General features: G+C 70.7%; 34 protein-coding genes. 12 read left to right on the forward strand and 22 right to left on the reverse strand.

The window, feature by feature from the left end; translation table 11 throughout:
- Window positions 1-55 precede the first annotated feature (55 nt).
- The 10 genes from FXO23_RS44460 to FXO23_RS44505 form a co-directional block, all read right to left on the reverse strand.
- Window positions 56-1,507 carry a glutamate synthase subunit beta gene (locus FXO23_RS44460; protein WP_158893920.1) on the reverse strand — a complete coding sequence of 484 codons (1,452 nt, stop codon included), beginning with the start codon at window positions 1,505-1,507 and terminating at the stop codon, window positions 56-58.
- Window positions 1,500-6,035 carry a glutamate synthase large subunit gene (gltB, locus tag FXO23_RS44465; protein ID WP_158893922.1) on the reverse strand — a complete coding sequence of 1,512 codons (4,536 nt, stop codon included), beginning with the start codon at window positions 6,033-6,035 and terminating at the stop codon, window positions 1,500-1,502. The genes FXO23_RS44460 and gltB overlap by 8 nt, the downstream gene beginning before the upstream one ends.
- 963 nt (window positions 6,036-6,998) lie before the next feature.
- Entirely contained in the window at window positions 6,999-7,271 is a 273-nt protein-coding gene (locus FXO23_RS44470) for a hypothetical protein (RefSeq protein WP_158893924.1), read from the reverse strand.
- A gap of 141 nt (window positions 7,272-7,412) precedes the next feature.
- Window positions 7,413-8,183 carry a 2-keto-4-pentenoate hydratase gene (locus FXO23_RS44475; protein ID WP_158893926.1) on the reverse strand — a complete coding sequence of 257 codons (771 nt, stop codon included), beginning with the start codon at window positions 8,181-8,183 and terminating at the stop codon, window positions 7,413-7,415.
- Window positions 8,180-8,986, reverse strand: coding sequence for a 2-keto-4-pentenoate hydratase (locus FXO23_RS44480; protein ID WP_158893928.1), 807 nt, complete (start codon window positions 8,984-8,986; stop codon window positions 8,180-8,182). Before FXO23_RS44480 ends, FXO23_RS44475 begins: the two co-directional genes overlap by 4 nt.
- Window positions 8,987-9,121: 135 nt before the next feature.
- Window positions 9,122-10,375, reverse strand: coding sequence for an ABC transporter substrate-binding protein (locus FXO23_RS44485; RefSeq protein ID WP_158893930.1), 1,254 nt, complete (start codon window positions 10,373-10,375; stop codon window positions 9,122-9,124).
- Window positions 10,372-11,529: a branched-chain amino acid ABC transporter permease gene (locus FXO23_RS44490; protein ID WP_425484969.1), complete on the reverse strand. Its 1,158-nt coding sequence runs from the start codon at window positions 11,527-11,529 to the stop codon at window positions 10,372-10,374. The genes FXO23_RS44485 and FXO23_RS44490 overlap by 4 nt, the downstream gene beginning before the upstream one ends.
- Before the next feature lie 7 nt (window positions 11,530-11,536).
- Window positions 11,537-12,415 (reverse strand): branched-chain amino acid ABC transporter permease, encoded by an 879-nt coding sequence (locus FXO23_RS44495; protein WP_158893934.1) that lies wholly within the window; start codon window positions 12,413-12,415, stop codon window positions 11,537-11,539.
- Window positions 12,412-13,194 carry an ABC transporter ATP-binding protein gene (locus FXO23_RS44500; RefSeq protein ID WP_158893936.1) on the reverse strand — a complete coding sequence of 261 codons (783 nt, stop codon included), beginning with the start codon at window positions 13,192-13,194 and terminating at the stop codon, window positions 12,412-12,414. The genes FXO23_RS44495 and FXO23_RS44500 overlap by 4 nt, the downstream gene beginning before the upstream one ends.
- On the reverse strand, window positions 13,191-14,003 hold the full coding sequence (locus FXO23_RS44505) for an ABC transporter ATP-binding protein (RefSeq protein WP_158893938.1): 813 nt from the start codon (window positions 14,001-14,003) through the stop codon (window positions 13,191-13,193). Before FXO23_RS44505 ends, FXO23_RS44500 begins: the two co-directional genes overlap by 4 nt.
- A 239-nt stretch (window positions 14,004-14,242) precedes the next feature.
- On the opposite strand from FXO23_RS44505, the gene FXO23_RS44510 reads away from it, so the two are divergent.
- A complete protein-coding gene (locus FXO23_RS44510; RefSeq protein ID WP_158893940.1) occupies window positions 14,243-14,536 on the forward strand; it encodes a putative quinol monooxygenase in 294 nt (97 codons plus the stop codon).
- 13 nt (window positions 14,537-14,549) lie between these two features.
- Here FXO23_RS44510 and FXO23_RS44515 read toward each other — a convergent pair whose 3' ends face one another.
- A complete protein-coding gene (locus FXO23_RS44515; RefSeq protein ID WP_158893941.1) occupies window positions 14,550-15,170 on the reverse strand; it encodes a response regulator in 621 nt (206 codons plus the stop codon).
- A complete protein-coding gene (locus FXO23_RS44520; protein ID WP_158893943.1) occupies window positions 15,167-16,378 on the reverse strand; it encodes a GAF domain-containing sensor histidine kinase in 1,212 nt (403 codons plus the stop codon). The genes FXO23_RS44515 and FXO23_RS44520 overlap by 4 nt, the downstream gene beginning before the upstream one ends.
- A 94-nt stretch (window positions 16,379-16,472) precedes the next feature.
- On the opposite strand from FXO23_RS44520, the gene FXO23_RS44525 reads away from it, so the two are divergent.
- Both FXO23_RS44525 and FXO23_RS44530 read left to right on the forward strand, forming a co-directional pair.
- Window positions 16,473-19,283 carry an FAD-binding and (Fe-S)-binding domain-containing protein gene (locus FXO23_RS44525; RefSeq protein ID WP_158893979.1) on the forward strand — a complete coding sequence of 937 codons (2,811 nt, stop codon included), beginning with the start codon at window positions 16,473-16,475 and terminating at the stop codon, window positions 19,281-19,283.
- Window positions 19,284-19,503: 220 nt separating this feature from the next.
- Window positions 19,504-21,051 (forward strand): DHA2 family efflux MFS transporter permease subunit, encoded by a 1,548-nt coding sequence (locus FXO23_RS44530; RefSeq protein ID WP_158893945.1) that lies wholly within the window; start codon window positions 19,504-19,506, stop codon window positions 21,049-21,051.
- 106 nt (window positions 21,052-21,157) lie between these two features.
- On the opposite strand, the gene FXO23_RS44535 is transcribed toward FXO23_RS44530, so the two are convergent.
- On the reverse strand, window positions 21,158-22,621 hold the full coding sequence (locus tag FXO23_RS44535) for a phytoene desaturase family protein (RefSeq protein WP_158893947.1): 1,464 nt from the start codon (window positions 22,619-22,621) through the stop codon (window positions 21,158-21,160).
- 67 nt (window positions 22,622-22,688) lie between these two features.
- Between FXO23_RS44535 and FXO23_RS44540 the strand changes: the two genes are divergently transcribed.
- A complete protein-coding gene (locus FXO23_RS44540) occupies window positions 22,689-23,783 on the forward strand; it encodes an NAD(P)/FAD-dependent oxidoreductase (RefSeq protein ID WP_158893949.1) in 1,095 nt (364 codons plus the stop codon).
- On the opposite strand, the gene yaaA is transcribed toward FXO23_RS44540, so the two are convergent.
- Window positions 23,773-24,513 (reverse strand): peroxide stress protein YaaA, encoded by a 741-nt coding sequence (gene yaaA, locus FXO23_RS44545; RefSeq protein ID WP_158893951.1) that lies wholly within the window; start codon window positions 24,511-24,513, stop codon window positions 23,773-23,775. The genes FXO23_RS44540 and yaaA overlap by 11 nt on opposite strands.
- A gap of 66 nt (window positions 24,514-24,579) precedes the next feature.
- Between yaaA and FXO23_RS44550 the strand changes: the two genes are divergently transcribed.
- The 3 genes from FXO23_RS44550 (at window position 24,580) to FXO23_RS44560 (ending at window position 27,521) form a co-directional block, all read left to right on the forward strand.
- On the forward strand, window positions 24,580-25,545 hold the full coding sequence (locus FXO23_RS44550; protein WP_158893953.1) for a GNAT family N-acetyltransferase: 966 nt from the start codon (window positions 24,580-24,582) through the stop codon (window positions 25,543-25,545).
- An 85-nt stretch (window positions 25,546-25,630) separates the two neighbouring features.
- The gene (locus FXO23_RS44555) at window positions 25,631-26,575 is read left to right on the forward strand and encodes a phosphotransferase (RefSeq protein ID WP_246258440.1); all 945 of its coding nucleotides are present in this window, start codon (window positions 25,631-25,633) and stop codon (window positions 26,573-26,575) included.
- Window positions 26,576-26,639: 64 nt separating this feature from the next.
- A complete protein-coding gene (locus tag FXO23_RS44560; protein WP_158893955.1) occupies window positions 26,640-27,521 on the forward strand; it encodes a hypothetical protein in 882 nt (293 codons plus the stop codon).
- A 2-nt stretch (window positions 27,522-27,523) separates the two neighbouring features.
- On the opposite strand, the gene FXO23_RS44565 is transcribed toward FXO23_RS44560, so the two are convergent.
- Window positions 27,524-28,429, reverse strand: coding sequence for a 2-hydroxyacid dehydrogenase (locus tag FXO23_RS44565; RefSeq protein ID WP_158893957.1), 906 nt, complete (start codon window positions 28,427-28,429; stop codon window positions 27,524-27,526).
- The gene (locus tag FXO23_RS44570; protein ID WP_158893959.1) at window positions 28,426-29,703 is read right to left on the reverse strand and encodes an MFS transporter; all 1,278 of its coding nucleotides are present in this window, start codon (window positions 29,701-29,703) and stop codon (window positions 28,426-28,428) included. Before FXO23_RS44570 ends, FXO23_RS44565 begins: the two co-directional genes overlap by 4 nt.
- Before the next feature lie 108 nt (window positions 29,704-29,811).
- Here FXO23_RS44570 and FXO23_RS44575 point away from each other — a divergent pair, with 108 nt between their 5' ends.
- Window positions 29,812-30,561, forward strand: a complete 750-nt coding sequence (locus FXO23_RS44575) for an IclR family transcriptional regulator (RefSeq protein ID WP_158893961.1) — start codon at window positions 29,812-29,814, stop codon at window positions 30,559-30,561.
- A gap of 15 nt (window positions 30,562-30,576) precedes the next feature.
- Complete coding sequence (locus FXO23_RS44580) at window positions 30,577-31,326, forward strand: nucleotidyltransferase domain-containing protein (protein WP_158893963.1); 750 nt, start codon at window positions 30,577-30,579, stop codon at window positions 31,324-31,326.
- 6 nt (window positions 31,327-31,332) lie between these two features.
- Here FXO23_RS44580 and FXO23_RS44585 read toward each other — a convergent pair whose 3' ends face one another.
- The gene (locus tag FXO23_RS44585) at window positions 31,333-31,686 is read right to left on the reverse strand and encodes a VOC family protein (protein WP_158893965.1); all 354 of its coding nucleotides are present in this window, start codon (window positions 31,684-31,686) and stop codon (window positions 31,333-31,335) included.
- A gap of 110 nt (window positions 31,687-31,796) precedes the next feature.
- Between FXO23_RS44585 and FXO23_RS44590 the strand changes: the two genes are divergently transcribed.
- Both FXO23_RS44590 and FXO23_RS44595 read left to right on the forward strand, forming a co-directional pair.
- Window positions 31,797-33,545, forward strand: a complete 1,749-nt coding sequence (locus FXO23_RS44590) for a proline--tRNA ligase (protein ID WP_158893967.1) — start codon at window positions 31,797-31,799, stop codon at window positions 33,543-33,545.
- Window positions 33,546-34,478 carry a DUF8017 domain-containing protein gene (locus FXO23_RS44595; RefSeq protein ID WP_158893969.1) on the forward strand — a complete coding sequence of 311 codons (933 nt, stop codon included), beginning with the start codon at window positions 33,546-33,548 and terminating at the stop codon, window positions 34,476-34,478.
- Window positions 34,479-34,684: 206 nt separating this feature from the next.
- Here FXO23_RS44595 and FXO23_RS44600 read toward each other — a convergent pair whose 3' ends face one another.
- The gene (locus tag FXO23_RS44600) at window positions 34,685-35,383 is read right to left on the reverse strand and encodes an HAD family hydrolase (protein WP_246258441.1); all 699 of its coding nucleotides are present in this window, start codon (window positions 35,381-35,383) and stop codon (window positions 34,685-34,687) included.
- A gap of 105 nt (window positions 35,384-35,488) precedes the next feature.
- Between FXO23_RS44600 and FXO23_RS44605 the strand changes: the two genes are divergently transcribed.
- Window positions 35,489-36,541, forward strand: coding sequence for an ABC transporter permease (locus FXO23_RS44605; protein WP_158893971.1), 1,053 nt, complete (start codon window positions 35,489-35,491; stop codon window positions 36,539-36,541).
- On the opposite strand, the gene FXO23_RS44610 is transcribed toward FXO23_RS44605, so the two are convergent.
- From FXO23_RS44610 to FXO23_RS44625, 4 genes are read right to left on the reverse strand one after another with little or no spacing between them, the layout of a single operon-like run.
- A complete protein-coding gene (locus FXO23_RS44610; protein ID WP_158893973.1) occupies window positions 36,479-36,889 on the reverse strand; it encodes a secondary thiamine-phosphate synthase enzyme YjbQ in 411 nt (136 codons plus the stop codon). The genes FXO23_RS44605 and FXO23_RS44610 overlap by 63 nt on opposite strands.
- Window positions 36,890-36,909: 20 nt before the next feature.
- Window positions 36,910-37,554: a response regulator transcription factor gene (locus tag FXO23_RS44615; RefSeq protein WP_158893975.1), complete on the reverse strand. Its 645-nt coding sequence runs from the start codon at window positions 37,552-37,554 to the stop codon at window positions 36,910-36,912.
- An 8-nt stretch (window positions 37,555-37,562) separates the two neighbouring features.
- A complete protein-coding gene (locus FXO23_RS44620; protein WP_343034591.1) occupies window positions 37,563-38,858 on the reverse strand; it encodes a sensor histidine kinase in 1,296 nt (431 codons plus the stop codon).
- Between the two features lie 49 nt (window positions 38,859-38,907).
- Complete coding sequence (locus tag FXO23_RS44625) at window positions 38,908-40,932, reverse strand: NADPH-dependent 2,4-dienoyl-CoA reductase (protein WP_158893977.1); 2,025 nt, start codon at window positions 40,930-40,932, stop codon at window positions 38,908-38,910.
- Between the last annotated feature and the right edge of the window lie 168 nt (window positions 40,933-41,100).

A 41,100-nucleotide genomic window follows, 5' to 3' on the forward strand; every position in this document is an offset into this window, starting at 1 on the left:
CAAACGATCACTGACCGCCTACGACCACTAACACCAACTTCACGGAATCAACCGTCTAGGCGATCGGCCGGTCGGTGGGCGCGATCGGGGCCGGGAGGACGTCCCGGCCGGTGAGGTAGGCGTCGACCCCGGCCGCGGCGGAGCGGCCTTCGGCGATCGCCCACACGATGAGCGACTGCCCGCGGCCCATGTCGCCGGCCACGAACACGTTGTCCAGGCTGGTCCGGAAGTTGGCGTCCCGGGCGACGTTGCCCCGCTGGTCGAGTTCGACGCCGAGTTCGGTCAGCAGGCCCTTCTGCTCCGGCCCGACGAAACCCATCGCCAGCGTCACCAGTTGCGCGGGCAACTCCCGCTCGGTGCCTTCGACCGGGACGAACTTGCCGCCCTCGTTGCGCACCTCGACCAGCCGCAGCGCCCGCAGGTTCCCGTCCGCATCGGCCAGGAACTCCTGCGTGTTCACCGAGTACAGCCGCTCGCCGCCCTCCTCGTGCGCCGAGGACACCCGGAAGATCATCGGGTACATCGGCCACGGGTGAGCGTCCGAACGGGACTCCGGCGGTTTCGGCATGATCTCCAGCTGGGTCACCGAAGCCGCGCCCTGCCGGTGCGCGGTGCCCACGCAGTCGGCGCCGGTGTCACCGCCGCCGATCACCACGACGTGCTTGCCCGCCGCGTCGATCGGCGATTTCGCCAGCTCGCCCGCGGCGACCCGGTTGGCCGGAGGCAGGTACTCCATCGCCTGGTACACCCCGGGCAGTTCGCGCCCGGGGATCGGCAGGTCCCGCCACGCGGTCGCGCCGCCCGCGAGCACCACCGCGTCGTAGCCCGACCGCAGTTCCTCCGCGGTGATGTCCACGCCGACGTTCACCCCGGTGCGGAATTCGGTGCCCTCCGCGCGCATCTGGTCGAGCCGCCGGTCCAGCCGGTGCTTCTCCATCTTGAACTCGGGAATGCCGTACCGCAGCAGCCCGCCGATCTTGTCGGCCCGCTCGAACACCACGACGTCGTGCCCGGCGCGGGTCAGCTGCTGCGCCGCGGCCAGCCCGGACGGCCCGGACCCGACCACCGCGACCTTCTTGCCGGTGCGGGTCTGCGGGAGCTGCGGCGTGACCCAGCCCTCGTCGAACGCCCGGTCGATGATGGAGATCTCGATGCGCTTGATGCTCACCGGATCGTCGTTGATGCCCAGCACGCACGCGGTCTCGCACGGCGCCGGGCACAGCGTTCCGGTGAACTCCGGGAAGTTGTTGGTCGCGTGCAGCCGTTCGATGGCGTCGCGCCAATCATCCCGCCACACCAGGGTGTTCCACTCCGGGATCAGGTTCCCGAGCGGGCAGCCCTGGTGGCAGAACGGGATGCCGCAGTCCATACAGCGGCTCGCCTGCTTCTCGACCTTGCTGGTCGCGAAGTCCTCGTAGACCTCGCGCCAGTCCTGCAACCGCAGGAACACCGGCCGGGTCGTGGCATTTTCGCGTTTGGTGGTCAGAAAGCCCTTAGGATCAGCCATGAGCGGCCTCCATGATCGCGTCGTTCACGTCCCGGCCGTCGCGTTCGGCGGCAGCCTGTGCGAGCAGGACGCGCTTGTAGTCCTTCGGCATGACCTTGGTGAAGCGTTCGAACGCGGTCTCCCAGTCGGTCAGCAACGCGTGCGCCACCGCCGAATCGGTCTCCACGTAGTGCCGTTCCACCGCGTCGCGCAGGAACTCGTGGTCCTCGTCGTCCAGCGGGTCCAGGTCGACCATCTCGTGGTTGACCCGCAGCGACGACAGGTCGAGCACGTAGGCGACGCCGCCGGACATCCCGGCCGCGAAGTTCCGCCCGGTCGGCCCGAGCACCACGACCCGGCCACCGGTCATGTACTCGCAGCCGTGGTCGCCGACGCCCTCGACGACGGCCAGCGCGCCCGAGTTGCGCACGCAGAACCGCTCGCCGACCTTGCCGCGCAGGAAGATCTCCCCGCTGGTGGCGCCGTAACCGATCACGTTCCCCGCGATGATGTGCTCTTCCGCGGTGATCTGCGCTTCGCGCGGCGGCCGGACGATGAGCCGCCCGCCGGACAGGCCCTTGCCGACGTAGTCGTTGCCGTCGCCGAGCAGCCGCAGGGTGATCCCCTTCGGCACGAACGCGCCGAACGACTGGCCCGCGGTGCCGGTGAAGGTGATGTCGATCGTGTCGTCCGGCAGTCCCTCACCGCCCCAGCGCTTGGTCAGCTCGGAGCCGAGCATGGTGCCGACCGTCCGGTTGACGTTGCGCACCGGCAGTTCCAGCCGCACCTTGTCGCCGGAGTTCAGCGCGCCCTCGGCGAGCTGGATCAGGGTGTTGTCCAGCGCCTTGTCCAGCCCGTGGTCCTGGCCGACCACCTGGTGCCGGGCCGCCCGCGGCTCCAGCTCGGGCACGTGGAAGATCGGCGACAGGTCCAGCCCGGCCGCCTTCCAGTGCTCGACGGCCTTGCGCTTGTCCAGCATCTCCGCGTGCCCGACCGCCTCGGCGATGGACCGGAAACCCAGCTGCGCCAGGTATTCCCGGACCTCCTGGGCGATGAACTCGAAGAAGTTCACCACGTAGTCGGCCTTGCCGCTGAACTTCGCGCGCAGCTTCGGGTTCTGCGTGGCCACGCCGACCGGACAGGTGTCCAGGTGGCACACCCGCATCATGATGCAGCCGGACACGACCAGCGGCGCGGTGGCGAAACCGAACTCCTCGGCGCCGAGCAGCGCCGCGATCATCACGTCCCGGCCGGTCTTGAGCTGACCGTCGGTCTGCACCACGATCCGGTCGCGCAACCGGTTCGCCAGCAGCGTCTGCTGGGTCTCGGCGAGCCCCAGCTCCCACGGGCCGCCCGCGTGCTTGATCGACGAAAGCGGTGACGCGCCGGTGCCGCCGTCGTGCCCGGAGATCAGCACGACGTCCGCGTGCGCCTTGGACACGCCCGCCGCGACCGTGCCGACCCCGACCTCGGACACCAGCTTCACGTGGATCCGCGCCGCCGGGTTGGCGTTCTTCAGATCGTGGATGAGCTGCGCGAGGTCCTCGATCGAGTAGATGTCGTGGTGCGGCGGCGGCGAGATCAGCCCGACGCCCGCGGTGGAGTGCCGCGTCTTGGCGATCCACGGGTACACCTTCGCGCCGGGCAACTGGCCGCCCTCGCCGGGTTTGGCGCCCTGCGCCATCTTGATCTGGATGTCGTCCGCGTTGACCAGGTACTCGCTGGTCACCCCGAACCGTCCACTCGCGACCTGCTTGATCGCGCTGCGCCGCTGGGGATCGTAGAGCCGTTCCGGATCCTCGCCGCCCTCCCCGGTGTTCGACTTCCCGCCGAGCCGGTTCATCGCGATGGCCAGGGTCTGGTGCATCTCCATCGAGATCGAGCCGTAGGAGATCGCGCCGGTGGAGAACCGCTTGACGATCTCGGAAACCGGCTCGACCTCGTCGATCGGCACCGGCGGCCGCTCGCCGACCTTGAAGTCGAACAGGCCCCGCAGGGTCATCAGCTTCGCGGCCTGGTCGTCGACGGACTTGGTGTACTCCTTGAAGATCTCGTACTTCCCGGAGCGGGTGGAGTGCTGCAGCTTGAACACCGTCTGCGGGTTGAACAGGTGCGGTTCACCCTCGCGGCGCCACTGGTAGTCCGCGCCGGTCTCCAGTTCGCGGTGGCTCGCGCGCACCCCGTCGCGCGGGAACGCGCGCCGGTGCCGCTTCGCGACCTCCTCGGCGAGCGTGTCGAAGCCGACGCCGCCGAGCCGGGACGTGGTGCCGGTGAAGCAGGTCTCGATGACCTCCTCGCCGAGCCCGATCGCCTCGAAGATCTGCGCGCCGGTGTAGGAGGCCACAGTGGACACTCCCATCTTGGACATGGTCTTGCGCACGCCCTTGCCCAGCGCCTTGATCAGGTGGCGGGTCGCCTGGTGCCCGTCCACCCCGGGGATCAGGCCGCGGTCGGCCATCTCCTCCACCGTCGCCATCGCCAGGTACGGGTTGACCGCCGCCGCGCCGAAGCCGATCAGCAGCGCGATGTGGTGCACCTCGCGGGCGTCGGCGGCCTCGACCACCAGGCCGACCTGGGTGCGGCTCTTCTCGCGCACCAGGTGGTGGTGCACCGCGCCGGTGAGCAGCAGCGACGGGATCGCCGCGTGCTTCTCGTCGACGCCCCGGTCGGACAGCACGATCAGCCGGGCGCCGTCCTCGATCGCCTCGGACACCTCGGTGCGGATCTCGTCGAGCCGGCGGAGCAGCGCCGCGCCGCCACCGTCCACTTCGTACCGGCCGAGCACGGTCACCGCCTGGAACTCCGGCAGGTCACCGTCGTCGTTGATGTGCACGAGCTTGGCCAGCTCGTCGTTGTCCAGCACCGGGAACGGCAGCACGATCCGGCGGCAGGAGTCCGCGCTCGCGGTGAGCAGGTTCGGCTCGGCGCCGAGCTGGGTGCCCAGCGCGGTCACCAGCTCCTCGCGGATCGCGTCCAGCGGCGGGTTGGTCACCTGGGCGAACAGCTGGGTGAAGTAGTCGAAGATCTGCCGCGAACCGCTGGACAGCGGCGCGAGCGGGGAATCGTTGCCCATCGAGCCGATCGGCTCCGCGCCGGTGCGCGCCATCGGCTCCAGCAGGACGTCGAGTTCCTCTTCGGTGTAGCCGAACGCCTGCTGGCGCCGGACCAGCGAGGCGTGCGTCGGCACCTCGCGCTCCCGCTCGGGCAGCTCCTCCAGATGCAGCAGGCCCGCGTTGACCCAGTCGCCGTAAGGGTGTTCGGCGGCGAGCTCGCCCTTGATCTCCTCGTCGTCGATGATCCGGCCCTCGGCGGTGTCCACCAGGAACATCCGGCCGGGCTCCAGGCGGCCCTTGCGCACGATGCTCGCCTGGTCCAGCTCCAGCACGCCGACCTCGCTGGCCAGCACCACCAGGCCGTCCTCGGTCACCCAGTACCGGGCCGGGCGCAGGCCGTTGCGGTCGAGCACCGCGCCGATCTGGGTGCCGTCGGTGAACGACACCAGCGCGGGGCCGTCCCACGGCTCCATCAGGGTGGAGTGGAACTCGTAGAACGCGCGGCGTTCCGGGTCCATCTCCTCGTGGTTCTCCCAGGCCTCCGGGATCATCATCAGCACCGAATGCGGCAGCGACCGGCCGCCGAGGTGCAGCAGCTCCAGCACCTCGTCGAAGGAGGCGGAGTCGCTGGCGCCGCGGGTGATGATCGGGTAGATCCGCTTGAGCTCGCCCGGAATGAGGTCGCTGTCCAGCATCGACTCGCGGGCGTCCATCCAGTTCCGGTTGCCGCGCAGGGTGTTGATCTCCCCGTTGTGCGCGACGTAGCGGTACGGGTGGGCCAGCGGCCAGGACGGGAACGTGTTCGTGGAGAACCGGGAGTGCACCAGGCCGATCGCGCTGGTGACCCGCTCGTCGGTCAGGTCGGCGAAGAACTTCTCGACCTGCGGCTCGGTGAGCATTCCTTTGTAGACGATGGTGCGCGCGGAGAGGCTGGGGAAGTAGACGTCGTCGTCGACCAGCTCGTGCTCGACGCGCTTGCGTACGCAGAACGCCAGCCGCTCCAGCGCGAGCCCGGTGACCCCGGGTTCGCGGGAGGACAGGAAGAGCTGCGTGAAATGCGGCATGGTGGTCGCCGCCGTCGGGCCGACGTGCTCGGTGTCCACCGGCAGTTCGCGCCACCCGAGGACCTGCATGCCCTCCTCGGCGGCGATCCGCTCGATGGCGCTCATCGCCCGGCCGCGGGCCTTCGTGTCCACCGGCAGGAACGCGGTGCCCACGGCGTACGAACCCGCGTCGGGCAGTTCGAAATCGACCACCTCGCGGAAGAACGCGTCCGGGACCTGGATCAGGATTCCCGCGCCGTCACCGGTTTCCGGCTCGGCCCCTCTTGCCCCGCGGTGTTCCAGGTTGCGCAGCGCGACCAGAGCCTTGCGCACGATCCCGTGGTCGCGGCGACCGGCGAGGTCGGCGACGAAGGCAACGCCGCAGGCGTCGTGCTCGTACTGCTCGTCGTACAAGCCGGCTGACTTGCTCGGATGCTGCGTGTGGCGGGTCACGGCTGGCCGCCTCCCAAGGCGTCGGCGCGGCAAGGGTTCACTCGAAAGGGCAGGTTTCAAGAACCTGGCTAACGGGCTCGCCCTGGCCAGCGATGGTCAGTCGAGAGGGAACCGCGAGACAGCCCGGAACAACTGGGCAGGTGTCATCGCGAGGCCACACGACACTGGGTGGCCGCATCGCGCACGTCTTTGTGCAGCGGGGCGCTGGGTACCGGCAACCCTCGGGTGGTGGAAGGACAGCCGGCGCGCACTACTTACTCCCGGGTTCGCCGGGTCTCATGACGATAGTGTGAATTCGCTGTTATCGACATACGTCGACTGCCGCGGGTGGGGAATACCACGTGCCGTTGACTTGGCGCGCCCATGCCCACATCGCGGACGCGCGGGTCCGCGCGTGTGCCCGTGGTAGCGGCTCTGAACAGGGAAAACGTGGACTGGTCCGCCGTCGGCGCACGCTACGGCGTTGCCCGATCGCTGGCAAGACCAGGGTGCGGATCGCCATCCGGACCGGTCTCCGGAAACCCCCGAACGGCAGAGCGACACCCGGAAATCCGGTACCCAGGGTGATCATCTATTACACGTTCGGCGGTCAATCAAAGCCGCAAAACGGGCAAAGCGGGCACAAGATCACCGAGTGTGCTCGATAACCTTCGGCGAACAATTCGGTCGACGGAAGATGACGGTGATCATTGTTCCAGGTCAGGAGGGGTGTCGCCGCGCGGTGTGCCTGCGCAGCTCGGTCGCATCGGGATCGATTCCGGATGCGCGCGAAGCGGAAGCGGGTGGTCGTGGGGGCCGGGGAGGCGGAAACGTGCGGTTGCCTTCTCGAGTGGGTCGTGAGTGTTTAGGACGGTTAGAACCGGTCCAAACACTCACGACTCCACGAATTTTCCGCCGAATCAATTCCGGACCGGAAATCTGGCGACGGGTGAAACAATCCCCAGCCCCAGTGCCCGCCCGGGATCAGGCGGCGATCGTCGCCACCGGCTTCTCGCCGAGTGCCGCGCGACCGAGATCGGAGATCAGCGCCGGTACCCGCTCGCCCGGGCGACCCGCTCGAGCCGGTACGACCAGGCCGCCCTTGGCGAGACGGTGTGCGGTCGTCTGGTCACAGCAAGCGAGCCCGTCGATGAACAGGTCGGGTTCGCAGCTGCAGGTGATTTCGGCTTTACCCAGCGCCACCGCGCGAAGGGTGGCGCGTTCTCGATGATTCAGTTCCACGTCCTCGTGAGGCATGTCTGCCTCCTTCCGATGCCCCCAATTGAAACTCATCGCACCGACAGTTTCCGGGAGCGTGTGCGGAATGTCTCGTGGTTTTCGTGAAGATAGGGGTAGCGCCCGGGAACCTTTGGGGTAATTACCTGTTCAGGCTAAGGGTCACCCCTGGATCGTCACGTCTCCCAGCGTGCTGAAGTGGGCCGCGACCCGGGAGCCGGGGGTGACCTCGACCGCATCGGTCATCCCACCGGTGAGCACGAGCCAGCCCGGTTCGAGGGCGAGGCCGCGCTCGGCCAGCAGGTTCGCGGCCAGCGCGAGCGCCTCGGCGGGGTGGCCCAGCACAGCGGCTCCGGTCGCGCTGTCCACCACGGCCCCGTCCACTTCGAGCAGGCATGCCTCCAGGGCGAGGTCGAGGTCGTGGGGATGGCGGGCGATCGTGCCGGTGCCGAACAGGCCGGAGGAGGCGTTGTCGGCCACCACGTCCGGCAGGTCGAAGCGGAATTCGGTGAACCGGCTGTCGATGATCTCCACCCCGCCGTGGACGGCCTCGACGGCGGCCAGCGCGGTCGCCGCGGTGACCCCCGGACCGGCCAGGCGCTTGCCCAGGACGAACACGATCTCCGGTTCGGCGCGCGGGTGGATGAGCCGGGTGCGGGGGAGCGGGGTGCCCGCCGGGAGGACCATCGCGTCGGTCAGCCAGGCGACGATCGGCCGGTCGACGCCCATCCGTTCCCGCTTCGCGCGCGAGGTGAGCCCCAGCTTGACGCCGATCAGCCGCTCGCCGCGGGCCAGCCTGCGGCGGAGGGCCTCGTCCTGGACGGCGTAGGCGGTGCGCAGGTCGAGCGCGGGCCAGTCGTCGGTGAGCTTGCCGCGTGCGGTGGCGTCGTGTTCGGCGGTCAGCAGCGCCTCGGCCGCCTGGTCGACGTTCATGCCCGCGCCCCTTTCGTGCCGAAGACGGCGGTCACGCTGCCGAGCCCGGCGACGGTCGCGACCACGGTGTCGCCTGGCTGGAGCGGGATCGCCCGGGTCATGGAGCCGGGCAGCACGACGTGCCCGGGTTCGAGGTCGATGCCCAGCGGGCCGACCGTGTTCGCCAGCCAGACCAGCGCGTTGAGCGGCGAACCGAGCACCGCGCCCCCGGCGCCGGTCGCGGCGAGTTCGCCGTTGGTGTGCAGCGTGCACCCGGCGAGCCGCAAGTCCAAGGAAACCGCGGACAACAAGGTCGGGCGGCTGCCGAGGACCACGCCGCCGGAGGACGCGTTGTCGGCGACGGTGTCCACGATGGAGATCTTCCAGTCCCGGATCCGCGAATCCACGATCTCCAGGGCGGGCAGCACGAAGTCGACCGCGCGGACCGCGTCGGCGACGGTCACCCCGGGGCCGGAGAGCCGCTTGCCGAGCACGAACGCGATCTCCGGTTCGATCCGCGGCTGCAGGAACGAGCCGGCGGGGATCGGATCGTGCTCGAGGTGGAACATCTCGCCGAGCAGGTGGCCGTAGTCCGGCTGGTCGACGCCCATCTGCCGCTGCATCGCCGCGGACGCCAAGCCGACCTTGTGCCCCTTGACCGCGTCGCCGTCCGCGGTCCACGCCCGGACCTGCTCCTGCTGGATCCGGTACGCGTCGGTCAACGTGGCGTCCGGATGCGTCGCGATCACCGGCTCGGTGGGCGTACCGGTCTTGTACGCATCCAGCAGCCGCGCGGCCACCGCATGCACCGCATTGGCGTCCATACCGCTGAACTTTCGTCGCCGCCCACTTCACCCGCAAGCCCCCCGTCCCGCTCACCGGCACACGGGTCGGCGCGGCGACGGCCGCCTTCCGTGCCGCGGGAGGAGCGGAAGGCGGCCCGTGCCGCACGCGCGGGTCTACTTCTGGTGGGGTGCGGTGTAGTCCTTGGCATCGGCGGCTTCGAAGAGGGGTTTCACGTAGCGCATACCGCCGTCGGCGGAGGCGTCCGGGGTGGCCACGTAGACCTGCCGGGTGGCGGGGTGGCCCGGCTTGGAGAAGTCCAGGGCGGCGACCAGGTCGCCGGTGTTCGCCGAGGTGGTCTGCTTGAGTGCCGCCTGGATGCCGTCGCGGGTCAGGTCCTTGTTCGCGCAGGCCTGCCGCAGCACCGCGCCCCACACCTCGGCGACCGCGTATCCGTAGTGGACACCGGCGTTCGGGGGTTCGGGGAATCCCGCCGACTTGTACTTGGAGGCGACTTCCTTCGCCTTGGGGATGTCCGCGGAGAACGGCACGCTGCTGGCCACCACGAACAGTTTGTCCAGCGCGCCCGCCGCCGGGCCGTTGTGCAGCACGGGATCGAACACCGGGTTGTTGCCGAGCACGTCCACGTTCAGGCCGAGCGCCTTGTTGGCGGCCAGGGCGGAACCGGTCTGCGTCGGCGAGGTGGTCAGCAGGATCGCCTTGACGCCCTCGCCCTTCAGGCCGGTGACGATATTGGTCAGATCGTTGTCCGACGAGGTGATCTTGACTTCCTTCAGCTTCAGATTGTGCTTCTGCGCGTAGTAGCGCGCGCCGCGCAAACCGTTCGCGCCGTATTCACCGTCGATGTAGATGTGCCCGATCGCGTCGCCGTCGGCGATCTTTCCCTGCTCCCGCAAATAGGACAGGCCGTCGATCATTTCCACGTCGTACGTGGTGCCGACGATCATCACGTACGGATTGTCGAGCAGTTCCGAAGACCAGGACGCCGGGGTCGTGGTCACCTTGTCCGCCACCAGGTTCTGCTTCAGCGCCGCCATGATCGGCGAGCCGACCAGCTGCACGAAACCGAGCACCTTGGGCTCGAGCTGCGGGTACAGCGTCTTCGCGGTGTCCGCCTTGTACCCGTGGTCCACGACCTCCAGCCGCACCTTGCGGCCGCAGGCCCCGCCCGCCGCGTTGAAATCCTTCGCCCACAACTCGTTGCCGTGCGTGATTCCGGTCGACAGATTCTTGAACGCCCCCGTTTTGTCGGTCATCGCGCCCAGCACGATCTCGCTGTCGGTCACTCCTATTCCGGTCTTGACCCCCGCGTTGTCGCCCCCCGAATTCCCGGAACTCCCTTTCGTGCTGCACGCGGAAAGGACGAGCGCGGCGGCGAGCACCATCACCGCCAAACCAGAACTTTTCATGACTTCTCTTCCTCTCGGGGGTTTCTTCCACGGGCGCGGCCGGAACCGCGCATCCGGCCCGTGATCCTGCGGCCTATCGCCGCGAGGCCCCCGGGTTCGAACAGCACGACGAGGATGATCGCCGCGCCGTACACGAACGAGCTGATCAGGATCGGAGTGACCGCGCCGTCACCGGTGCCGGTGAACCAGCCCAGTTCGGTGGAGTAGAGCGAAAGCACCTGCGGCAGCCCGTTCACCACGAGCGCGCCGACCAGCGCGCCGGGCACCGAACCGAGCCCGCCGATGATCACCATGGCGAGGAACGCGATCGAGGTGTTGATGCCGTAGGTGCCGAACTCGCTCTCGTCCGGTTTCAGAATGTCGAACCACAGCACGGTCATCACCCCGGCCAGGCCCGCGTACGCCGAGGACACCGCGAACGCGCCCGCCTTCGCCCGGGCCACGTTGACCCCCATCACCGCGGCCGCCGCCTCGTTGTCCCGGACCGCCCGCCACGCCCGGCCGACCCGGCCGCGGACCGCGCCGCGGGCGATCACCAGGGCGATCAGCGTGAGCAGCAGGAACAGGTACCAGATCCGCTCGGCCTGGCGCAGCGGCACGCCGAGCACCGAGATCTCCGGGCCCGCGTTGGAGAACGGGAAACCGAACAGCGTGAACTGCGCCGGGGCGCGACCGGTCGAGGTGCCACCGGTCAGCTCGTCCGCCGACTGTCCGAAGTAGAGTCCGAGGAACACCAGGGAAAGCGACGCGACCCCGAGGTAGATTCCGCGCAACCGCCCGGAAACCGGGGCGAAGGCCAGCCCGAGCAACGCGGTGATCACCACGGCGCCGACCAGGGACAGCCCGGGGTCCAGGCCGAACCCGACCACCCGCGGATCATCGGTGGGCCCGGCGAGCACGCTGTACGCCGTGCCCCCGGCGAGCAGGAAGAACGCGTGCGCGAGGGAGAGCTGCCCGGCCTGCCCGACCAGCATGGTCAGCCCGATCGCGCCCACCGCGCCGATCATCGTGTACTGGCCCGCCTTCAGCCACGCGGCGTCGACGTAGAGCGGCAACGCCAGCAGCACCAGCAGCAGCGCGAGCCAGGCGAGGATCCGCAGCACCCGCAGCGGCTCCCACCGGGTCACCAGGCGCACCGCGGAAGGAGAGTCCACAGTGGCTTCAGACACGGGTGCTCTCCCTGGTTCCGAACAGCCCCGATGGCCGGATCACCAGGACCAAGAGCATCACCAGGAAGACCGCGCTCTTGGAGAAGTCGAACGAGATGTACTGCGCGGACAGCGCTTCCGCGAGCCCGACGACCAGTCCGCCGACGACCGCGCCCGCGCACGAGTCCAGCCCGCCGAGGATCGCGGCCGGGAACGCCGCCAGCGCGAGGGAATGCGTGCCCCGGGAAAGCCCCGCGCCGGAGAAATCCTGGGTGGCCAGGAACAGCACCGCGACCCCGGCGAGCACGCCGGCCACCAGCCACGCGGTCGCGGTGACCCGCGAGGACCGGATGCCCATCAACGCGGCGGCCTCCCGGTTCTCCGCCTGCGCCCGCATCGCCACGCCCCAGTCGGAGTACTTGAACGCCAGGGAGAACGCGGTGATCAGCACCGCCGCCACGCCGAGCGCGACCAGATGCGTCCGGAACAGCGTGATGCCGCCGAGCTGGAACGGCTGCGCGTCCCACGCCTCACCGATGAACGGCAGCGTGACCCCGAGCCGCCGCACGATCTCCTCGGTGACGATCACGTCCACGCCGATGGTGAGCAGCGCGAGGCTGTTCGGATCCGCCAGCCGGGACCGCGACAGCAGCAGCCGTTCCACCAGCAGCGCGAGCACGCCCGCGCTCACGATGCCGACCAGCGAAGCGCCCAGCCAGCCGAGCGATTCGCGGGTGACCACGACCAGGTAGCCGCCGAAGAGCACGAGCGAGCCGTGCGCGAAGTTGATCACTTCGGTGGCTTTGAAGATCACGACGAAACCCAGTGCCAGCAAGGCGAATACCGCGCCCTTGCCGAGTCCGTTCACCACCAGCTGGAGAAAGGTGTTCATGCGGCCTCCGTGCCGAGGTACGCCCTGATGACCCCGGGATCGGCCTGCACCTCGTGGGGCGGGCCGTCCGCGATCCGCTTGCCGAAGTCGAGCACGGTGACCCGATCGGCGATCCCCATGACCAGCCCCATGTCGTGTTCCACCAGCAGGATCGAGATGCCCAGCTCGTCGCGGACCTCCCGGATCGTGGTGGCCAGCTCCGCGGTCTCCGGCGCGTTCATCCCGGCCGCGGGTTCGTCCAGCAGCAGCAGTTTCGGCTCGACGGCCAGCGCCCGCGCGATGTCGACGCGTTTCACCGCGCCGTACGGCAGCGCGCCGACGGGGGAGTGCACCAGGTGCCCGATCCCCAGGAAGTCGCAGATCTCGGCGGCCCGGGCGGCGTGCTTGCGTTCCTCGCGCACGGTCCACGGCAACCGCAGGCCGCAGGACAGGAAGCCGCCGCGGGTGAGCGCGTGCCGCCCGAGCAGCACGTTGTCCAGCACCGTCGAGGCGTGCGACAGCGCGGCGTTCTGGAACGCGCGGCCCACACCGAGCGCGGCCAGCCGGTGCGCGCGCAGCCCGGTCAGCTCGGTCGCACCGAGCAGCACCCGCCCGGAATCGGCCCGGTACAGCCCGCTGATCACGTTGAAACAACTGGACTTCCCGGCCCCGTTCGGGCCGATCAGCGCGTGCAGCGATCCCGGGCGCACGGTGAACGAAACCCCGTCGAGCGCGTGGATCCCGCCGAAACTCAGGGTGATGCCGTCCACCCTGAGTTCCGGCACCGCGTCGGCGGTCATCCCGCCCACCTCGACAGGCCGTGCGCCCGGGATCGGTGTACCTCGGCGAGGCGGGCCTCCTCCTCCGCGGTGGCCTGGGATTCCGCGTGCCCGCCCAGGTACAGGCGCTGCACTTCGGAACTTCCGGCCAGTTCGGCGGTCGTCCCGGCCAGGGCGACCCGGCCGACCTCGAACACCACCGCGTGATCGGCGACCCGCAGCGCCATCACCGCGTTCTGCTCCACGAGCACGACCGCGGTGCCCTGAGCGTGAATCTCGGAGATGATGTCGCCGATGCGCTCCACCATCTTCGGCGCCAACCCCAGTGAAGGTTCGTCCAGCAGCAGCAGTTTCGGCCCGGACATCAGCGCCCGGCCGATCGCGAGCATTTGCTGTTCACCCCCAGAGAGCAGCCCCGCTCGCTGCTTGGCGCGTTCGGCCAGCACCGGGAACAACTCGTGCACCCGGCGTTTGGCCGCGGCGCGCCCGGTGGCCGAACGGGCGCCGATGCCGCCGGCACGCAGGTTCTCCTCGACGGTCATCCGCGCGAAGATCTGCCTGCCTTCCGGCACCCCGCCGACCCCGAGCCGGACGATGGCCGCCGGATCGAGCCGGGCGATCGACGTGCCGTCGTAGCGCACGTCGCCGCCGGACACCGCCCCGCGGTGCATCCGGAGCGTGCCGGAAATCGCGCGCAACAGGGTCGACTTCCCGGCCCCGTTGCTGCCCAGCACGGCCAGTACCCCGCCTTCGGGCACCTCCAGATCGATGCCGTGCAGGGCCGCGACCGAACGGCCGTAGCGGACGTGCAGATCCCGCACGCTCAACACGGTCGTTCTCCGCGCTCGGCCAAGACGTCCTCCACTTGTGTGACATGAGTCACGCTCAGTGGCGGCAATCCTGAATCTGAACCGGACAAACGGCAACCCCCACCTGGAGAGGTGCCAGAAAAGGTTAAGGCTCCGTGACCGATACGAACCGCGCTCAGTTGAGCGCCTTCCGTCAACATGTCGGCCCGCGCGGGGGCCGTTCGTCGTACGGATGATCCCCGAGAAGGAAGGAAGGCACCGTGACGCTGATCGTCGCCGGGAAGGTATACGTCAATCCGCCGGAGCGGGACCGGTTTGTCGAAGGGCACCGCTCGATCGTCGAGCAGGCGCGCGAGTATCCGGGCTGCCTGGACCTGTCGATCTCCCCGGACCCGCTCGATCCGGGCCGGGTGAACATCTTCGAGTACTGGGAATCGAAGGAGCGGCTGGACGCCTGGCGCGCGATCTCGCCGCGGCCCTCGGTCGCCATCGGCATCGAGGACGACCAGGTGCTCAAGCACGAGATCGCCGCCTCCGGGCCGCCCTTCGACTGACCCGGCCGCCCGCTCAGAGGAGTCCGGCCTCGCTGGCCTTGCCGATCGCCTCGACCCGGTTGCGCGCGCCGAGCTTGTGCAGCGCGGACTGCAGGTAGGTCTTGACCGTGTTGCGCGCCAGCCCGGTGGACTCGGCGATCTCCGGGTTCGTCTGGCCCTGCGCGGCGAACCGGAGCACCTCGTACTCCCGCCGGGTCAGGCCGCTGCGGGACAGCGCGTCGGACCGTTGCCCGGTGTCCGGCAAGATCCGCGGGTCGACCACCTTCTCGCCGCGCAGCACCCGCCGCAGCCCGGCGACCAGATCGGTCCCGGCGACGTCCTTGAGCAGGCATCCGTTCGCGCCCGCGTCGAGCGCGGCGACCACGCCGAGGTGGTCACCGTGCGCGGTGAACACGACGATCCGCACCGCGGGCCGCACCTGCCGCAAACCGGCGATCACCTCGGGCGCGAGCATGTCCGGCAGCCGCAGGTCGAGCAGGATCAGATCGGGGTCGAGTTCGGCGACGCGCTGGATCGCGGTCCGGCCGGACTCGGCGGAGCCGACCAGTTTCAGCGAGGGATCCGAGCGCAGCAGCAGGGTGACGCCGTCGCGGACGACCGGGTGGTCGTCGACCACCATGACCTTGGTCGTCATGAGGAGGCGACTTCCGGCACCCAGGCACGCAGCGTGCACCCGTCGTCCTCGTCCCGGACCAGGCTGACCCGCCCGCCGAGCCGGGCCGCGCGTTCGGCGAGCGTGCGCAGGCCCATCCCGGTGCCCGGGGCGTCCTCGGCCGGCTTCCCGGTGCCGTCGTCGGCGACGACCACCTGCACTCCGTCCTCACTCGGCCCGACGCTGACCACCACGGAGAACGCCCGCGCGTGCTTCTCCACGTTGAGCAGGCCCTCCCGGACCGCGGCGACGAGCAGCGCGGTCCGCTCGGCGTCCAGCGGCCGCACCGGCGCGAGCTGGACGAACCGGGCCGGCACCCCGCACCGCGCCTCGAACGACCGGCAGTGCTCGGCGATCTCGACCGGCAGCGCGCGTTCCGGGCTGGATTCCGACAGCGCGAGCAGCGATTCGCGCAGCGCGCTCGAGGCCGCCGAGACATCGCCTTCCAGCCGTCGCAGCCGGGATTCCAGCGCCGGGTTGTCCTGGATGTCCTCGTGCAGGTTGCGCACCTGCACGCCGATGGAGAACAGCAGCGCGCCGACCGAATCGTGCAGCGCGCTCTGCATCCGCTGCCGCTCGGCGGACACCGCGTTCTCCCGGGTGGATTCGGCCACCCCGGCCAGCCGCAGCGCGGTGGCCGCGTGCTCGGCGATGCCCTCGAGCGTCTGCACCGCGCTGTCCCCGAAGTTCGCGGTCTCCCGCATCGCCGCGTATGCGATGGCGATGGTCTTCGCCTCGGGCCCGTCGCGGCTGATGATCGGCACCGCGACCATCGCGGACAGGCCCTCGCCGCGGACCTGCGCGTCGAACTGGTGCGTGATGGTCTTCGAGCTGACGTAGTCGGTGACCCGGACCGGTTCGCCGAGTGCGACCACCCGGCCGCCCACGCCCTGCCCCATCGGGACCCGCAGGTTCTGCAACGCGTTCGTCCGGTTGCCCGCGATCCAGCGGATCACGCCCCGGTTCTCCTCGTCGATCTCGGCCACGAAACCGGCGTTCACGCCGATGGAGTCGCGAATCAGGCGCGCGGTGCCGTGCAGCGCGGCCACCCGGTCGAGCGTGCCGAGCAGTCCCTCGCGCTCGCGCAGCAGCCGGTCGAGTGCGTTGCTCTGCTCGACGGCTCGTTCCGCCGCGACATTGTGCTCTGTCGCCACCGTCACACTTTGGCACACCCGGCGTGATCCGGACATACCCGTGTGGAGAGGCCCTGCCCCGGCGAAGTCTTGATCGGTTGTCTTCAATGGGAGGGTGCGCGATGAATTCCGGCAGCGGCTGACCGAGCGGATGAGCGGTGCGGTCGCCTTCGACGCCGGCACCCGGGCGTTGTACACGACCGACGCCTCGAACTACCGGCACGCCCCGCTCGGGGTGGTGCTGCCGAGGACCGTGGACGACGTGGTGGCCGCGGTGGCCACCTGCGCGGAGTTCGGCGTGCCGGTGATCGCCCGCGGCGGGGGCACCAGCGTGGCCGGGAACTCCTGCGGCCCGGGGCTGGTCCTGGACACCTCCCGCCATCTGGCCGGGGTGCGGGAGCTGGATCCGGTGGCGCGGACGGTCCGGGTCGCGCCGGGCACCGTGCTCGACGACCTGCAGGCCCTGGCCTTACCGCACGGCCTGCGGTACGGGCCGGACCCGTCGACGCACAGCCGCTGCACGATCGGCGGGATGATCGGGAACAACGCGTGCGGTTCGCATTCGGTCGCCTGGGGCCGGACCGCGGACACCGTCGACCAGCTCGAGGTGCTCCTCTACGACGGGACCCGGCTGACCGCCGGGCCGACCACACCGTCCGAAGTGGACGCTCGGGCGGCCCGGCCCGGCACCGAGGGCCGGGTGTACGCGGCGCTGCGCGATCTGGTGCGGGACAACCTGTCGCTGCTGCGCACCGAGCTGTCCACCTGGCCGCGCCGGGTTTCCGGGTACGGGCTGGAGCACCTGCTGCCGGAGAACGGTTTCGATCTGGCCAAGGCGCTGGTGGGCAGCGAGGGCACCTGCGTCACCGTGCTCGACGCGCGGCTGCGGCTGGCCGAGCTGCCGCGCCACCGCGTGCTGGCGGTGCTCGGCTTCGCCTCGGACATCGCGGCGGCCGACGCTGTTCCGGCGATCCTGCCGTGGTCGCCGCTCACGGTCGAGGGCGTGGACTCCGATCTCGTGGCGCTGCTCGGGACTTCGAGCGCCGCGGCCGACCTTCCGCCCGGCGGCGCCTGGCTCTTCGTGGAACTGGGCGGCGACGAACCCGCCGAGGCGGAGCAGCGCGCGCGGGACCTGGCCCGCGCGGTCGCCGACCACCTGACCGGGCATCTCGTGCTCGCCGATCCGGCCGCGCAGCGCCGGTTGTGGCGGATCCGGGAGGAGGGCGCCGGGCTGGCGACCAGGCTGGCCGACGGCTCGGAGGCGTGGCCCGGCTGGGAGGACGCGGCGGTCCCGCCCGAGCGGCTCGGCTCGTACCTGCGCGGATTCAAGGAGCTGATGGCCGAGCACGGGCGGCAGAGCGTGGTCTACGGCCACTACGGCGAGGGCTGCCTGCACATGCGGCTCGACTTCGATCTGCTGTCCGGACCCGGGCAGGCGGGGTTCCGGTCGTTCCTGGAGCAGGCCGCGGATCTGGTCGCCGCCCACGGTGGCTCGCTGTCCGGCGAGCACGGGGACGGGCAGGCCCGGTCCGAACTGCTGCCGCGGATGTACCGCCCGGAGATCCTGGACCTGTTCCGCCGGTTCAAGGCGATCTTCGATCCGGACGGGCGGATGAACCCCGGGATCCTGGTCGATCCCCGGCCGATCGACGCGGATCTGCGCGTCCGCCGGGCGCCCGAGGCGATCGAATCGGTGACCTTCCTCGGGTATCCGGAGGACCACGGCAGTTTCGGCGAGGCGATGCGCCGGTGCGTCGGCGTCGGCAAATGCCGCAACACCACCGGTGGCGGTGTGATGTGCCCGAGTTATCGGGCGACCCGCGAGGAGAAGCATTCGACGCGGGGCCGCGCCCACCTGCTCGCCGAGATGATCAACGGCGAGCTGATCACCGACGGCTGGCGGTCCGAGGAGGTCCGCGAGGCGCTGGATCTCTGCCTGTCCTGCAAGGGCTGCCTGTCCGACTGTCCGGTGGATGTCGACATGGCGACCTACAAGTCGGAGTTTTTCCACCAGCACTACCGCGGACGGTTGCGGCCCGCCGCGCACTATTCGATGGGGTGGCTGCCGTTGTGGCTGCGCCTGGCCGCGGTGGCCCCGGGCGCGGCGAACGCGGTCATGCGCCGCCCGCGGCTCGCGTCCCTGCTCAAACGTGCCGGGGGGATCGCGCCGGAACGCGCCTTGCCGGTGTTCGCGCCGAAGCCGTTCACGCGTTCGCGCGCGGATCTGCGGCGCTGGGGCGGGTCCGGCGGGAAACCCGTGTTGCTGTGGCCGGATTCCTTCAACAACTACTTCACCCCGGGGGTGCTGGAAGCGGCGACCGAGGTGCTCACCGCCGCGGGGTTCGACGTCGTCCTGCCGGATCGCGGCGTGTGCTGCGGGCTGACCTGGGTGTCGACCGGTCAGCTCGGCGTCGCCCGCCGGGTTTTGCGCCGCACGTTGTCGGTGCTGCGTCCCTATCTCGACGCGGGTTACCAGGTGGTCGGCCTGGAACCGAGTTGCACGGCTTTGTTCCGGGGTGATCTCGCGAGCCTGCTGCCCGGGGACCCGGCCGCGAAACTGCTCGCCGAGCGCACGCGAACTTTTGCCGAACTGCTTGCCCATTCGCCATTGTCATTGCGCACACTCGGTATTGACGCCATCACTCAGGTGCACTGCCACCAACACGCGGTGCTCGGTTTCGCTGAGGACGAAAAACTGCTCGCGCAGGCCGGTATTCGAAACGTGACCCTGGATTCGGGGTGTTGCGGGCTGGCCGGCAACTTCGGCTTCGAACGCGGCCACTACGCGGTGTCCGTGGCCTGCGCCGAAGACCGCCTGCTACCGGCGATTCGCGAAGCCGCACCGGAAACTTTGGTCATCTCGGACGGTTTCAGCTGCCGCACCCAGATCGACCAGGAGTCGGCGCGTACGGCGGTTCATCTGGCGGAAGTCGTCCGGCGCGCCTTGCCTTGGAAAACGTGATCGCGCACACAGACGCGGATCTTATTGGCACCGCCGATCACGCACCGCTACGATCGAAACCGTGATCACTCCTGCCCACGCTTCTGTCGTGTACTGAAGGACGTCGCTGGGGGCTGGCGGGGGAATTTCAGCCAGCGGATTTTTCAGCGTGGTCGCACGCTGCCTTCGAAGAGCATCGGTGAACCGCCCGGGGGACCGGGCACCTGCGGGAACGGAATTTATGACTACCTCTGAAATGAGAGCGGGCGCGGAGCCTTCGGCCACCGACAAGCTCGACAGCGGCGTCCTCAAGGTCGCCGCTGTCGTCGTACTCGGCACCGTCATGGCCATTCTGGACACGACGGTCGTCAACGTCGCGCTCCAGGCGCTGACCATCGAGTTCAAGACGTCGCTCGACACCATCCAGTGGGTCGCGACCGGTTACATGCTGGCGCTGGCGACGGTCATCCCGGTGACCGGCTGGGCCTCGGACCGGTTCGGCACCAAGCGGTTGTACATGCTGGCGATCTTCCTGTTCCTGGTGGGCTCGGTGCTCGCCGGGCTGGCGTGGAACATCGAGTCGCTGATCATCTTCCGCGTGCTGCAGGGCCTGGGTGGTGGCATGTTGATGCCCGCCGGAATGACCATCCTGACCAAGGCGGCCGGGCCGCAGCGGGTCGGCCGGGTGATGGCCGTGCTCGGGGTGCCGATGCTGCTCGGCCCGATCGGCGGCCCGATCCTCGGTGGCTGGCTGGTCGACTCGGTGAGCTGGCGCTGGATCTTCTACATCAACGTGCCGCTCGGCGCGGTCGCGCTGTTCCTCGCCTGGCGGCTGCTGCCGCGGGACAAGCCGGAGCCGGCGGAACGGTTCGACGTGCTGGGCATGCTGCTGCTGTCCCCGGGGCTCGCGCTGCTGATCTACGGCGTGTCGAACATCCCGAGCGCCGGTGGGGTGGGCGCGACCGAGGTGTGGCTCCCGGTCGTCGCCGGGGTGGCGCTGATCGCCGGATTCATCGCCCGCGCCTCGCGGATCGAGAACCCGCTGGTCGACCTGAGCCTGTTCAAAGACCGCACGTTCTCGGTCGCGATGCTGACCATGGCGTTCTTCGCGGTGTCCTTCTTCGGCGCGATGTTCCTGTTCCCGACCTACTTCCTGCTGGTGCGCGGGGAGACCGCCCTGCAGGCGGGTCTGCTGCTGGCCCCGCAGGGCCTGGGCGCGATGATCACCATGCCGATCGCCGGCCGCCTGGCCGACAAGATGGGTGCGGGCAAGGTGGTCCTGCCCGGGATGGTGCTGATCCTCGCCGGGCTGGTGGTGTTCACCCAGATCGGCGCGGACACCCCGTACTGGCAGCTGCTGGGCGCCCTCTTCGTGATGGGGCTGGGCATGGGCTCGACCATGATGCCGATCATGTCCGCGGCCCTGCAGACCCTGACCCGCAAGAAGGTCGCCCGGGCGTCGACCGCCGCGAACATCGTCCAGCAGACCGCCGGCGCGGTCGGCACCGCGATCATGTCGATCATCCTGGCCGGCCTGCTCGCCGGGAAGTTCGGCGTTCCGACCAGTCAGGGCCAGCTCGCCGCGACCGCGGCGACGATGAACCCGCAGACCCACGACGCGGCCGCCGTCGCCGCGGCCGACTCGTTCGCGTCCACGTTCGTCTGGGCCCTGGTGCTGATCGCGGTGTGCCTGATTCCGGCCCTGTTCCTGCCGCGGCGCCCACCGGCGCCGCCGGCCGCGGACGAGGCCGGCGAAGAAGAGGCCGCCCCGGTCATGCTCGCGCACTGACCCCGGTTCTCCGCTGACCCGCCTCGGCCTTTCCGGCCGGGGCGGGTCTTTCTTCGCGTGGTGACCGGGATCGGCGGGGCCGTGAATTGTTCCAGGACCGGACCACTCAGGACCGTGCCAGCACCGCCCGCGCCGCGTTGTGCCCGGGAATCCCGCTGACCCCGCCCCCGCGAATCGCCCCGGCCCCGCAGACGAAAATCCGATCATGCTCGGTCTCCACCCCCCAGGTGCCCGCGCGATCATCCTCGGCGAACGGCCAGGACAAATCCCCGTGAAAGATGTGCCCGCCGGGCATTCCCAGTTCCGCCTCCAGATCCACCGGTGATTTCGCCTCGAGGCACGGCCGCCCTTCCCCGTCGAGCCACAGGCACTCCTCCACCGGCTCCGCCAGCACGGCGTTCAACGAGGCCAAGGTCGCCCGCAGCGCGACCGCCTTGACTTCGTCGTTCCGTCCGGCGAACAACCTGCCCGGCATGTGCAGCCCGAACAAGGTCAACGTCTGCGCGCCCGCCGCACGCTCCCGCGCCCCCAGGATCGACGGATCGGTCAGCGAGTGGCAGTAGATCTCGCACGGCGGCACCGACGGAACCTCACCGCGAGCCGCCTCCGCATAAGCCCTCGCCAGCTGCGCGTAGCCCTCATTGACGTGGAACGTCCCGCCGAACGCGGTTTCCGGAGGGACCGGCGAATCCCGCAACCGGGGCAACCGCTGCAACACCATGTTCACCTTCAACTGCGCCCCCTCCGGCGACGGAACCGAGGTTCCCGGGCCGAGCAATCCCGCCAGCACCCGGGGCGCCACATTCGCCAGCACGAACCGGCCACCGGCCACCCGTTCCACTTCGCCGTGCCGATACCGGACCTCCCCATCCGGGTCGACCGAGAACACCTCCGCACCCGTCACCAATTCCGCCCCGGCCGCGCGCGCCGCGTGTTCCAGCGCCCCGCTGACCGCGCCCATCCCGCCGACCGGGACATCCCAATCCCCGGTCCCGTTCCCGATCACGTGATAAAGCAGGCACCGGTTCTGCCGCAATTCCGGATCGTGGGCGTCGGCGAACGTCCCGATCAATCCGTCCGTCAGCACGGTTCCGCGCACGGTGTCGTCGGCGAACAGTTCCTCCAGCGCCACTCCGAGGGGCTCCTCGAACAGCATCCGCCACGCCCGCTCGTCGTCGATCAACGCCCGGAACTCCCGCCGACTCACGAGTGGTTCGGTCAGCGAAGCGAAGCACCGCCGCCCCACCCGTCCGGTCAGCTCGGCGAACTCCCGCCACGCGGGCGCGTCCCGCGGCGCGACCGGCGGGTGGAACGCGGTCGGCCGCTTCCGCAATTCCACCCGCAACCCCAGCTCCGACACGATCTTCTTCGGCAGCAGGCTGACCAGGTACGAATACCGCGACAACCGGACGTCGACCCCGGAGAACGCCCGGGACGAAACCGCCGCGCCGCCGAGCACCTCCCGCCGCTCCAGCACCACCACGGACAACCCGGCCCCGGCGAGATAACTCGCCGCCACCAGCCCGTTGTGCCCGCCGCCCACGATGACCACGTCGTACCGATCACTCATCCCGGCACGGTACGTCGCGGGGCCAATGGAGTCGACGTCCGGCCGCGCACCGGGCAGGCTGTGGATCATGCGCGTGATCGTGATCGGCTCGGGAATCGCCGGGGCCGCCACCGCCTACCACCTCGCCCGCCGCGGAGCCGAGGTCGTCGTCGTGGATTCCGAGCGACCGGGGATGGCGACCGCCGCCGGTGCGGGCATCGTCTCCCCCTGGACCAGCCGCCGTTCAGGTGCCGAATACCGGCTCGCCGCCCGCGCCGCGGCCTACTACCCGGAACTGGTCGCCCGGCTCGCCGAGGACGGGCAGCGGGACACCTCCTACGAGGTCATCGGCGGGATGGTCGTCTCCGCCGACGAGGACGAACTCGCCGACGCGCGGCGCCGGGCCGAGACCCGGGCCCAGCGCGAGCCCACCGCGGGCGAAGTCCGGCGCCTCGATCCGGCCCAGGCCCGCGAACTCTTCCCGCCCCTGGCTCCCGAACTGGGCGCGGTCCATGTCTCCGGCGCCGCCCGCGTCGACGGCCGCCGCTTCCGCGAAGCCCTGCTCGCCGCGGCCGCCGTCCGCGGCGCCGAGCACCGGACGGGCCGCGCCGAACTCACCGGACGCGGCGCCCGCGTGGACGGCGATCCGCTCGACGCCGACGCGGTCGTCGTCGCGGCCGGGGCCTGGAGCACCGAACTGCTCGCCCCGCTCATCGACCTCGAGGTGAGCCCGCAACGCGGCCAGATCAGCCACTTCGAGCTGCCCGGCATCGACACCACCCGCTGGCCGGTCGTCCTCCCGGTGTCCAGCCACTACCTCCTGGCCTTCCCGGGATCCCGGGTGGTCGCGGGTGCGACCCGGGAAACCGGTTCGGGGTTCGACCACCGCGTCACCGCCGCGGGGCAACGGGAGGTCCTCGAGCACGCGCTGGCCGTGGCGCCCGGACTCGCCGACGCCACCCTGCTGGAGACCCGCGTCGGCTTCCGCCCGGCCTCCGCGGACGGCGCGCCGCTGCTCGGCCCGGTCCCCGGGCATCCGCGGCTGTTGCTGGCCACCGGTTTCGGTCCGGCCGGGCTCAACATCGCGCCGTACGCCGGGAGCCTGGTCGCCGCGCTGGCGCTGGGGGAGGAGCCCGCGATCGCGGTCGACGAGTTCGGACCGGGCCGGTTCGCTACTCGGTGACCAGTTCCAGTGCGGTGTCGCCGACCCGCTCGACCCGCATCCCGGCCCGCGACACCACGCCCAGCAATCCCTCCACAGTGGACGGCTCGCGGGGGCTTCTGGCCAGCACCGAGGCGAGCTTTCCCTTGTAGGCCTTGTTGAAGTGGCTGACGGTCTTCCGCTGCCCGGCGGCGTTCTCGGTCACCACGCGCACGGTCACCGCGTCCGGGACGCGGGCCAGCGTCGCGTACGCGCCGGATCGCAGGTCCACGACCAGGCCGTCGAGACCGGCGAGCACCGGTTCGAGCGCGGGCCGCCACAGCCCGCGCAGGCCGCCGAACGCGGGCAGCACGCTGCCGCCGGACAGCCGGTAGGCGGGGATGCGATCGGTCGCCCGCACGATCCCGAACAACGCCGAGGCGACCGCGAGCCGCGCCTGCGCCTTGGCCAGCGCGGCCTTGCGGAACGACCCGATGGCCAGCGCGTCGTAGAGCACGCCGGTGTAGCGCTCCAGCGCGGGCAGGGTCGGCGACGACCAGAGTTCGGCGTTGCGCGCGACCTCGTCTTCCTGCCGCGCGGACAGTTCGAGCGCGGCCAGGCTCGCCGGTACGTCGGCCGCGAGGTCGGCGAGCGCGTCGGCCAGTTTCCGGCGGATCGGGTTCAACTCCGGAAAGGAAAGCTCGTCCAGGTGCAGCGGCGGGCCGTCCCCGCCGATCGCCTTGGTCTCCGAAGGGGGCAGCAATACCAGCACGTCAGCAGGGTAGCCGCGCGGAAAATCGGTGGGCGCACCCGCCGGTGGCGGCATAACCTCGCGCACATGGACTTGACGTGGCGCCCGCTCACCCTGGCCGACGCGGAAGCCGTGGCGGGCCTGCTCGCCGCCGCCAACCAGGTTGATCCGACCGGTGAGCACTACAGCGCGGAGGACGTGCGGGAGGACGTGGCGAGCCCGAACGTGGACCTGGCCGGGGGCACCACGACCGCCTGGGACGGCGATCGCCTGGTCGCCGTCGTGATCCCGCGCGTGCGGGACGCCGCGAACCCGGTCCACCAGCTCCGGTTCGAGATGTGCGTGCATCCGGGCTACCGCGACGGCGAAATCGGCGCCCGCCTGATCGACTGGCTGGTGCGGGCCGCCACCGAACTGCATCGCCGCCGTTTCCCGGACGCGCCGCTGGAACTCCACGGCAGTACGCACGAGAACCAGCGGTGGCTCACCGCCCTGTTCGAAACGCACGGTTTCCGGCATGCTCGGTCCTTCGTCGACATGCGGGCCGATCTGTCCGTGCTGCCGCCGAACCGCCCGCTGCCGACCGATCTGCGCCTGGTCCGCTTCGAGGACAAGTACGACGAGCTCACCCGGCAGGCCCGCAACGACACCTTCGCCGAGCACTGGGGGAGCACGGTGCAGTCGCCGGAGGCGTGGCGGCACATGATCACCGGCAGCCAATCGTTCCGCCCGGACCTGTCGTTCCTGCTGCTCTCGCCGGGGGAGGACGAGGTCGCCGCGTTCGTGCTGAGCGCGCACTTCGAATCCGACACCGCCGCCACCGGGATCCGCGAGCTGTACGTGAGCAACGTCGGCACCCGTCGCGCGATGCGCGGGCGCGGGGTCGCCACCGCCTTGCTCGGCCACACGCTCGCCGAGGCGAAGGCCCACGGGTTCCAGCGATCGGTCCTCGGGGTCGATGTGGACAACGCCACCGGCGCGTTGGGGATTTACCAGCGTTGTGGCTTTTCCGTCACGGATCGTTGGTACGGCTGGATTCGCGCGCTGCCGTAACCGGAAAGGCACCGGCGGAGTCACCGCGAATTTCGCTATGGTGGAGAGCTGCGGGGACGGGGTTCGGTGGCTTGATGGGGGAAGTATGACGTTGTCGGTGCGGGCGCTCGCGCGTCCGAGCTGGCACGATCTCCCGGCTCCGGTGCGGGCCGCGGTGGAACGCAAACTCGGTGCGCGGGTGATCCGATCGCTGCGGCAGCCGCCGGAGTTCGACGGCGGGATGGCGACGCGGCTGGCGCTGGAGGACGGGCGGTGGGTGTTCGCCAAGGGGCTGCCCGCCGGAAGTCCCCGCTGCGGCAACTACCACGCGGAGGCCGAGGTCGGCGTCCGCCTGCCCGGCGCCGCGCCGGTGCCCACCTTGCTGACCACTGTGGACGGTGCGTGGCTGGTCCTGGTGTTCACCGACGTCGAGGGCACCCGGCCGCGACTGGGGCCCGGTTCGCCGGAGTTGTCCGCGGTGCTGACCGCGCTCGGCGCGCTCGCCCGGACGCTGACCCCGTGCCCGGTGTCCCGGGCCCCGGACGCGCTCGACGATCTGGGGCCGTTGCTGCGCGGCTGGGACGAACTGCGCGCCGACCCGCCGGACGACCTGGACGAATGGTCGGTGCGCAACCTGGATTCGCTGGTCGCGATGGAGACGTCCTGGCATCCGTGGGCGACCGGGAACACCCTGCTGCACGGCGATCTGCATCCGGGCAACCTGGTGCTGACCGGGCCCGGGCGGGTGCAGGTCGTCAACTGGCGTTACCCGGCGCGCGGCGCCGCCTGGCTCGATCTGGTTTCGCTGGTGCCGCACATGCTGGCCGCCGGGCACGAGCCGGCCGACGTGGACCGCCTGCTCAAGCGCCGGCCGGTGCTGGCGGAGGTGCCCGCGTGGGCGGTGACCGCGTTCGGCGTGGCGCTCGCCGGGCACGCGGAACGCAGTTCGCGGCTCCCCGAACCGCCCGCGACCACCGGGGTCCGCGCGCACCAGGCCCGGCTCGCCGCGGTCACCCGCCGCTGGGTCGCCAGCCGCACCCACTGGCCGTGATCGCGGCCGGCCTGAACCTGCCAGACGAGGGACCGCTCCCCGCTCCGGCCGGTAGGACGAGAGCATGCGAAAAGACGTGCGGTTCGGCGCCGCTGCCCTGATCCTGTGCGGTCTCACCGGTTGTGGCGCCTCCGGTGGGACAGCGGCGCCACCGGCCAGCCCGCCCGCGCCGAGCACCCCGGCTCCGCCACCGACCCCGGAACAGGTGGAGTGGCTGAACGGGTTCTGCAAGGCGATCGGGGTGTTCATCAGTCCGCCGGAGCCGCCGCCGGACCTGCGCGACGAGTTCGTCTCGATGGACCTGGACTCGTACCTGAGCTCGGTGGACACCCTGCTGGACACCGTGAAGTACCGGACCACCGGCCTGACGCCGGAGGCGTTCCCGCGCGGGGCGGAGCTGGTCGACTCCTACGCCAAGGCGGCCGGGCGGCTGGGCGCCAAGGTCGACGGGTACACGAGCCAGGACGATGCACCCGAGGACGCGTTGCGCGGGTTCGTCGCCGAGACCTCCGCCGCGCTCAAGGCGCTGAAACCGGACGGGCTCGACCTGGCCGCGCTGATGGCCGCGGACGGGACCGTCGCCCAGGCGCACGAGAAGGCCGAGCACTGCCACCCCGCGAAGGACACCAACCAGGACAAGCCCTCGGTCGCGCCGGTCGCCCTGCCCGCGGCCAAGGACGGCGAGAACCTGGCCGCCTGCGGGGACGGGAGGTGCGAGGTGCTGGTGTCCCCCTCGGCCCTCGTCCCCGCGCCGCGGCGGTACGGGTTCACCCTGGTGCGGGTGCGCGGCATTTCCGGCGGCGCGATGGCGATCGGCGCGAAGTTCGGCAGCGGATCGATGACGTCGTCGCTGGACCCCGGGCAACCCACGGTCATCAACGGCCTCGAGGTGAAAGCCGTGGCCGTGGGCGAGGGCAAGGCGGTCCTGAGCTTCGCACCCGCCTGAGGCTAGGTGCTCGGCGGGTTGACCACGTTGAGCAGGGGTTCGCCCGCGGCGAAGCGGCGGAGTTGTTCGGCGGCCAGGCGTTTCGCGCGGGGGTAGAAGGACGCCGAACCACCCGCGATGTGCGGCGTGATCAGCACCCGCTCGTTCGTCCACAGTGGATGGTCGCGGGGGAGGGGTTCCGGGTCCAGGACGTCCAGCGCGGCGCGGAGCCTGCCCCGGGACACCTCGGCGACCAGTGCGCCGGTGTCCACGGTGGCGCCCCGGCCCACGTTCACCACCAGCGCGTCGTCGGGCAGGGCGGCCAGTTCCGGCGCCCCGAGCAGGCCCCGGGTGTCCGGGGTTTCCGGCAGGATCAGCACCACGATGTCGGCTTCCGGGAGCAGCGCGGGCAGTTCGGTGATCCCGTGGACGCCCGGCCGCGCGGTGCGCGCGACCCGGACGACCTCGGCCTCCCCGGCCACCAGGTAACGCTCGATCGCCTTGCCGATCGATCCGTACCCGAGCAGCAGCACCCGGCTGTCGGCGAGGGAGCGCGTGTGCTCGCGTGCCCAGGTCCCGGTTTCCTGCTGGCGCAGCCAGCGCGGCAGATCCCGCTGCGCGGCGAGGATCAGCGCCAGCGCGTGCTCGGCCACGCTCAGGTCGTGCAGCCCGCGGCCGTTGGCCAGCGGCACACCCGTGGGCAGCAGCGGCAGCAGGTTCTCCACGCCCGCCGACAGGGACTGCACCGCGCGCAGCGACGGCATCTTCGCGATCAGCTTCGCCGGTTCCGGTCCGCTGTCGTAGGGCAGGACGTAGAACTCGACGTCACCGAGCTCGGCCGGGGGCTCGCCCGTGCCGTCGAAGTAGTCGGCGCGCAGGTCGCCGGGAATCTCGATGTCCTGCCACGGAACCAGTACTCGCCTTTTCATGCTGTCCTTTCTCGCCGGGGCACCGCCAGCAGGACGACGGCCGAACCCGCCATCGTGGCCGCCAGCATCAGGAACGAGGCCGCCGTGCCACCGGTCGCGTGGTCCAGCCAGCCCACCAGGTAGGTGCCGAGGAAACCACCGAGCGCGCCGCAGGCGTTCACCAGCGCGACCGCGATGCCCGCGATACGGCTCGGCAGCAGTTCGGAGATCAGCGCGAAGAACGGGCCGTAGGGCGCGTACAGCCCGATCGCCGCGATCACCAGCAGTCCGAACGACCACCAGAACGCGTCCTTGCCGAGCAGGTAGGAGCCGTAGAACGCGAGCGTGCCGAGCAGCAGCCACGGCCAGACGTACCGGCGGCGGAGGCCCGAACGGTCGGAGAACCGCGAGTTGACCAGCATCGCCGCGATGGCGAACGCGTACGGCACCGCGGAGAGCAGGCCGGTCGTGCCGATCCCGGCCGAGGATCCGGCCTTGACGATCGAGGGCAGCCAGAACACGAACCCGTACACGCCGATGCTCCACAGCAGGTACTGCGCCGACAGCACGAGCACGAGCTTCGACCGCAGTGCCTCGGCGACCGGGCGCCGGGTGGCCGGGGCGCCGCGCAACGCCGTTTGCTCGGCGGCGATCGCGGACTCCACGGCGTCCCGTTCGGCCGGATCCAGCCAGCGCGCCTGCCGCGGGTGGTCGCGCACCTGCGCGCGGAAGTAGAACGCCCAGACCAGCGCGGGGATGCCCTCGATGATGAACATGCCGCGCCAGGAGGTGGCCTCGACCAGGTAACCCGAGGCCGCCGAGAGCCAGAGGATGGTGGCCGGGTTGCCGAGGATGAGGAACGCGTTGGCACGTCCGCGTTCGGCCTTGGTGAACCAGCGCGCGAGCAGCACGACCAGCGCGGGGAGCACCGCGGCCTCGACCGCGCCGAGTAAACCCCGGACCACGATCAACGCGGCGACCGAGCTGAGCAGGCCCTGCAAGGTGGCGAGCACGCCCCAGGCGAGGACCGAGTAGAAGATCAGGTCGCGCACGCCGCGGCGGTCCGCGTAGAGCACGCCCGGCACCTGCAGCAGGAAGTAGCCGAGGAAGAAGGACGCGCCGACCAGCCCGGAGGTCGCGCTGGTCAGGCCGAGATCGCTCGCCATGCCCCCGGCCGCGGCGATCGAGAAGTTCGATCGGTCCAGGTAGGCGAGGCTGTAGGTGACGAACACGATCGGGATCAGCCGCAGCCAGCGCTGGCTGGGCGCGGCCCGTTCGGCGGGTGGGGCAGCCATCGGATCCTCCTGCCGCGTTTGACACCGCTTTCCGTAATATGGAAAGCTATTCCGCAATACGGTGAACGCAAGTGTCGGCGGAGTCTGTCCTCGCGTCAAGGGGGTGCCATGGCGGATATGGTCGGCAAGGCGCTGCGCCTGCTCTCGCTGCTCGGCGAATACCCGGACGGGGTCGGCCTGTCCGAGCTGGCGCGGTCCGCCGGATTCCCGGTGAGCACCACGCACCGGCTGCTCGGCTCGCTACAGGCGGAAGGTTTTGTCCGCAGCGACCCGGATTCCAAGCGGTACGCGCTCGGGCTGCGGTTGTTCGAACTCGGCCAGCAGGTTTCGCACGCACGCGGGTTCGCCGGGGTCGCCCTGCCGGTGATGCAGCGGTTGAGCGACGAGACCGGTGAGCCGACGCTGATGGCCGTGCTGGACGGCACGGACCAGGTATACGTGCACGCGGTCCAGGGCCGCCAGCAGGTGCAGATCCGCGGCGAACCAGGGCGGCGCGGGCCGCTGCACTGCACGTCGATGGGCAAGTGCCTGGTCGCCTTCGCGGCCGAGGCCGATCGCGCCCGGCTGGTCGCCGAACTCGGCCTGCCCGCGCTGGCGCCGAACACGATCACCGGGCGCACGGCGTTCGCCGAGGAGATCGCCGCGGTCCGCGACCGGGGTTTCGCGATCGCCGACGAGGAGCACGAGGCGGGCATCCGCGCGGTCGGCGTCCCGGTGTGCGGTCCGGACGGGGTCGCCCTCGCCGCGCTGTCCACCGCCGCACCCGCGTACCGGATGACCGTGGCCCGGCTCGAGGAGTTCGTGCCCGCCCTCCGCGCCGCCGCCCGGGAACTCGCTGCCGTGCTGCCCCGCGGTTAGGGCATGATCGACTCCGTGACCGTACTGGAAGAACTCGTGCCGAAGCTGGTGCGGCTGCCCGGGGTGGTCGCGGTGGCGCTGGGCGGCAGCCGGGCCACCGGCACGCACCGCCCGGACAGCGACTGGGATCTCGGCCTGTACTACCGGAAATCGTTCGACGCGGGGGTGCTGGCGGAGCTGGGGTATCCCGGGCACACCGCGCAACCCGGCGAATGGGGCCGTCTGGTCAACGGCGGCGCCTGGCTGTCTGTGGACGGGACGCCCGTGGACGTGCTGCTGCGCGATCTCGACCAGATCGAGCGGTGGTGGGCGGACGCCCGCGAGGGCCGGTTCGAGATCGACAACGTCGAAGGGCACCTGGTGGGCCTGCCCACGTACGTTCCGGTCGGCGAGATCGCCCTCGCGCGGGTGCTCGAGGGCGACCTGCCGCGGGTGACCTATCCCGAGGCGCTGCGGGAAGCCGCGTCCCAGCGGTGGCGGTGGAACGCGGCCTTCTCCCTGCTCTTCGCCGGGCACCACGCCGAACAGGGCGACCGGACGAGCTGTGCGGGGCTGCTCGCCCGGGCGACCCTGCAGACCGCGCACGGCATCCTGGCCGAACGCGGCGAATGGGCGCTCGGCGAGAAGCGCCTGGTCGCCCGCGCGGGCCTGGCAGCCGCGCACGACATCATCGGAGACCCGGGTCCCGAGGCGGTCGAGCGGATGCGCGAACTGCTGAACCCGCCGAAGCTGGGCGAGCTGTCCGCGCACCTCCCCGAGGAGTAGCGCCGGTCAGTGCTCGTGCTGACCGATGCAGAACACGTTGCCCTCGGGGTCCTCGAGCACGGTCCACGCCAGCCCGGGGACCTCGTGCTCGCCGATTTCCTTGGCGCCGAGACCCACCACGCGGTCCACCTCGGCCGCCCGGTCGTCGGTCATCAGGTCCAGGTGCAGCCGGTTCTTCCCGGCCCGCTCCTCCGGCACGCGCTGGAAGCCCAGGCCGGCCGCCGCTTCGGACGGCTTGGTGAGGAACACGTACTCGCCGTAGTCGGCGTCCACTTCGACGCCGAGCACGGCCGTCCAGAATCGGGCGAGACCCTGCGGGTCCGCGCAGTCGACGGTGACAGCTCCCAGGTGCAGACTCATGCCCGGCACCTTATGGGTACCCACCGACATAATCCGGTTGAAGCGCGACCCGGGTGGTTGACTACGCTTCGCGAAACGTCTATGAGCGGTTTTCCCCGAGGAGCGCAGTAGTGATCACCAGGATGTCGTCGCTGTTCCTTCGCACCTTGCGCGAGGATCCGGCGGACGCCGAAGTGCCCAGCCACCGGCTGCTGGTGCGCGCGGGATACGTCCGCCGGGTCGCCCCGGGTGGTTACTCCTGGCTGCCGCTGGGCCTGCGGGTGCTGCGCAACATCGAAGCCGTGGTCCGCGAGGAGATGGCGGCGATCGGCGGGCAGGAGATCCAGTTCCCCGCGCTGCTCCCGCGTGAGCCCTACGAGGCGACCGGCCGCTGGACCGAATACGGCGACAGCCTGTTCCGGCTCAAGGACCGCAAGGGCGCGGACTACCTGCTTGGCCCGACGCACGAGGAGCTCTTCGCGCTGACCGTGAAGGGCGAGTACAGCTCGTACAAGGACTATCCCGTTGTCCTGTACCAAATCCAGACCAAGTACCGGGACGAGGCCCGCCCGCGCGCCGGAATCCTGCGCGGCCGCGAATTCGTCATGAAGGATTCCTATTCCTTCGATCTCGACGACGACGGGCTGGCGAAGTCGTACCAGCTCCACCGCGAGGCCTACATCAAGATCTTCGACCGCCTCGGCCTGGACTACGTGATCGTCGCGGCCACCTCCGGCGCGATGGGCGGGTCGGCGTCCGAGGAGTTCCTCGCGGTCGCGCCCACCGGTGAGGACACCTACGTCCGCAGCACCGAGTCGGACTACGCGGCGAACGTGGAAGCGGTGACCACGCCCGCACCCCCCGCGCAGCCGATCGAAGGCAAGCCCGAAGCGCAGGTCCACCACACGCCCAACACGCCGACCATCGAAACTTTGGTGGATTTCCTCAATTCGGCGGATCTGGGCCGCACGTTCACCGCGGCCGACACGCTCAAGAACGTGATCGTGAAGGTCCGGCAGCCCCGCACCGAGGACTGGGAGATCCTGGGCATCGGCATCCCCGGCGATCGCGAGGTCGACCTCAAGCGGCTGGAGGCTTCGCTCGAGCCCCTCGAGGTTTCCCTCCTCGAGGAGGCCGACTTCGCCGCCAACCCGTTCCTGGTGAAGGGTTACATCGGCCCCAAAGCCTTGCAGGACAACGGGGTTCGCTACCTCGTCGACCCGCAGGTGGTCACCGGCACCGCCTGGGTGACCGGCGCGGACAAGCTGGACCACCACGTGGTGGACCTGGTCGCCGGGCGCGATTTCACCCCGGACGGCACGATCGAGGCCGCCGAGGTCCGCGAGGGTGACGCGTCGCCCGACGGCAAGGGCACCCTGGTGGCGGCGCGCGGGATCGAGATCGGGCACATCTTCCAGCTCGGCCGCAAGTACGCCGACGCCTTCGGCCTGGACGCGCTCGGCGCCGACGCCAAGCCGATCCGGATCACCATGGGCTCCTACGGCGTCGGCGTCTCCCGCCTGGTCGCCGTGATCGCCGAACAGCACCACGACGACCTCGGCCTGGTGTGGCCGCGCGCGGTGGCGCCCGCCGACGTCCACGTGGTGATCGCCGGAAAGGACGAGGCGGTCTTCGCGGGCGGCGAGAAGCTGGCCGCGGAACTGGACGCCGCCGGGGTCCGGGTGTTCCTGGACGACCGCAAGGCCACCCCCGGGGTCAAGTTCGCCGACGCCGAACTCATCGGCGTGCCGACCATCCTGGTGGTGGGCCGCGGCCTGGCCAACGGCGTCGTCGAGGTCAAGGACCGCGCCTCGGGCAACCGTGAGGAGATCCCGGTCGATCAGGTGGTCGCGCACCTGACCGATCTCGTGGGCCGGTAGATGGGCTGGCTGCGCGGCAGGCGCGGGCAACCGGGCGGCTACGAGGACAACGCGGCGCTCAAGGGGTTCGGCGGTTACGAACCCGCCGACGCCCCGACGCCCGGGTACCCGCCCGCGCCACCCCAGCCCGAACCCGAGGCGCCCCCGCCGCCGAAGAAGCGGAGATCCAAGGCGCCGTACGGATTGCTCGCGGTACTCGTGCTGCTGGGCCTGGGTTACCTGGGCAGCCGGGCGAATTCGGACCGCACACCCGAGTACACCCCGCCGACGACCTCCCGCACGCCGTACACCCCGCCGCCGCAGGTCGTCGTGCCGGCGGTCGTGCCGGGCTGGCAGTCGGTCGCGGGCGGCAAGGGCGCCTACGCCTACGACGTGCCACCCGCCTGGACGCCGAAACCGGGGACGGTCCACGGCTGGGAGGCGGACGCGAGCGGGCCCGGGATCAGCCTGGCGACCAGCGCGTTCCTCGGGCAGAAGAGTTGCGCCGCCGATCCCGACCACGATCGCGGCGGCAGCGGGGTCACCACGGTCAAGCAGCCGGACGCCGCACTCGCGGCGACCGAAACCGCCACCGCGGTCGCCAAGTACGCCTTCACCCCCGAGGAAGGCGGGGTGCAGCCCACCCTCGCTCCCGGGCCGCCCCAGCAGGTCCAGCTGCCCACCGGCACCGGGAAACTGGACGCCACCCTGGTCCTGGTCGAGGTGACCGTCCCGCCGGGCCCGGACGCCTGCCTCCCGCCCCGCGCGCTGGTGGGCGCGGTCGCGGTCAAGGGGACCAGCGGTTCGGACGCGAAGACCGCGGTGCTGGTCGCCTATGCCGACCAGGCCGTCCCCGGCGAGGCGAGCCGGGACGACGTGCTCGGGCTCCTGCGCAGTTACCGGCTCGTGCCGGAGAACCAGCGAACCACCATCCCCGCGACGCCGACCTCCTAGCCGTGAGTGTTCCGGCCGGTTCTGATCCAAAATAGAAGAACTTCCGTCTGGGAGGCGTTCGCAGTCGCCATCGCCGAAGGTTTTCCGGCTCGCCGAGGAGGCTTGGTGGGTCGTGAGTACCGCCGCGATGCGGCCCGAAAGTGCGCGCACTTTCGACGCGACCGAGCGAGCCCTCCAGGGCAGCGGTGACTAACCGGTCCGAACCCTCACGACCCCAGGACGGCTGCCAGTACGGCCGAGGTGTCGGAGAGGTCGGGCAGTACGGTGTGCGCGCCCGAATCGCGTAGCTCGGCTTCGCTGTGCTTCCCGGTCGCCACCCCGACGGCGACCGCGCCGTGGTGCAGGCCCGCCTCGATGTCGTGCGGGGTGTCGCCGATGACCACCACCGCGTCCGGGGCGAACCGGGTGCCGTGCCGTTCGGCGGCGCGGGCCCGCGCGAACGCGACCAGATCGGGCCGGTGCGTGGACAGCGTGCCGTAGCCGCCGATCTCGAAGTCGATGTGTTCGTGCAGCCCGAACGCGGACAGCTTGTGCCGCGCGACCTCCGGCAGGTTCCCGGTGACCAGCGACTGCACGACATCCTCTCGACCAGCCATTGTGGACAGTGCGGCCGCGGCCCCGGGCAGTGCGTGACCGTAGTCGGCCAGTGTGGGCAACGCCTGCAGGGACAGGGCTTCCAGTTCCGCCCAGATCTTCTCGATCAGCTCGTCGGTCGGCTCGATGCCGTGTGCGGTCAGCAGTTCGGTGGTGATCGCCTTCTCGGTGCGGCCGGGGAAGGACGGCAGTTCGGTCAGCGTGGCGCCGGTGACCGAAGCGAGCGCGCTGGTGTACCAGGCGCCGCCGAGTCCCCGCAGATCCACCAGTGTCAGATCGATGTCCCAGAGCACCAACCGCTTCTCAGTCACGTGATCGACGTTACCGGAGGCCCTTTTCAACACGCGTTGACTTCGGCGGCGATCAACCCTTACCTTGGCACCTAATTAAACGCGTGATGAAATATGGAGGACGTCATGTCGAGCCGGACTCAGCGGGGGCCGTGGGCCTTCGTCGCGCTCGCGTCGCTGGCCGGGGCGCTGATCGCGGGGGTACTCGGGTTTCTCACGTTCGGTGCGCAGGCCACCGTCGCGCCGGACGGGCTGCCGGTCGCGATCGCGGCGCCGGAGGGCGGTCCGGTGCGGGCGGCGGCGGACCGGGTCGCGCGGCAGGGCGGCGGCCAGTTGAGCTGGCAGATCACCACACCGGCGCACGCGCGGGAACTCCTGGACGACAAGGAGGTCTACGGCGTGCTCGAACTCGCGCCGGGGCCCGCGGTGACCGTGGTGGTGTCCGGCGCGATCAACCCGGGCGGCGCGCAGGTCGCGCAGCAGGCCCTGACCGGCGCCGGTCAGGCGCTCGCCGCCGGGCTCGCGCAGGCCAGCCCCGGCGCGCCGCCGGTTCCGGTGCAGGTGGAAACCGTGCATCCGGCGAGCGCCGCGGGCCGGACCGCTCCGCTCGCGCTGAGCGCGCTGGCCTGGGTCGGCTGCCTCGCCGGGGGCGCGGTGCTGACGCTGCTGACCACCCGGTCGGGTGCGAAACCCGGGGTCGGCGCCCGCTTGGCGCAGGTGGCCGGGGTGAGCGTGCTGACCACCGCCGTGCTGGCCGGGTTCGTCAAGCTGTGGGACTCGTCGTTGCCCCTGGGCTGGGACGTGCTCGGGTTCGCGTTCCTGGCCACCGCCGCGTTCGCGAGCATCCAGGCGGCGCTGCTGCGACTGCTCGGTGTGCGGGCCATGGCGATCCTCGGCCCGCTCTACCTGGTCGCACCCGCGGTCGCCGGGCAGGTGCCGGAGATGCTGAACCCGGCCTACCGCGCGTTGCTGTGGTCGTGGACGCCGTTCCGGTTCTCCACCGAGGGCCTGCGGAGCCTCCTGCTGGGCACCCCGGACGCGCCCGATGTCACCACCGGCGTCTGGGTGCTCGGCGCGCTGCTGGTCGCGGGTCTGATCGTGGTGCTCTGGCCGGGATCAGCCCGGCAGGAAGCTGAACCGCACGCGGCGCACCGGGTTGTCGAGGTTGGTGTCCACTAGGCACACCGACTGCCAGGTGCCCAGCGCCAGCACGCCGCCGAGCACCGGAACGCTGGCATAGGGCGGCACCAGCGCGGGCAGCACGTGGTCCCGGCCGTGCCCGGGGCTCCCGTGCTGATGCCGCCACCGGCCGTCGCGGGGGAGCAGCGCGTCGAGGGCGGTCAGCAGATCGTCGTCGCTGCCCGCGCCGGTTTCCAGGATCGCCAGCCCCGCGGTGGCGTGCGGCACCCAGACGTGCAGGAGCCCGTCCCCGGCGTCGCTCTCGGCGAGGAACGCCTCGGCGTCCTTGGTGAGGTCGTGCACCACGGCCTCGTGGCCGGTGCGGACCTCGATTTCCGTGGAGTACATGCCTCCCACGGTAGAACAACTCACGATTCCAGGTAGCGCAGGACGGCGAGGACTCGGCGGTTGTCCCCGTCCGACGGCGGCAGGCCGAGCTTGCCGAACAGGCTCGTCACGTACTTCTCCACCGACCCCGGCGACAAGAACAGCGCCGAGGCGATCGCCGCGTTCGACCGGCCCTCGGCCATCAGGCCCAGGACGTCCCGTTCGCGCTGGGTGAGGCCGGCGAGCGCGTCGGTCCGGCGGGTCGAGCCGAAGAGCTGGCTGACCACCTCGGGATCGAGCACGGTCTCACCCTCGGCGACCCGGCGCAGCGCGTCCAGGAAATCGGACACTTCGGCGACCCGGTCCTTGAGCAGGTAACCGACTCCGCCCGCGCGGTCGGCCAGCAGTTCCGCGGCGTACCTGGTCTCCACGTACTGCGAGAACAGCAGCACCGCGAGGCCGGGGTGCTCCTTGCGCAGCGCGATCACCGCGCGCAGGCCCTCGTCGGTGAAGGTCGGCGGCATCCGGATATCCACAATGGACACATCGGGCCGGTGCTCGGCCACCGCGGCGCGCAGCTGCTCGGCGTCCTTCACCGCGGCGAGCACCTCGTGCCCGCGCAGTTGCAGCAGTTCGACCAGCCCCTGCCGCAGGATCGTGGAGTCCTCTGCTATGACGATGCGCACGGTTCACCCTAGCCCGGTAGCGGGATCTCGGCGGTGATCACGGTCGGTCCGCCCGCCGGGCTGTGGATCTCCAGGCCGCCGTCCACGGTCCGCATCCGGTCGACGAGCCCGGCCAGGCCGCCGCCCGGGACGAGCCGGGCGCCGCCCGGCCCCGAATCGGTCACCTCGAGCCGCAGGCCGTCCCTGTCCCCGGTCACCAGGATCGACACCTCGGCGCCCCCGTGCTTGGTCGCGTTCGCCAGCAGCTCCGCCGCGCTGAAGTAGACGATCGTCTCCAGCGCGGCCGGGGGACGCCCGGGGAGCTCGACCCGCAGCCGCACGTCGGCCGCGCTGCGGGCGACCAATGTGGACAGTGCCACGTCCAGCCCGGCGTCCAGGGCGGGCGGGTGGATGCCCCGGGCCAGGTCGCGCAGTTCGGTGAGCGCCTCCTTCGCCCCGGTGTGCGCGGCCGCCACCAGCTCGCGCACCTGGTCGACGTCGAAGTCACCGGACGCCAGTTCGTCCTTGGCCGCGCCGAGTTTCATCGCCAGCGCGACGAGTTGCGCCTGCGCGCCGTCGTGCAGGTCGCGTTCGATCCGGCGCAGTTTCACCGTCGCGTCCTCGACCGCGGTGGCCCGGCTCCGCTCCAGGTCGCGCACCCGTTCGGACAGCGTGGTCGGGCCGAGCAGCCCGCGCACCAGCAGGCGATCCACCCCGAGCAGGCCGTGCACCAGCCACGGCAGCGTGATCAGCAGGGCCAACCCGAACAGGGCCAGCGGGATCGTCTGGAGCCACTGGTCGGCGTGGATGTCGAACACGGGCATCGGTTTGCCCGCGAGCGAGTCCCAGACGAACGGGTAGACCATCGCGCCGATCCCGTAGACCAGCACGGTCGACGTGATCGCGACGTGGAGCGCCGACAGCGGGAGCCGCAGCAGCAGGAACGCCACCGCGCGCCAGCCGACCGGGTCGCCGACGCGGCCCTTCACCCAGCTCCACAGCCCCGGCTCGAGCGGGTGCGGCGGCGGGGCGCCGATCCGCATCCCGAGCAACCGGCGCGCCAGGCGGCGGTGCGGCCCGCCGAGGCTGCGGGCCGCGAGCAGCGTCCCCGCGATCACGAGCAGGCCCACGAACAGCGGCGACAACACCACCCCGGCCGCCAGCCCGAGCAGCGTCAGCACCAGCAGGATCAGCGTGAGCGGGAGCCCGAGGACCACCCACAGCAGCTCCGCCCACAGCCAGCCGCTCCACGGCGCCACGACGAACCGCCGCAGCCAGGCGGCCACGGCGGCGCGCCGATCGGGCTCGGCCAGGAACGTGTTCACCACCCCAGCTTGCCGCGCGACCCGGGCCGCCGCCTATCCGGTTATCCCCCTAGATCGCCACGGCCAGCCGGGTCGCCTGGTCGATCGCGCGTTTGGCGTCCAGTTCGGCGGCGACGTCCGCGCCGCCGATCAGATGCGTGCGCACCCCGGCCGCCCGCAGATCGGCGGCGAGTTCGCGCAGCGGTTCCTGGCCGGTGCAGACCACCACGGTGTCCACTTCGAGGAGCCGTTCGGCGTCGCCGACCCTCAGGTGCAGGCCCCGGTCGTCGATCCGGCGGTAGGCCGCGCCGGTGATCATCTCGACGTTCTTGTTCTTCAGCGTGGTCCGGTGCACCCAGCCGGAGGTCTTGCCCAGCCCGGCGCCCATCTTGCTGGTCTTGCGCTGCACCAGGAACACCCGCCGCGGCGAGGGCGCGACCACCTTGGTCACCCCTTCGACCCCGCCCCGCGCGGCGGCCGGATCGCCCACACCCCATTCGGCGCGCCACTCCCGCACGTCGAGTGCCGGGCTGCGGTCGTGGGTGAGGAACTCGCAGACGTCGAACCCGATCCCGCCCGCGCCGATCACGGCGACCCGGTCGCCGACCGGCGCGCCACCCAGGACGTCCACATAGGACACGACCTTCTCGTGGCCGATCCCGGGAATCGCGGGGGTGCGCGGGGTGACGCCGGTCGCCAGCACGACCTCGTCGTAGCCGCCGCACGCGAGTTCGCCCGCGGTCGCCCGGGTGTTCAGGCGCAGTTCGACGCCGAGCAGCTGCAGCTGGCGGCCGAAGTACCGCAGCGTTTCGGCGAACTCCTCCTTGCCCGGGATCCGCTTGGCCAGGTTGAACTGCCCGCCGATCTCCGGCCCGGCCTCGAACACGGTGACCGTGTGCCCGCGCCGGGCCAGCGTGGTGGCCGCGGCGAGCCCGGCGGGGCCCGCGCCCACCACCGCGAAGTGCCGTGGATCGCCGGCGGGCCGGATCACCAGTTTCGTCTCGTGCGCGGCCCGCGGGTTCACCAGGCAGCTCGCGGTCTTGTGCTGGAAGGCGTGGTCGAGGCAGGCCTGGTTGCAGGCGATGCAGGTGTTGATCTCGTCCGCGCGTCCCTGCGCGCTCTTGGTCACCCATTCGGGGTCGGCGAGCAGCGGCCGGGCCAGCGACACCAGATCCGCCTCCCCGCGCGCCAGCACCCCCTCCGCGACCTCGGGCATGTTGATCCGGTTCGACGCGATGACCGGGATGTCCAGGTGCGGCCGCAGCTTGCCGGTCAGTTCGGTGAACGCGGCGCGCGGGACCGACGTGACGATCGTCGGCACCCGCGCCTCATGCCACCCGATGCCGCTGTTGATCAGGGTCGCGCCCGCCTCCCGCACGGCCAGCGCCAGCTCCACGACCTCGTCCCAGGACTGCCCGCCGGGCACCAGATCGAGCACCGACAGCCGGTACACGACGATGAACTCCTCGCCGACCGCTTCCCGGATGCGCCGGACGATCTCGACCGGCAACCGCATGCGGTTCGCCCAGGAACCGCCCCATTCGTCCGTGCGGCGGTTGGTGCGCGGCGCCAGGAACTGGTTGATCAGGTACCCCTCGGACCCCATCACCTCGACGCCGTCGTACCCGGCCTTCTTCGCCAGCAGCGCGCACCGGACGAACGCGTCGATGGTCCTGCGCACCCCGTGGCCGCTCAGCCCGCGCGCCCGGAACGGCGTGATCGGCGATTTCGTCGTCGACGCCGAAACGCTGAACGGGTGGTAGGCGTACCGCCCGGCGTGCAGGATCTGCAACGCGATCTTCCCGCCCTCGGCGTGCACGGCCTCGGTGATCCGGCGATGCGCGCGAGCCTGCCCGTGGGTGGTGAGCGCGGAGGCGAACGGCAGCAGCCAGCCTTCCTTGTTCGGCGCGTACCCGCCGGTGATCATCAGCGCGACGCCGCCGCGGGCGCGTTCGGCGAAGTACGCGGCGAGCCGGCCGGTATCCCGCGCCCGGTCCTCGAGGCCGGTGTGCATGGACCCCATCACCACGCGGTTGCGCAACGTGGTGAAGCCCAGGTCCAGCGGCTCCAGCAACCGCGGATACTTCGCGCCCATACCGAGCACCCTAACCTACTCCCCAGTAGATTACGATGCTCGCCGAAGCCCCCAATGTGGCTTTCGGGGCGTTGAAGGTACCCAATGCGGCTTTCGGGGCGTTGAGTGTCCCGAAAGCCACATTGGGGAGTTTTCATCCTGTTGGTGCTGGTCAGTGGGGTTGACGGT

Source organism: Amycolatopsis anabasis (assembly GCF_009765355.1).
GTDB classification, from domain to species: domain Bacteria; phylum Actinomycetota; class Actinomycetes; order Mycobacteriales; family Pseudonocardiaceae; genus Amycolatopsis; species Amycolatopsis anabasis.

Coding starts and splice junctions, on each gene's coding strand:
- FXO23_RS44460 (WP_158893920.1), bottom strand. CDS start 1,507: ATGGCTGATCCTAAGGGCTTTCTGACCACCAAACGCGAAAATGCCACG.
- FXO23_RS44470 (WP_158893924.1), bottom strand. CDS start 7,271: ATGCCTCACGAGGACGTGGAACTGAATCATCGAGAACGCGCCACCCTT.
- FXO23_RS44475 (WP_158893926.1), bottom strand. CDS start 8,183: ATGAACGTCGACCAGGCGGCCGAGGCGCTGCTGACCGCCGAACACGAC.
- FXO23_RS44480 (WP_158893928.1), bottom strand. CDS start 8,986: ATGGACGCCAATGCGGTGCATGCGGTGGCCGCGCGGCTGCTGGATGCG.
- FXO23_RS44485 (WP_158893930.1), bottom strand. CDS start 10,375: ATGAAAAGTTCTGGTTTGGCGGTGATGGTGCTCGCCGCCGCGCTCGTC.
- FXO23_RS44495 (WP_158893934.1), bottom strand. CDS start 12,415: ATGAACACCTTTCTCCAGCTGGTGGTGAACGGACTCGGCAAGGGCGCG.
- FXO23_RS44500 (WP_158893936.1), bottom strand. CDS start 13,194: ATGACCGCCGACGCGGTGCCGGAACTCAGGGTGGACGGCATCACCCTG.
- FXO23_RS44515 (WP_158893941.1), bottom strand. CDS start 15,170: ATGACGACCAAGGTCATGGTGGTCGACGACCACCCGGTCGTCCGCGAC.
- FXO23_RS44520 (WP_158893943.1), bottom strand. CDS start 16,378: ATGTCCGGATCACGCCGGGTGTGCCAAAGTGTGACGGTGGCGACAGAG.
- FXO23_RS44525 (WP_158893979.1), top strand. CDS start 16,473: ATGAGCGGTGCGGTCGCCTTCGACGCCGGCACCCGGGCGTTGTACACG.
- FXO23_RS44530 (WP_158893945.1), top strand. CDS start 19,504: ATGACTACCTCTGAAATGAGAGCGGGCGCGGAGCCTTCGGCCACCGAC.
- FXO23_RS44535 (WP_158893947.1), bottom strand. CDS start 22,621: ATGAGTGATCGGTACGACGTGGTCATCGTGGGCGGCGGGCACAACGGG.
- FXO23_RS44540 (WP_158893949.1), top strand. CDS start 22,689: ATGCGCGTGATCGTGATCGGCTCGGGAATCGCCGGGGCCGCCACCGCC.
- FXO23_RS44550 (WP_158893953.1), top strand. CDS start 24,580: ATGGACTTGACGTGGCGCCCGCTCACCCTGGCCGACGCGGAAGCCGTG.
- FXO23_RS44555 (WP_246258440.1), top strand. CDS start 25,631: ATGACGTTGTCGGTGCGGGCGCTCGCGCGTCCGAGCTGGCACGATCTC.
- FXO23_RS44560 (WP_158893955.1), top strand. CDS start 26,640: ATGCGAAAAGACGTGCGGTTCGGCGCCGCTGCCCTGATCCTGTGCGGT.
- FXO23_RS44565 (WP_158893957.1), bottom strand. CDS start 28,429: ATGAAAAGGCGAGTACTGGTTCCGTGGCAGGACATCGAGATTCCCGGC.
- FXO23_RS44570 (WP_158893959.1), bottom strand. CDS start 29,703: ATGGCTGCCCCACCCGCCGAACGGGCCGCGCCCAGCCAGCGCTGGCTG.
- FXO23_RS44575 (WP_158893961.1), top strand. CDS start 29,812: ATGGCGGATATGGTCGGCAAGGCGCTGCGCCTGCTCTCGCTGCTCGGC.
- FXO23_RS44585 (WP_158893965.1), bottom strand. CDS start 31,686: ATGAGTCTGCACCTGGGAGCTGTCACCGTCGACTGCGCGGACCCGCAG.
- FXO23_RS44595 (WP_158893969.1), top strand. CDS start 33,546: ATGGGCTGGCTGCGCGGCAGGCGCGGGCAACCGGGCGGCTACGAGGAC.
- FXO23_RS44605 (WP_158893971.1), top strand. CDS start 35,489: ATGTCGAGCCGGACTCAGCGGGGGCCGTGGGCCTTCGTCGCGCTCGCG.
- FXO23_RS44610 (WP_158893973.1), bottom strand. CDS start 36,889: ATGTACTCCACGGAAATCGAGGTCCGCACCGGCCACGAGGCCGTGGTG.
- FXO23_RS44625 (WP_158893977.1), bottom strand. CDS start 40,932: ATGGGCGCGAAGTATCCGCGGTTGCTGGAGCCGCTGGACCTGGGCTTC.